Source organism: Paenibacillus sp. D9 (assembly GCF_001188365.1).
Taxonomy (GTDB): domain Bacteria; phylum Bacillota; class Bacilli; order Paenibacillales; family Paenibacillaceae; genus Paenibacillus_O; species Paenibacillus_O humicus.
Genome location: NZ_JZEJ01000001.1, coordinates 551562 through 607173, shown reverse-complemented (window position 1 = coordinate 607173; position 55612 = coordinate 551562). Strand labels below are relative to the sequence as shown.

Sequence of the window (55612 nt, the reverse complement as noted above, 5' to 3'; positions counted from 1 at the left end):
GTTGTTGCTGGCGGCGCTGTCGGTGCCGAGCGAGACGGTGACGCCGGCCCGGAGCAGATCCGGCACGCGCGCGACGCCGCTGGCAAGCTTGAGATTGCTGGCGGGGTTGTGCGACACGGCCGCGCCTCTGGCGGCAAGCAGCTCGATCTCCGCATCGGTGAGATGGACGGCATGGGCGACAAAGGCGGGACGCGAGAAGAAGCCGAGCTTGTCCAGATGCTCGACCGGCCGCAGGCCGTACTCGCGGACGTTCTGCTCCACCTCGGCTGCGGTCTCCGACATATGCGTGTGCATCGGCAGGTCGAGATCATGGGCGGCCTGAACGAACTTCTCGATGAATGCCGGGGGACAAGTGTACGGAGCATGCGGGCTCATCATCGTCATGATGCGGCCGTTCGCTTGGCCGTTCCAGTCCTTGGCGAACCGGACCGCTTCATCCAGCTTCTGGAGCTGCACGTCTTCCGGGCACAGCCCGATGGCTCCGCGCATTAGAACGCCTCTCATCCCAGACTGGTCGACGACTTTGGCGACCTCATCCATCCGGTCGTACATATCGACGAACGTCGTCGTTCCCGACTTGAGCATTTCGAGCACGGCCAGCGAAGATCCCCACCGGACGTCCTCATCCCGGAACTTCGCTTCCATCGGCCACATATAATCCTGCAGCCAGGTCTGCAGCACCTCGTCGTCGGAATAACCGCGAAGCAGCGACATCGCCGCATGGCCGTGCGTATTGATCAGCCCCGGCATGAACGCGAGGCGGCTGCCGTCGATCCTGACTGGCATTGCGTCGGCATCGGCCGGGCGCTCTTCCCCTATGTAGGCGATCAGGCCGTCCTCGATTACCATATGCCCCTTTAGTACGGGACGCCTTTCGTCCATCGTGACGAAGGTTCCGTTTTCAATCCACCATTTGCTCATGTTCGGTTCCTTCCTTATCCATGTAATAGGCGAGGCTCAGCAGCTGGGTCGTAAAATCGGCATAATGAATTCTAACCTTCTCCGGAGCCTTCAGCACGACCGGGGCAAAATTGAGAATCCCTTTGACGCCGGCCGCGATGAACCGGTCCGCGACGTTCTGAGCCTCCGCGGCCGGCACCGTAATAATGCCGATCTGAATGTCCTGCTCCTGCACGGCCTGCTGCAGCCGATCGATCGGCTGCACCTCGAGCGAGTTGATTCGGGTGCCGATCTTGGCCGGATTGGCGTCGAACACCGCAGTGATTTTCATATTGTCCTTCAAATAAGTGCTGTAGTTGCATAAGGCATGCCCCAGATTGCCGGCCCCTACGAGCGCAACGAGCATCACCTGGTCCAGCTTGAGGATGCCTCTGATCTTCTCGATCAGGTAGTTGACGTCATACCCGACGCCCTTGCGCCCGAATTCCCCGAAATAGGCCAGGTCCTTGCGGATCTGAGCCGGATTGAGCTCGAGCTTGAGGCCAAGCTCCTGCGAGCTGACGGTCTGCACATCGCGCACATGAAGCTCGCCCAGCACTTGCAAATAAACGGGCAGCCGGCGGACGACCGCCTCCGATATCGCTTTTCCCTGCTTGCTCATTGCCGGACCGCCTCCTTGGAGTCTTCGGACAGCCATTCCCTCATTCTCGGAACGAACTGATCCGCATGCATATGTTCAATTTTAGGTCCAGGCAGCGAATAAAGGAAGTGTTTCCCATAAAACGTCTCGATCACTCTCGTATCGTAAATGAGGACGATTCCCTTGTCCCGGGAAGTTCGGATCAGCCGTCCGAACCCTTGCTTGAAGCGGATGACCGCCTGCGGCACAGACAGCTTCATGAACGGATTTTGCCCGGATTCCTGAAGCATCTCCGCCTTCGCTTCCTGAAGCGGATGGTTCGGCGGCTGGAACGGCAGGCGGACGATCGCCAGGCAGATGAGCGCATCGCCGGGAATGTCGACCCCTTCCCAGAAGCTGCTCGTCCCGAGCAGCACGGATTCGGGCTGCTGCCGGAAGCGGCGGGTAAGCTTGCTGCGGTTGCTGCTGTCGAGCCCTTGCCCCAGCACTTGAATGCCGGAGCCCTGAAGGGCTTCCTTCAGCGGATCGTATACCTGCTTCAGCATCCGGTAGCTGGTGAAAAGGACGAGCATCCGCCCTCCGGTCTCACGGGCCGCTTCCGACAAGGAGGCGACCAGCGCGCTTAGATAGGCCGGATCGGCCGCGGCTCCCTTGACCGCCGGGAAGTTACGCGGAATCATGACAAGCGCCTGAGAGCGGTAATGGAATGGCGAAGGCAGAAGCACGGTGCGCGAGCGGCGCTCGTCCGCCATGTTCAGTCCCAGCTGTTCGGCGGCGTATTGGAACGACTTTTGCACGCTCAGCGTAGCGGAAGTAATGACGACGCTCTTCTTGCTGTCGAAGAAATATTCCCGGATCTGCCCGCTGACATCCGCCGGAACCGTATTGAGCTGGATGCTCTTCGTCCGCGCGGAAGGATTGGACTCGATCCAGTACACCATCTCCGGCTTGTCCGCCCGCACGAACACGCGCAGCTCGTCCCGGATGCGTCCGGCATCCTTCACCGCGCCGGCCAGATCCGTCAGCATGCCTTGAAGCACCGTATCGTCCAGCTTGTCCTTCATGTCCGAGAGCATCTTGTCGAGCACCTTGATCGTCCGGTTCATTTCCTTGAAATAGATGCCTTCCTCGTTCTGGATCGGCTCCCATTGGCTCGGCAGGCTGCCCGGCTTGAGGCGCAGGACGCTCTGCCCCGTCTCGGTCTGGCCTCCTCCGGAAGAGGCGGCCGCCAGCGACTGGAGCTGCTCGAATACCGTCTCCCAGCTGTCCTTGAGAGAGCCGAAGCGCGGAATGATCTCGTCCAGCTGCTCCGTCCACTTGGGCACTTCGTCCTCGCTCTCTCCCTGGATGTGGGAGCGGAGCTGCGGCAGCAGGCCGCTGCGCGAATCCTTGGCGAGCCGGTTCGCCAGGTTCAGGAACGAGTAGAAGCTGAGCTGCTGTCCAAGATGCTTGCCCGCCACTTCCTCCACCTGATGCCCCTCGTCGATGACGAGATACTCATAAGACGGAAGAAGGCGGTGATCGGCTCTAATATCGGTAAATAAAAGCGAATGGTTGGTAATGACGACGTCGGCGAGATTCGCCTCCTGCTTGGCCCGGTGATAGAAGCAGCGCTTGAACCACGGACAGGCCCGGTTCAAGCAGGAATCGGCGTCGCTCGATACGGTATTCCAGAATTCCCCTCCGCGATTGCCGAAGTTGATCTCTTCCTGGTCTCCGGTCTCCGTCTCGCCCAGCCAGACGACCATCTGGGACGCCGTCTGCCGCTCTTCGGCCGTTGCGGCGAAGTCCAGCGACTGAATCTTCGTTTCGAATTTGCGAAGGCAGATATAGTTGCCTCTTCCCTTGAACACGCTGGCGCGGAAGTCGAAAGGAAGCACCTGCTTGAGCAGCGGCAAATCCCTCTGCCTGAGCTGCTCCTGCAAATTGATCGTATGAGTGCTGACGACAATCTTCCGTTCGTTCTTGACGCCGAAATACAGGGAAGGAATAAGGTAGCCGAGCGATTTCCCCGTGCCGGTCCCGGCTTCGATCAGCAGATGCCGGTTGTTCTCGAAGGCGTCGTTCACCTCGCGGAACATCGTCTGCTGGGCTTCGCGCTCCTCATAGTCCGGGAACAAGGCGGTAAAGCCTTCCCGCACCTGCTCCAGATAGTCCTCGAAGCTGACGCCTTCGAGCGGGTTGTCGTTTCCTTCGTCGCGGGGAGGCTCCTCTTCCGTCCACTCTCCGGCTTTCATGGCGAACTGGCGGAAATAGCGGTGGCTGTCCGTATCCAGAGCGGTGGACGCTTCCCGGAGCGCCAGCTCCTCGCGCAGCATCCATCCGAGATCGTTGTCGGCGCTCAGCATGACGAACCGCTGCAGCGTCAGCAGCGGCAGGCTGCGCAGCTTCTTCACGCATTCGGCGAACAGGATCGCCGTCGCCATCGCGTCGCTGTCCGCGCGATGATGCTGATCGTGGCGGATGCCGAACTGCTCGGACACAGCCCCGAGCTGATAGGAGCTCAGGGAAGGATAAAGCATGCGGAGCAGCTCGACCGTATCGAGCTTTCTGCCGTCGAACGGCGAATAGCCTGCCCTGTCGAGAGCCATATTAAGGAAACCGGCATCGAAGGATACATTATGGCCGATCAGCACGGCATCCTGCAGCAGCGGAATCATTTCCAGCAGGAAATCGTCGGGCTCGGGCGCATCCGCCACCATGGCGTCGTCAATGCCGGTAAGCTGGGTGATGAAGGCTGGGATCGGTCCGCTAGGGCGCACAAAGGAGTTCAGTGTCTGGAAGACATTGAACTCCTCGTCCATCAGCACAAGGCCGACTTGTATGATTTCATCCTCGCTGCTTGTTCCGGTCGTTTCTAAATCCAGTACGGCATAGATCATTCGAAGCAAAACTTCCTCTCACAGGCAAGTCAGCTCCGCACTCCCGAAATAAAGGGATAAGGGCCCGGGAGTCTGCCGGCATGACTTGAGATTGGTTATTGGATCCTCAAAAGCCGGATCGATTTTGTGCGCCTGCCGGAACAGCCTCTCCGCATGGTCCATGTTGAGGCGCACCGCCTGTATGCAGCCGAGCGCATTGAAGCCGATCGCCTGCCAGCGGGGGTGGTCCGTGAGGCTGACGAGCAGCTTGAAATGAAGCTCGGCATCGCTCCATTGCTGCAGATGCATCAGCGTCATGGCCAAATACATGCGGGCCAGATCGCATTCCGGCGAGCATTCCACCGCTTCCTGGAAATGCCGGGCAGCCTGCGGAAACATGAAAAGCTTGAAATATCCTTGGCCCTTGGCAATCCTCTCCACATTGTCGCCCGACACATCCATGGCGAACGATCCCTGCTGGGGCTTGGAAACCATGTCCATCCCATTGGCGATCGCCGGACCGCAGAGTGCTTCCTTCATAGCCGCGGTGACTATGCCGGTGCCTGCGATCCGGCTGTCGGAAGCTCCTGTGGCGGCAGCGGCAGCGGACTGCGCACCTCCAGCTCCCGCGATTTCAGGCAAGGGGAAGGATGTGCCGGCCGTGATGCCTGCGGATGCCGCCGCTGCCGGGAATTCCTCGCGGAAATCCGCCATTTTCTCTTCCAGGCGAAGCCATTCCTCAATGAACTGGTCGCTGATTCCTCGCAGCTGGGCGAGCTGCTCCAGCATCTCTTTGCGTTCTTCGGAGCTGCAATGCGGGTAACGCAGCATGATGTCGTCCAGCAGATCGTTCATAACGGCAAACAGCTGTTGAAACATCCCGGACACCCGCCTTCCACAGGGAATAAAGGCTATGCAAATGACAGCAATGACCGGTCAAGCTCTCTCCGGTACCCTCATTCTGTGTTTTGGCGCCCTTTTGTATACCCTGCGGAGCAGTTCCCTCAGACGTAAGGATAAGGATTAAAGGATGACGGCATGAACTTCTTCATCCATAACCTGGACCGGCTGGTTGCCGTCGTCCAGAATGACAACCTTCGGCTTGTAGGCGCGGGCTTCCTCTTCGGACATGGCCGCATAGGAAATAATGATGACCTTGTCGCCCGGCTGCACGAGACGGGCTGCCGCTCCGTTGAGACAGATGACGCCCGAATGCCGCGGACCTGGAATGATATACGTCTCCAGCCGGGCCCCGTTGTTGTTGTTGACGATCTGGACTTTCTCGTTCGCCCAGAGATCCGCCTTTTCCATCAGAGCTTCATCTATAGTAATGCTTCCTACATAGTTCAGGTTCGCTTCCGTCACCGTCGCGCGGTGCAGCTTGGATTTCATCATGGTACGGAACATTAGTCCTGACCTCCTGTCAGTGGAGTATCGCGTTGTCGATCAGTCTCGTCGAGCCGAACTTCACCGCAAGGGCGAGCAGCATCGGTTGTCCGAAGCCGCTCAGCTTGACGCCGGGAAGCAAGGCCTCCAATGAAGGATAGCTTCTCAGCTCCGCATAGTCAATGGCGGCAAGCGGCGCTTCGGTTATGGCCGACCTCACCCGGGCTTCCAGAGCGCCCGCTGTCATGCCGGGCTCCTTGGCCCAGTCCGCAGCGGTCCGCAGCGTCCGGGAAAGGACGAGCGCCTGCTGCCGCTGCTCCGGCGTCAGGTAGACATTGCGCGAGCTCAGCGCCAATCCATCCTGTTCCCTCACCGTCGGGCAGGGAACGATCTCGACGTCGAAATTGAGATCGTCGACCATTTGCTGCACGACCGCCACCTGCTGGGCGTCCTTCAACCCGAAGTAAGCTTTCTGAGGCTTCACCAGATTGAGCAGCTTGCTTACGACCGTGCCGACTCCGTCGAAATGGCCGGGGCGGGAAGCGCCGCAAAGAGCTTCGGTCACTTCGGAGACCAGCACTCTCGTCAGCGGCTTGCGCGGATACATCTCCTCGACGCTCGGCGTGAAGACGATATCGGCGCCTTGCTGGCGCGCGAGGCGCAGGTCTCGTTCCTCGTCGCGCGGATAGCGGTCGAGATCCTCGTTCGGCCCGAACTGCAGCGGATTGACGAAGATGCTCAGAACGGTCAAGCCGTTTTCCGCCGCGGAACGGCGGATCAGGCTGCCGTGCCCGTCATGGAGATAGCCCATCGTCGGCACGAGGCCGATCTGGAGCTGCGGCATGGCCGCCCGCCGAGCGGACAGCTCCTCCCGAAGGGAGGATAGGGTCCTCAGCACGAGCGGTTCCGTTTTCACAGCTGCTGCGTTCATTTCCGTTCGCCTCCGTACAGAGCGCCGACCGGCGCGGCAGCGGCAGCTCCGAAAGTGTGCTCGGCCGCCGGGAAGCTGCGGCCCTTGACTTCGCTGACATACTGGCCGAGCGCCTCGCGGATCGTCGATCCGACATCGGCGTAGGTTTTCACGAATTTCTTCGCGCGGTATGGAGATGCGTACTGGATCAGATCGTGGTAGACGAGCACTTGCCCGTCGCAGCCGGGACCGGCTCCGATGCCGATCGTCGGAATCGTGAGCTTGCCGGAGATGGCCGTCGCAATCGGTTCCGTGACAAGCTCAAGGACGACCGCGTAAGCGCCTGCCTGCTGCAGGGCGAGCGCGTCGGCTTCGAGGCGAGCCGCCTCTGCTTCCAGCTTGCCTTGGATCTTGTATCCGCCCAGCTGGTGTACGGACTGAGGCGTCAGGCCGATATGGCCGATGACGGGAATGCCGGCCTGCACGCAAGCGGCGACATGCTCCGCGATCTCCTCGCCGCCCTCGATCTTGACGGAATGGGCGTGGCCTTCCTGCATGAGGCGTCCCGCCCCCCGAAGAGTCTCCTCCCGGCTGATGCGCGCCGTCATGAACGGCATGTCGACGATGCGGAACGTGTTCTGTGCTCCGCGCGCGACCGACCGCGCGTGATATATCATATCGTCCAGCGTTACCGGTACGGTCGTGTCATACCCGAGCACGACATTTCCGAGCGAATCGCCGACGAGAATAGTGTCGATTCCCGCTTCTTCTGCCAGTCTGGCCGACGGGTAATCGTATGCCGTCACCATCGTGATCGGCTCTCCCTCTGCCTTCATTTTTTGCAGTTTCGTAATCGTGAGCGCTTGTTTCATTTCGCGTTGTTCCCCTTTCGGTACCCATCCAGGTTAGTTTGAACACAAAAAAACCTTTTAGCCGCCGCTAAAAGATCCAGCCCGAAAAAGGATGTCAAAAACGCCTGCGGGCTTTCCTCTTGTCTCGGTCCTGAAGCGGCTCAGAGCAAAAGTCAACGCACTGCTGGTCATGCAACATTCCTTCTGTGAAACGGCAGATGAACTGAGCTTCTGCCCGGCTGTGCCAGTGCGGTTCGGATTTTGTCGATACCGCCCGGTCACCTCCAGTATAACAGATCCATTCATCTCCGTAAACGAAGCCAAAAGCCGGCCCTTTTACAGGACCGGCTTGAAAAATCAGGATCGGACGGGCTCGCCCATTTCGGCCGAGAACAACGCCGTGATCGTGCCGTCCTCGAGCTCGACCTGAAGCGCTCCGCTCTCATGAAGCCCGATAGGCGTTCCCTGGATAACTCCCTGAGGAGTCGAGATGGCGATCTTGCGGTGCAGAGACACCGACAAGGCTTCCCACAGAAGCTTGACCGGAGCGAATCCTTCCGCCAGATAAACCTTGTACAGCGACTCCCATTCGTTCAGGAAGGCGGCCGCGATTAGCGCCCGGTCGAAGGTGCGGCCTGCCGCGATGCGCAGCGATGCCGCACGCTCCAGCAGCTCATCCGGATAGTCGCCCTCAGCCAGATTTACACTGATGCCGACGCCGGCCACGATATGGCGGATCCGCTCGTCTTCGGCTGCCGATTCCAGCAGGATGCCGCTCAGCTTCTTGCCTTCATGAAGCAGATCGTTGGGCCATTTGATACCGATATCCAGCCCGGTCTGCAGCCTCAGCGCCCGGCATAGGGCGACCGCCGTAAGCAGGGTCAGCTGCGGTGCGCTGCTGACCGGCAGCGGCGGACGGAGCACCAGGCTCATCCAGAGCCCCTTGCCGTACGGCGACACCCAGCCGCGGCCCATCCGGCCGCGGCCGCTCAGCTGCTGCTCCGCCAGCACGAGCGTCCCTTCCTCTGTTCCTTGTTCGGCGAGCTGGGCTGCAATGTTCTGGGTTGAATCCACCTTGTCCATCAGCAGCAGCCTGCGGCCGAATTCCCGGGTCTGCAGATGGGCCGCTATCGACTCCTCCGTCAACAGGTCCGGCTTGGATATCAGCCTGTATCCCCGCTTGCGGGAGGCCTCGAAGACGAATCCCGCCTCCTCCAGCTTGCGGATCTGCTTCCAGACTGCCGTCCGGCTCACTTCAAGCTCCCTGCTGACCGCTTCCCCCGAGAGGAATTCGTCGCCGCTTTCTTCGAAAAGTCGAAGCAATTCTTCCGTATTCATGACGGCGCCATGCCTCCTTGCTCCTGATCATACAGCTCTGCCGCTCGTTCCAGCAGAGGCTGGCGTTCATTGGGTATCGATTGTCCGGCAGCCTCCAGGGCCAGCCGTTCCAGCAGCCTCCCCATCCAAGGTCCCGGCCGGGCACCGATTCGCTGCTGGATATCCTTGCCGTCCACCGCCAGGCCGCCGATGCCGCGTACCGGCATCCGCTCCATCCAGGTCCGGATCTCCGCGGCGGAAGATTCGCAGCCGGGAGGCAGCGCTTCGAAGTCTAGTCCAAGTCCCGCCGAAGCCGCCTCCTCCATCAAGCGCAGCCAGCTCTTGGCGGCCTCCGCCCCGATGCCGAGCACAGCGGCATGCCATTCCGAAGAGACGGGCTTGTCACCACAGCCGGTCATCCGGCGATGGATCGAGAGCACGGATTCCAGCTTCTCCTTGCGGGCCCGCGAATACCGCAGCCGCCGGAACCATTCCCCGGCCATGTCCTTGTCCATCCCGAGCACGATGAACAGCCCTTGCCAGCGCTGCTCCCCATCGGCGAGCTTGTCCAGGGCGGCGAGCCTGCCGGACAGGCTGTCGGCTTCCTCATTTTTTCTGTGCAGCATCTTATGCTTATGGGCGGGACCGGGGTGCGGCAGCAGCCCGCCCGGCAGCAGCAGAGGCTCCTTGAAGCATTCCGCAAGCCCGCTTGCATACAGCCAGGAAACACCGGATGAGATGCTCCCTTTTGCAGCGATGCGGTCAAGCTCCAAGCCTATTCTTTCCATTGCGACATGCTTCAGGCTGCCGCGATGGCCGAGCAATGCCCGCCAGGTCGAATGGGACAGCCGGAAGCCGTAGACAGACGCGAACCGAACGGCCCGCAGCATCCGCAGCGCGTCCTCGCCGAAGCGGGCTTCGGGATTCCCTACGGCGCGGATAAGCCCGCGCCGCAGGTCCGACATGCCGCCGAACGGATCCACCAGAGCTCCGTCCGGATGCAGAGCCATCGCATTGATCGTGAAGTCGCGCCTCTGCAGGTCGCCTGCAAGCTCCCGGATGAACGAGACCTCGGACGGACGCCGGTGATCGGCGTACTCCCCTTCCGTGCGGAAGGTCGTCACCTCGTACAGCTCTCCCCCATGCCGTACGGTTACGGTTCCGTGCTGAAGGCCGGTCGGAATGCTGTTCGGGTACAGCTCCATCACTTCTTCCGGAGAAGCGGAGCTCGCGATGTCGACATCCTTGAGCGGCAGCCCAAGCAGCATGTCGCGAACGCAGCCGCCTACGAATACGGCGGTATGGCCCGCCTCCCGCAGCCTCGTCAGCACAGGAGCCGCATCCCGCATCTCTTGAGGAAGCGGCTTGATGGGCTCCCCGTTCATCCCTCGCAAGCCGGCACGGGCAGCTCCGCCTCCATGCCGAGCACCCGGTAATAGATCTTCTCGTATTCGCGCGTGATCCGTTCATTGCAGAATTCTCCGTAAGCGCGCTTGATGCACGCGCTGCGGAACTGATCGTACATGGACGGATTCGTCAGCAGCCTCGCCGCATTGCGCGCCATATCGGCCGTGTCGCCGATCGGCGACAGGAAGCCGGTCTCTCCATGCGAGACGAGCTCGGGAATGCCGCCTGCCGTGGACCCGATCGTCGGAACTCCGCAGCCCATCGCTTCAAGCGCGACTAGCCCGAAGCTTTCCTTCTCGGATGGAAGCAGCATGAGGTCCGCCAGGGAAATGACTTCGGCCACGTCCTCCTGCTTGCCGAGGAAATGCACCCGGTTTTCCAAGCCCATTTCGCGGATTTGGCACTGGATGCGCGACAGCTCGGGTCCTTCTCCAACGAGCAGCAGCTTGGAAGGGACATGCTCCGATACCCGGCGGAAGATGTCGATGACATCGCCGACCCGCTTGACCGGACGGAAGTTGGAAATATGCATCAGGATTTTCTCGTCCGGCGCGGCGTAATCCCCTCTCCGGCTGGATGTATCCCGAGGATAATAGACTCTTTTGTCCACGAAATTGTAGGTCAAGTCGATCGGAGTCGTAATGTCCAGAAGCTCCCTCGTCTCGCGGATCAGATCCTGGGAGACGGCCGTCACCGCGTCGCTCTCGTGAATGGCGAGACGGATCAGGTCCTTCAGCGACTCGTCCTGCGCCAGCACTGTAATGTCGGTGCCATGGAGCGTCGTCACCGTTTTCAGGCCTTTGCCGTGAATCTGCTTGGCCAGAAACGCGCATACGGCATGTGGAATCGCATAGTGGACATGCAGGATGTCGAGCTTCTGCATCTCTGCGACCTGAGCCATCTTGCTGGCGAGGCTGAGATCGTAGGGAGGATAGCGGAAGACGTAATAGTTGTTGACCTCGACCTCGTGAAAGAAAATATTTTTGTGGAATTGGCCCAGCCGGAAAGGAATGCTGTGCGTGATGAAATGGATTTCATGTCCGTTCTCGGCCAGCAGCTTGCCGAGCTCGGTCGCGACTACGCCCGATCCGCCTAGGGTCGGGTAGCAGGTAATCCCGATTTTCAGTTTTCTGGTCATGTGGGTTCCTCCCGCTCGTGGCGCTCTGCTTCCATATGTATTCCCCTTGACGGGGCTTTAGGCATCAGCCGATAAAATACGACACCGGATGAGGCTTCTTGAGCGCAAAGCCTTCCGCATGGGAAAAGCCCGCAGCTTGTCCGGTCAAGTAGTCGCGATATTCGACCCGCTTGACATAGCCTTGAGTCAATGGCGTGTCCACCCTGCCGTCGCCTGCTGCTGCCGGGGCGAACTGCGATTCGTACGCCGACAGCGCTTCGAGCTTGCGGCCGATGAAGCTGCTGATGTCCACGGTCAAGGCGATGTCGCGCTGGTCGTTGATGTAATAAAAAACAAGCTGCTCCACGTTGACCGGCTCCAGGTCCGAATCCGGCAAATAACGTCTCAGCTTGGCGTTGAATACCGCTTCTTCGACCATGGCGCTGGCCGCGTTGTGATCCGGATGGCGGTCCTGCCAATAGGGAGCGAACACGATTCTGGGCTTGCGCAGCCTGATTTCCTTGGTGATGGCAGCCAGCTGGGATGCATCCCCCGTCAGGCCGCGGTCGGGAAGGCCCAGGCAGCTGCGGACGGTCAGGCCGAGTATTCCGGCGGCAGTCTCGGCTTCCTGCTTGCGCAGCTCGACGTTTCCGTTGGAGCTCATCTCCGATTCCGTCAAATCGCAGATTCCGACCGTCATTCCGGCATCGGTATGCTTCAGGATCGTGCCGCCCATGCCGATCTCCGCATCGTCCGCATGGGCGCCGAAGACGAGGATGTCTGTCTGCTGTCTCATCCTCTTACTCCGGCTTGTATTTGTGGACCAGCTCGCGCCAAGCGAAGTCCCCCCGCTGCATCGCCTTGACGAGCAGCTCCGCGGTCGCGATATTGGTCGCTACCGGTATGCCCTGGACATCGCAGAGGCGCAGCAGGGCGATGATATCCGGTTCATGCGGCTGGGCCATGAGCGGATCCCGCAGGAAAATGATGAGATCGAGCTCGTCCTGGGCGACGAGCGCTCCGATCTGCTGGTCGCCGCCGAGCGGACCGGACATATAGCGGTGGATGTTGAGGGATGTCTTCTCCATAATGCGCGAGCCTGTCGTGCCGGTCGAATACAGCTTGCTGCCGGCGAAAGCTTCCTCGTAAGCGGTGACGAAGTTGACCATCTCGTCTTTTTTGCGGTCATGCGCGATAAATGCAATGCTAAGCATCGCTCTCACTCCTTCATGTATCGATGCGTTTGTTGTGCGGCTGTCAAGGCTCCATGATATGTTCGAAACCATAGATGAGACCTTCATATGTCATCACTTTCTTGATCGCATGGGCGACGCCAGGCATATAGCCGGCTCTGTCATAGGAATCATGGCGGATCTTGAGCGTCTGTCCGAACGCTCCGAAGACGACCTCCTGCTGGGCGAACACGCCGGGCAGCCTCACGCTGTGGATTCTGAAGCCGTCGTAGTAGCCGCCGCGGGCGCCCTCGATCGTCTCTTCCTCGCGAGGATTGCCTTGCTTCAGCTCGCGCCGCGCCTCGGAGATAAGCTCGGCCGTCTTGATGGAAGTGCCGGAGGGGGCGTCCAGCTTCTGGTCCCCATGGTATTCGATGATTTCAAGATGGGGAAAATGTTTGGAAGCTTCCGCGGCGAATTTCATCATCAGAATCGCCCCGATGGAGAAATTCGGCGCGATCAGCCCGCCGATTCCCTGCTGCTTGCACAGCTCGTCCAGCTCGGCGATCTGCTGCGGGGTAAAGCCTGTCACGCCGGCGACGGGCCGGATTCCGCGCGTTACGGCTTCCAGAGTGTTGGAGTAAGCGGACTGCGGCACGGTGAAATCGACGAGAACGTCGATTTCACCGCTGTCCAGCATCGCCTCCAGCGATGGAGACACCGTCACGCCGCATGGCTCGAGACCGACAAGGCGGCCCGCGTCGACAGCCCCGGCCGACGGGGACATGGCGCCTGTCAGCCGGAAGCTTTCATCCTGCAGCGCCAGCTTGACGACCTCTCTGCCCATTCTTCCGGAAGCGCCGGCTACCGCGACTTTGATAGGAGTATTCATGATATCGATCCCCTCGAGTTAAATAGTCGGATTGCTCCATACCGTTCAGCGCGGCTTGTTCGTCGGCTTGATCGCCCGGTTCAGCTTGCGCAGAAGAATGCGGGCTTCCTCAGAGGAAGGATCCAGCCTGCATGCTTCCATTACGCAATCTTTTGCATCCTGGAGCCGATTGAGCACGTAATAGCATTGTCCCGCCGCGAGGCTGGCCTCGGCGTTGAGCGGATCCAGCAGCCGGGCCTCCTGGGCGAATAGAAGAGCCTCGGAGGCATTGGCAGGGCCGGCCGCCAGCAGCAGCTTGGCATCCGAGACGAGCCTGCGGGAGTCCACGACATCCAGATGGAATCGGTACTCCGCATGGCCCGGATCCAGCTCGCTGGCAAGCTTGGCATGATGAAGGGCGAGCTCCCATCTGCCGCTGCGCGTGCAGGAGACGGAGCATTTATAATGAAAAGACGCATTGTCAGGCTCCAGGTCGATAGCTTGCCGGAACCATCCGATCGCGCCGTCGAAGTCGCCGCCGAGTATGGATTCGTATGCTTTCTTGATGCAGCTTTCCCCGTCCATCCGCCCACCTTCCTTCTCAGAGGATGATGGTACAGCATATGCCCGGAGCTTTATTGCGGTTCGCCGTTTTTGCGGGTCCAGCGGTCCGCGTCCCTCGTATTGAACTTGTGCATGACGGCATCATGCGCCTTCGTCAGATCGATGTTCAGCGAATTGGCGAAGCAATTGAGGATGAAAAGGATGTCCCCCAGCTCCATCTCGACGGAATTGTCCGCCTCGTCCGGCTTCTTGGGCTTCTCTCCGTACGTATGGTTGATTTCTCTCGCCAGCTCGCCGCATTCTTCCGTGAGTCTGGCCATGAGGGACAAGGGGCTGAAGTAGCCTTCCTTGAACTGGCTTATGTAATCGTCGACTTCCCGCTGGATGGCGGCAAGAGATTTTTCGCTCATGGACAAGTTCCCTTCTTTGCAAGGTATCTTTACCTATGTTATCCTAAAGCAGTTTTGAACACAATATTTAAGCCCCTGCCCATTAACGGCTCGCGCCCATGGCAGGCATGCCAAGCGATTTTCAAGGAGAAACCGTCTATGTCCAAATTGTCCAAGATTCAATGGAACTACATTTATCGCACGATCTTCCCGATCATGCTGGGAACTGCCATTTACGCCTTCGGCCTGCAATACTTCGTCCTCCCGAACCAGCTCATGGAAGGCGGCGTCACCGGCATCGGCATCCTCCTCAACTATGCGCTCGGATGGAAGCTGTCCATCACGACGCTTGTCCTGAACATTCCGTTGTTCCTGGTCGGCCTCCGCATTCTCGGCAAGCTGTCCATGGTCATGACGATCATCGGGACCGTCAGCCTGTCCGTATTTCTGGCTATCTTTGAAAAGGCGATTTCGGCCGGATGGTTGGTGCCTTTCTACGCCGAGCATGATTTCATTCTGGCCGCCCTTTACGCCGGCGTTACGCTCGGCATGGGCCTCGGCATCGTCTTCCGCTTCGGCGGCACGACAGGCGGCGTCGATATCGCCGCGCGCATCCTCACCCGCTCCAAAGGATGGAGCATGGGCCAGATCATTCTGGCGTCGGATGCCATCATCATCGGCCTGTCGCTCATCTACATTCCGAAGGAGAAGGTGCTCTACACGCTCGTCGCCGTGTTCATCGCCTCCAAGCTGATCGACTTCATTCAGGAAGGCGCGTATGCGGCCAAGGCGTTCTCCATCATCAGCGAGCACGGCGAGGCCATCGCCGACAAGATCACCGTGGAAATGGAGCGAGGCGTCACGCTTATTCCCGCCGTCGGAGCCTACTCCAAAACGGACAAGCAAGTCGTTTACTGCGTCGTGTCGCGTCAGGAAATCCGCACTCTTCGCATGATCGTCCGCAGCATCGACCCCCGCGCATTCATCGTGATCAACGACGTCCATGACGTGCTTGGAGAAGGATTCAAAGAAGAAGCCTGACCGGTTGCCGGCCAGGCTTCTTCTTTTTATTTGCGGGCGACTCCGTTATGGCTTGGCGGCTCGCCTTTGGCCGGATGCACCCGGACGCCGTGCTGGCCGCCTCGGTAATTGCTCCAGCCGGCATAGCCCAGCACAGCGGCAATGAGCGGCACGAGCGCATAAAGCATCCAGCCTCCCGGCATGTTCGGGCTCGCCGGCGGCGCGACGGCAGGCTCCGTCGCATCGTTGCCTTCGGACCCTGCGGCGCGGAAAAGCGTGTCCGCCGTCTCCGAAACGGAACGGAACGATTGAATGATCCAAGCCGATTGAGGGTCGCCGCTCGCCTTCAGCAGCTTTCCGCTGTAGGCCACAGCCTCCCTCATCGCCTCGGCCTGGAGCGGATCGCGGCTCAGCAGCACGGCCGGCTCGATGACCTCCCAGTGCCGCTCGAGGGTGGCAAGCCTCGCCGCAGCCGCAGACTTGGCCAAGCTGCCGCTGGTCGTCCAGGCGATCGCGACCTGCCGGGCATCCTCCTTGAGCAGAGGCTCGTACTGCAGCCATAACGCCTCTCCGCCTCCCGCCAGGCTGTCCGCTGCCAGCCTCAGCCTCGACGCAGCCTCCAGAAGCTTGTCCGCTTCTGTCCCTGCGGACAGCGCTGCCTTGGCATCGGACAGGCTCTTGTCAACCGCCGCCCAGCCGGCACTATATCCATGAGAGCGCAGGCCGCGGTCTCCGGCCAGCTTCGCAAGCTTGACAAGCTCGTAATAGGAGCCGCTGCGGTCCCCGTTCACGACGGCCGAATACAGGTTGTTCGCGGTGCTCCGGAATCTTTGCGCGGGCTCGGCAGCCGAGCCGGTCTCCGAATTGCCGATGTATGCGCCGCCCGATGCGAACACCGCTCCATGCAGCAGCAGCAGGGCAGCCGCCCCTGCCAATAAGCCGATCCACACTCCAGTCCATTTGCCGGACATGCCTATCCCTCCTGTCTATCCTACTACTATGCTTGCGGATAGGGAGATATGTACGGCTTGTACGCTTGGGATAGAAGCTTGCGATAGAAGCTTGACATGGGAGCGGGCATGCACGGCCCTCGGCATTGCTGCAAGCGGTCAACTCGCAATCCCGTTTCAGGCAAGCGGTTAGCCGGCGTTCACAGCGCATGCATGGAGACATCGGGCTCATTCAGGGCTCGGATTCGTTGTGGCAAGCAGTCAGCGCTGCTGCCTTCTGCGTCCAAGCGTCTGCGCCAGCCAGACGGCCAGCAGGCTGAATATCGACAAGCCGATCGTGAAAGTACGCACGGCGGGCACATCGTTCTCCAGCGCGTTGGGAAGATAAGGGTAAATGCCGTAGTGGTAATCGCAATAATCGTTGAGCAGCAGCCAGCCGAACGCGGCGAGCGCGGCGAGCTTGCCGAAGGCCATGAATCGGACATAGAGCAGAGCTTCCAGCGCCATGCCCAGATGAGAAGCCATCAGCATGAAATGGGCGGGCTCCAGCATCTCGCCGCGGGCTGCGCCGGCGAGGATGATCGTCGTTGCCCAGATGCCGTATTTCACGGACGTAACGGTCCCCAGCCCTTCAATGGCGACACGGACCGTCCTGCCGAGCCGTCCCTGATTTCCAGGCGGAAAGAGCAGATAAAGCAGGCTCAAGGTGAAGAAAAGGCTGGCTGTCGGGCTGTCCGGAACAAAAACAAGCTGCCAGAGCGGATTGCCGGCGTCGACGGTCGCTTCCAGCTGTCCTTTGTACCAATAGTATCCGTACACGGTGCCGAGCGCGTTGACGACGAGCAGCAGCCACAGGAATCGGCGATTCAACAAAGCGTAGCGGCTGAACAAATTCGAAAACAAGACGATGAGCCTCCTTGGTTAGCGTGCGTGTCGCCCTTTAAATAATAATAAGCGTCGGTTGACGAAAAAGCCTGATCGTCCGGGAACGATCAGGCTGGTTGTCTTATTGAGCCGCTTTTTGCTTGGCGAGCCAAGTGGTGAGCGTATCGATCTCTTCCGCGGAAAGAGTGTCCTTGAAGGCCGGCATGCCGCCCTTGCCGTTGGTGACGATTTCCGTCAGCTGCGCTTTGTCCAGCAGATCGCCGACGCCGTGCAGGGATGGAATCTTCGCTCCGGCTTGGCCCTTGAGGTCCGTGCCGTGGCAAGTCATGCATTTGGCCTTTTCCATGATCGTCTTCACGCCGGCGTTGTCGGCATCGACGAGAGCGACGTCCTCCTTCGGCTTCGTTGCCGAAGGCGGTTCTTCGCCGGAAGCGGCCGCTTCGCGGGCTTTTTCCTCGCGCTCGATATGCTCCGGCACCGTATTGGTGATCTCGAGCTCATGCTGGTAGTGATCCCAGCTGACCTTGGTCAGATAGTAGCACGACACCAGCGACAAGAGCATGAGAGTCGTTGCGATCGGACGGCGGTAGAAGCGGCGCTCCTTGCCCGTATCCAGGAACGGGGCGAGCAGCAGCGAGCCGAAAGCGACGCCCGGTACGCCCATAACGCCTAGCGGTACGTACGATCCCGATACCCAAGGATACTTGAGCAGCTGGTACAGGAACAGGAAGTACCAGTCCGGCATCGGAATGAACGCCGAGTTGGTCGGGTCCGCCGGATAACCGAGCGGTGGCGGCTCTGCGATCGTAAGCACGAGGAATCCGACGAGCACGACGCAGCCGACCATCCATTCCTTCAGCAGGAAGTTCGGTATAAAGGCTTCCGAACGTCCCGGGAAGGAAGTGTAGTCCGGCGGGATGCTGTTGACGGTTTCGCGCTTGCGAACACGGGAGTCGCCGACATAAACGACTTTTTCGTTTGAATTGTTGCCGTGCGCCATGTGAGTCCCTCCTCTACCGTTATAGAGGACCCGCGATGCCTTGCTTGCGGATCATCAAGAAGTGCGCAGCCAGCAGAGCCAGCAGGGCGCCTGGAAGGAAGAACACGTGAATCGCGAAGAACCTGGTCAGCGTAGTCGCTCCGACGATGTCTCCTCCCTGCAGGAAGACTTTGATGTACTCCCCGATATAAGGCACCGAATCGGCGATCTGAATGCCGACCTTGGTTGCGAAGTACGCTTTGTTATCCCAAGGAAGCAGGTAACCGGTGAAGCCGAGTCCAAGCATGATGAAGAAGATCAGCATGCCGACAACCCAGTTCATCTCGCGCGGAGCCTTGTAGGATCCGGTGAAGAAGACGCGAAGCGTATGTAGGAACATCATGACAATAACGAGACTGGCTCCCCAGTGGTGCATGCCGCGCACGATCGAGCCGAACGGCACCTTGTGCTGAAGATAGTCCACGCTCGCGTAAGCGTTGATAATATCCGGTACGTAGTACATGGTGAGGAACATGCCGGACAGTATCTGGATAACGGTAATGAAGAACGTCAATCCTCCGAAACAATAAACGAAGGCTGAAAAGTGATGCGCGGGATTGACATGCTCCGGCACCTCATGGTCCGCAACATCCCTCCACAGGGGCGTCACGTCAAGACGTTCGTCGATCCAGTTGTATACGCTTTTAAACATCTGAATTAACGCCTCCTAAACCCTTGTGTTCGGAACGATATCGCCCAGGTAAACAAAGCCGTTCTCGATCTTGATCTGATACTCGTCAAGAGGAGCCGGCGCTACAGACAGGTTTTTGCCGTCTACGGTGTAGTGGGCGCCGTGGCAAGGGCACACATATTCGTTGTTTTTCTCGGTGTTCCAGCCGATCGTGCAGCCCAAGTGCTTGCAGATCGGAGAAAGCGCGAAAATCTTGCCGTTGTCGTCCTTCATAATCCATGCGGCCTGCTCGGGATCGCTTACATACCACCCGTCGACTTGATGGATTTTGAACTTGAACTCCGTCGGCTCGCCGACCTTCACTTTGCTCTCTTCCACAACCTTGACGAAGCTGCCTGCGGAGCGTTTCTCCAGCAGCGGATCAACGGCGAACCGGATCATGGGCAGGACGGCTCCGCCGGCCATGAATGCGCTGGCTCCTCCGAGGGTGTAAGCCAAAAACTGCCTTCTCGACATTTCCTTGCGCTTCACGGGAGCGTGTGCGGATTCTTGATTTTCGTGAGTACTCATCTGTTCAACCCCCTTTGCAACCATATCGGATGCCTTGTCCGCCAGACATTCCGTGTCGAACCAAGCAATTCCTATCATACTTTAGACGTTTGGGAGCGTCAAGAATTTGGAAGTTCATTGTTCAAAAATCGCTCCCATCTTTGTTGCTAATTTGTCACATTTGAGGGCGATCGCACGGGGCGAGTTTACAATCATTCCCTGACAAATGGTTTCCCCTTCGCGGAAAGAAATTATGCATCCCATTCGTCGCGGAAGCTTCATTCCGCATCCTCAGGCTTTCCATAATTCCCGGATCCGCAAGGAGATGTCGGAAGGCCCCGGCAGCGCTCCGCTGTCGTCCGGTCCAAGCGCCAGATCCGCCTCCTCCAACCCCGACAGGTCGACCGCGGCCGATGCGGCGATGACATAGCGGAAGCCTCCGCTTTTGACTTTCCTGATCAGCTCGTCCAATTCGGACAATTCATGGCCGAAGCGGTACTGCACCGCCGGATAAGAAATGATTCTGCCCTTGAACGGAATTTCCGCCGCGTCAAGCAGATCGCGCAGCTTCTCGAGCGCCTCGGCCGCCTGCCAAGGAGATTCCGTGCCGGATAGGCCGGTTACCGGAAGCAGGCAAGTATCCATGTACGGCTGCAGCTCGGGCCAGCGCTGACGTTCAATTTCGCTGAATTTCATGCTGTTCCACTTCCTTTGTTATTTTCGCCTTCCTTATGTTACCTTGAAGGGACTCTTTTGCCAACATCCTCAGCCTGCCGGATTCTTACGCTGCGCTTCATGGTTCCATTCCCCGGCAGCAGCCGGCATGCGGGTCGAGGCCCGTCCGTCGCGGCAAAAAAAGACAGCCTCCGGCCAGCCGCGGAAGCGGCCGGACCGAAGGCCGACATGAAGCGGGACAACTCAGCGGCGGAGAGCGTTCCACTCTTCGGACAGCTTCTGGAAGCGATCCCTGTCTCCGGTTTCGAGCGCATCGTTTATGGCTGCATAGATTTTGGCTCTGCGAAATTTAAGCAAGGCTTCATCCAGGATCATTTCAGCTGTCAGACCCAGCATGACTTCATAGTTCGCTTTCAATTTGTCCATCATAGGATACACCTCCGTATCGAATCATCCGTGCACCTATACAAGCTCTCTCCCAGATCTTCATGATGCCCGCTGCTAGTTTCCTTTCAGGTAGAGCGTACAGATGTAGAGACTGCCCGCAGCCATTCTTCTGCTATCATTCTATTCCGCCTTACTTCGGCAGGAAGATTACAGAAGCCCGGCCCCAATCAAATGTGCGGCAGCCCGAGTGCGACTTGCTAGAGTATGGTGCCGCCGCCCGCTTCGACATGCAGCACGTCCTGATGCTCCACATGGACGCCGGCCACGACCGCGCTTCCCAGCTTGGTCATCCTCACGACGGTGCCCAGCTTCTCGTCCTCCCCGATCCGCAGCATGCCCAGATGCAGAAGCATCATGAGAATCCGCTTGTCCATCACGGAATCGGCCGTATCGTAGTAATAAGGCTTGATGAAGGGAAGCAGGACGGCGCGGAGCGAATCCGCCGTCACCCAGCGGTCCGCCAAATCGTCGATCCAATGGGCGAGGGACAGAAGATTCGGGACTGCGCCCTTATACAGCCGGAGCCAGAAGCGATAGAGCTGTTCGGCAGTCGCCGCGCGCCTGTCCAGCAGCGCCTCGGTTCCCCTCTCCGACAAGACGAGCACATCCTCATCTTCCACGAGCCACTTATTATAGAAGCAATAGTCATAGACCAGCGAGAATCGTTCGGGATATTCCCGGAACCGGCGCCCGTATCCGAAGCGGAAAGCCGCTTTGGCCGGGGGCTCCTCCTGCACGCCGAAGCTCTCCATGATCTGCATGACTGTGCGCCTGTGCATATATCCGTCTCTCGTCAGCGGCACTTCGTGATGGCGGACATAAGAGAGCAAGGCATGCACATCCTCGCCGAGCAGCTCTTGTTCATCCCGGTACACGGAAGGCTCGCCCGCATAGACGAGGCTCTCGCGGAAGCGGCGTCTCAGCGTATCGCGGAACTTCACCTTCAGATCTTTCGGAATTTGAAACAGATAACGCTCCGGGCCGCTGATTCCGTTGAACAGCCAGCCTTGCTGCTTGAAGCGGGAGATGATTTCCCTTGGACCCGATTCAGGCACGGGCTGAGCCTTGCCCTTTCGGCGGTTTTTCGGGACGCTGTCCGCATGCGGACGCTTCGTTTCCGCTATCCGCGACACGGCAGCCGCCTCATCGTCTTGAAGCTTGCTCGATTGCACCCGCGCGATCAACTCTTCCAGGCTGAACAATTCCCTTTTGTCGAATAGCAGAGAGTTGATGAAGCGCAAATCTTCCAAACGCATGCTGCCCACCTGAGCCTCGAAAACTTCCCTTGATCCCACCTTGGAAAGGATCGACTGAATCAGCTCGTTTTTGGAATGTCCGTTGCACTCGCATTGGTATACGTCCGCTATCCGGCTGAGCTGGGCGATATCGGCGTAACCCAGCATATCCGCGAAGTTCATTCTCTCTTCCCTCCTGCCATTTGCTAGTACCATTATGGGAAGATCCTCGACGTTTAAGACATGGCGGGAACGAAAAAAAACCTTCGCCGAAAGGCGAAGGTGACGTATAACCGGACTCGACTCGGCTCAGCTCTCGAGGTGGAGGGTGCAATTATGAAGCAGCGGCGTCCACTTGCTGCCGTCGAACTCAAGAATGGAATAGGACATGTTGTTGAGATAGGTTTGGCTGAGTCCGTCGCAGAGAACTTCCAGCAGTTGGGCCAGGTAGCTTCCGTGCGTAACGACGAGCAGCCTGGAATCAGGGTACTGCTCCTCCATGCGGGCGACGAAGGCTTGGCCACGCTCCTGCACGCGTTCATCCGACTCGATGCCCGCATCTGGATGGGTCCGCCACATCGCTCCCCAACGCTCGATTCTTTCCGCTTCCTTTGTCCCCTCTACAAGACCGAAGCTGCGCTCCGTCAGAAGCGGTTCCGGCTCGAGCAGCGGAATGTCCAGCTTCTCGGCGATGACTACCCCGGTTTCCCGCGCACGGACCAAAGGACTGGTCACGACTCCATCCCATATGTCGCCGTCCCTGAGCAGCCTGTCCGCAAGCCTTCCGGCCTGATCCCGCCCTTCCCCGTTCAGCGGTATGTCCGTAATGCCTTGAATTCGTCCCTCTGCATTCCAATCCGTCTTCCCATGACGGATCAGCCCCAGCTTCATCATCTTGTCCATTCTCTCCTTCGTTCTGAACCTAAAAATCCGGCCGCAAATGCAGCCGGAAACGGTCTTACCCTTATTTGCGAATTCGCGAAAGCCAATTCAGCATGAACAAAATCAGTACCAGCCCCAGCATGGACAAGATGATCCAATATTGCGGCGTTGTCGGCACGATATTGAGTATGAACGGATCGCTGACCTGGGCTACGGGAGTGTCGGCAGAAAAGCTCGCCTTGAACATCGTGCCCGATGAGGCGCTTGCGGTCTCCATCAATCCGGTCTGGGTAGCCGTTTCCGAATCCGCGTCGCCGCGGCTTAACAGCACGTATAACAAGCTGGTCGTAAACATCGCCAGGCAAGCTGCCACAGCAGCCGAAACCCGGTTGTTCAAATGCCTGCCCAGCGGATGAAACAGTCGCGGCTTGGGATTGTACCCGTCTTCCGCATAAATTCGATCCATAACCTGTCGGTTGACTGACTCAGCGGATTCCCAGGAAGCAGCTTCGTCTTCCTCCGCGAGCTGCCTGATCAGCAGCTCGCTTTCCTCCCACAAGCGGAAATCTTCCTTGCAAGCTATGCAATGCTTCAAATGCAGGTCGACGGACAGCTTTAAAGGGTCGCCTTCGGGGAGATCCCAGTAAAGGCCGAGCGCCTCCTGCACTTCATCGCATTTCATCGCAGCTTCATCCCTTCGAAATCTTCGCTCGCAACCTCTTCGAAGTAAGGCTCCAGCTGCATCTTCACGCTGCTTCTGGCGCGGAAGAGCAAGGATTTGACCGAGCTGACCGTGCCTCCAAGAATATCAGCGATTTCCTGATAATCCAATCCATCATATTCTCTCAGCACAAGCGCGGAACGCTGCTTCTCGGGCAAGGTGCGGATCGCATCTCTCACGAGCGACATGCGCTCCCCCTGAAGGATCTGCTGCTCTGGAGCGGCTTCCTCCGGCGCTGCCGGCATCAGCCCGCTCTCTTCGAGAGGGATATGTATGCTGCGCTGCTTGCGCAGCTCGCTGAGCACCGTATTGCGCGCGATGGTGTACAGCCAGGTGGAAAATTGGGCATCCACCTCACGGAAGGAGCTCAGGCTTCGATAGGCCTTGTAGAAGGTTTCGGAGCACAGGTCCTCCGCGGCAAGCTCCATCTTGGAGCTCCGCAGCATATGAAGGATGAAAGACATGATCTTGCGCTGGTAACGCCTCATTAATTCGGAGTAGAGCTCAATATTTCCGTCTTTGATTTGCCGGATAAGTTCGGAATCAAGCATGACAGGCGGTAGTACCTCCTCACCTGCAAATATTCCGTTCCGGTTAAACAATTGTACCGGAGCGGCTGCAGAAAGTTGCGCTGTCTGAAGAAAAAAAGTTCGAAGCCTCTTATGAGTATTTCGGAACGGCGGATCTCATTCTGTATAGATTCCAATTCGATAAGGAATTTCATAATCCTGCCGCCTTCGACAAGAATCATTACCCAATAATTGGATGGCCCAAAACTCACTGTATTGTAGCATGGGCTCGGAGGTAATATCGGAAAATGAGGAAAGTTTAAGAAAAACAAAAAGCCGCCTTATAAAAGGCGGCCCGCACAAGACGTGCGATGGAGTTGGATAGGAGTGGAGAGAAACCATACTGTAGTGCTAGTATAATGTATCCGTTTTCAATTTGTCAATAAGCGTTTTCATTTTTTTATTATGGAGGCTATGTTCATTATCATAGTTGATTTTCAGCCAAAATATTGCCTTAATAAACCGCCCTTTACAGGGTCTATCGCACCAATAGTTCAGCGCCGTCCATGCTTGTTATAACGTTACGTCTACCCACCTTCTGACCACTTCTTTTAGGAGCTCTCTTTTAACTTCGACATCTTTTATATTGGTAAACTTTATTGTGGCTCTGTCATTTGTTACCCATTCCATTAGTCCTTGCACATCTTCGAAGTAACGCTTCACGTTTATGCTTTCTTTTGCTTTGGCTCCTCGGTGAAGCACAAGTCTAAAAAAGCCATTTCCATGAAGGTTGAAGGTTATTCTATCATCATCATGAAAACAGAAACTCGGTGCATTCCATTTCACATGTTCGGAAAGCTCCCTATCCGTACCTAAGACGATCCTACGGACCTCTTCAATTTCCCTTTTCAATGGATGTACAAGATTCTGTAAATATTCTTCGACTTGTCGTTCGCCTGGAAGGTTCGCCATTTTGATCACTCCTATGCACATTTAATTGCTCAGTACTAATTTTGGACTTTGAACCATTTTCAACCTACGATATGGTCAATTTAATTTCGATTCCAAATGCTCCAGGTACTTTGTTGCCACTCCGTTGTATCTTTTACAGAAAACAGGCATGAGGACACCAACAGGTTTTTCTTAGTTCGACGCTGTGTTCTCATACTCCTTGCTGTCGAGATGGCGAACGGCCACGGGCAACGAGAACCCATGCTTGGTCATTATTAATCCCACGATATTTGGCTTTCCCACCACGTTTACGTGGCTGGCGTTCTGCAATATTCCGCTTGCCCTTTTCCGAATACAGAAATTTCAACGATACCTTGAAATACTTCGGTCGGAATCTGCTTCAGAGCCGCGAGAATCTTATGCCGCCAGTAAACCAAGGTGACATGCGCGACTTCACCGTTCAATTGTTCTGCACATTTTCTCAGAGAAAATCCCTCAATCATACATTCAATCAAACGAACCCAAATATGAGGTCTCCTTGTTCGTTGAAGTGGGGTACGTGATATTACCCTCATTTCAGAACATTGGTTCGCATCTATCCAATATCAACAACAAAGATTAACATAGCCATTTTGGAAGAGAAAAATAGACTTTTTGCAGATTGATCCTTTGGATAGGAGGGCTGACGGCTAGCCCTGCAACATACAAAAAAAAAGATCCCGGGAGCCGGGATCTTCCATCCAATCAGAACTTGACGGTATATTCGAATTGCTCCAGCACGTCGACGGCTTGATCCAGATCGCCCTGCGTGCGGAAGCTGAGCCTGAGCACGCCCGGCACATCCTCGCGGCTTTCGATGATCTGCAGGTTGCTGAGGTTGATCCTGCGGTTGCCAAGCTCCGTGGCGATCTTGCCGATGATGCCGGGATGATCCGGCACGTCCATGTAGCATTCATAGACGGATTGCAGCACGCCTCGGCGCCTCTCCGGCAGCGAATCGCGGAACTCGCCCGCGCTTCGGAACGCTTCGCTGACAGCCTCCCCGTCCCCTTCCCTCAGAATATCGGCGAAACGGCTCATCTCGCCTTTCCATTCGTCGAGCAGGTCGAGCACGACATCGCGATTGTCCAGCAGAATATCTCTCCATACGGTCGGATCGCTCGATGCAATCCGCGTAATGTCCCGGAATCCTCCTGCCGCCAGCATGGCGTACATGCCGGAATCCTCGTTCCGCTTCTGCACCTGGTTGACCAGGGCGACTGCGATCAGATGCGGCAGATGGCTGATCGCTCCGACGATGCGGTCATGCTGGACGGGGTCCATCGACACGACTCGCGCGTTCGTCAAGGCAAGCAGGCTGCCGAGCCTCGCGACAGCTTCCTCCGGCACGGCAGGATGAGGAGTGAGGATATAAAAGGCATTTTCGAACAAATGCCTTGAAGCGGCCTCGACTCCCGCTCTCTCGGAGCCCGCCATCGGATGGCCGCCGATGAACAAGGCGCGTCCCAGATCGCATTGCGACGCCGCATCCATGATGCCGGCCTTCGTGCTCCCCACATCGGTGATGATGCAGCCCGGCTTGAGCGGCAGCCTGCCGAGCTGGGCGAGATAGCCGCCGATCAAGCCCACCGGCACGCACAGAAAGATGAAGTCGGCTCCCTGGACGGCCGTCTCCAGCGAAGTCGTCGCTTCATCCACGACATGAAGCTTCAAGTATTTGTCTGCGGATTCCTGCCTGTAGGAATATCCTGTGACATGGAATCCTTCCATTCCTTTGAAGCAAAGGGCAAGAGAGCCGCCGATGAGGCCGGCTCCGATAACTGCGATTCTAGTATCCAACTTACCCGAGCACCGCCGCTTCTCTCAGAACCTGTTCCAGAGCCGCGATCAGCTTGCGGTTGTCCTCCGCCTTGCCGATGGAAATCCGCAGCCAGTTCGGCGACTTCGGCCAGTTGGCCCTAGTAATGAAGCCTTTGCGGAGCAGGGCGTCGAAAGCATCCTTGGAAGGAATCCGCACATCGACGAAGATAAAGTTCGCCTGAGTCGGGAAATACTTCAGTCCAAGACGGTCGAATTCCCCTTGCAGGTAATCGCGCTCGCGGATGTTTTTCTCGCGGCAGCCGTCGACGAAGGCCTGGTCGGCAAGCGCCGCCCTCGCTGCAGCCTGGGCGACACGGGCCGTATTGAACGGCTCCCGCACCAGGTTGATGCTGTTGATGACCGAAGGATGGGCGATTCCGTACCCGATCCTCAGCGCCGCGAGTCCATAGATTTTGGAGAAGGTGCGGAGCGAGATCAGGTTGTCGAAGCGCTTCAGCAGCTCGAGGCTGTCGTGGTAGTCCACATCGTCGACGAAATGGCAGTATGCTTCGTCCAGCACGACAAGCACGTCGCTGCGGATGCTGTTCATGAAGGAGGACAGCTCCTCCTGCGTCACGATCGCGCCCGTCGGATTGTTCGGCGAGCAGATCCAGACCACCTTCGTCTTGTCCGTTACGGCTGCCAGCATCGCGGGAAGATCATGCCTGCCTTCGACGAGCGGAATCTCGATGATGACGGCATTCTCCACGACGGCGTTATGGCGGTATTGGGAGAACGTCTCGCTGGCCATGATCGTCTCGTCTCCCGGCTCCAGGAAGGAGCGCGCGATCATAAGAATGATTTCGTCCGCTCCATTGCCCCAGATCAGCTGCTCCGGCTGCACGCCAAGATTGGCGGCCATGGCCGCCGTCAGCTCGATGCTGGCTCCGTCGGGATAGATGCTGTTGTTCTCGATCTCGGCGATGATGGCCTGACGGGCCAGCGGCGAGCTGCCGTACGGGTTCTCGTTGGAGGCGAGCTTGATGACTTCATCCAGTCCAAGCTCCCTCTTGACGTCCTCCACCGGCTTGCCGGGCTGGTAGACGGGCAGATGTAAGATGTTGCGCTTTGCTTGCATAGGATCGTCACCTCAATGATTGATTTCCGCCTGGGTGTTGCGTTATGGCATCTATTGTCTCACAGATGGCGGAAAGATGGAAGCACTTTAAAGCGTTGCACTATCAGAAAGAGCATCGGCCTCCCGAAGGAAGCCGATGCTCACGGCGAAGCAAGTCAGGCATGGCTGCCGAGCAGGCTACACCCGCAATCCGGCGACAAAGCGGCCGATCTGCTCGATGCCTTGCCGGTACGTCGTTTCATCGGAGAGCAGCGGCAGCGCCTCCTCCACCTGGCTGACGATCGCGCTGCCGACAATGACTCCGTCCGCGCTGGCGCTCATCCGCTCCACCTGCTCCCGGCTGCTGATGCCGAATCCGACGGCGATCGGCAGCCGCGTCGCCTCGCGCACCGATTCCAGGAAGCCTTCGAGGCCGGCATGGAACTCGCTGCGCATGCCCGTCACGCCGAGCGAGCTCACGCAGTAGACGAAGCCCTGGGCCTCGGCGGCAATCCGCTGGACGCGCGCCTTGGAGGTCGGCGCCACGAGCGGCACGAGATGGACGCCCGCTTCCGCCGCCATCTCGCGCACCTCGCCATCCTCCTCGATCGGGAGGTCCGGGATGATCAGGCCGCTGATGCCCTGCTCGTGGAGCAGGGTGAAAAATCGCTCGAGGCCGTACTGAAGCACCGGATTGTAGTAAGTAAAAAGGATGAAGGGCATCTTGACGCCTGCCTCCCGGGCTTTGGCCGCGACATCGACGCATGCTTCCAGCGTAATCGGATTGCGCAGAGCTCTCTCGGAAGCCTTTTGAATGACAGGGCCGTCGGCAAGCGGATCGGAATACGGCACGCCGAGCTCGATCATGTCGGCTCCGGCCTTCTCCAGCTCGACGACGATATCGACCGTCGTGCGCAGATCGGGGTCCCCGGTCGTGATGAATGGAATGAGCGCCGTCCGCTTCTCTGCTTGGAGCCGTTCGAAGACGAGGTCAATTGGATTCATGCTTCAGCCCTCCGAGATATCCCATAATCGTTTCCACATCCTTGTCTCCCCGGCCCGAGAGGCTGACGACGATCGTCTGGCCGGCGGGCAGGGACGGCGCCAGCTTCATCACATGCGCGATCGCATGGGCCGACTCCAAGGCGGGAATGATGCCTTCCGTCCGCGACAGCAGCTGGAGAGCCTCAAGCGCCTCGGCGTCGGTGACAGGGAAGTATTCCGCCCGGCCGACATCCTTGAGATAGGCATGCTCGGGGCCGATTCCCGGATAGTCGAGTCCGGCGGAAATGGAATGCGCCGGCTGCACCTGGCCGGTCTCATCCTGCAGGACGTAGCTGAGAGAGCCTTGGAAGACGCCGTGCCGGCCCTTGGTCATCGTGGCGGCATGCTCCTCCGTATCCACGCCGCGTCCGGCCGCTTCGACGCCGATTAGACGGACGGATTCGTCTCCTACGAACGGGTAGAAAATGCCCATGGCGTTGCTGCCGCCGCCGACGGCGGCCACGATGTAATCCGGAAGCCGTCCCTCATCCTTCAGAATCTGCTCGCGAGCCTCGTCTCCGATGATGCGCTGGAAATCCCTTACAATCATCGGATATGGATGAGGGCCCGTAACCGAACCGAGAATGTAATACGTATCGTCCACATTGCTGACCCAGTAGCGCAGCGTTTCGTTGCAGGCATCCTTGAGCGTGCGCGTGCCGGAGAGCACCGGCACCACTTCCGCCCCAAGCAGCTGCATCCGGAACACGTTGAGCTGCTGGCGCTTCATGTCTTCCTCGCCCATGAAGACCTTGCATTCAAGTCCGAGCAGGGCCGCGATCGTGGCGGAAGCGACGCCATGCTGGCCGGCGCCGGTTTCGGCGATGATTTTCTTCTTGCCCATCCGCTTGGCGAGTACGCCCTGTCCGATCGTATTGTTGATTTTATGGGCGCCAGTATGGTTGAGATCTTCGCGCTTGAGATAGATCTTCGCTCCGCCCAGATGCCGAGTCAGCCGCTCGGCGAAATACAAGGATGTCGGCCTGCCGGAATAGGTATGGAGAAGCTCGTTCACTTCAGCCTGGAAGTCAGGGTCCTGGGAATAATGCTTGTACGCCTCCTCAAGCTCGAGGAGCGCGTTCATCAGCGTCTCCGGTACGTAACGGCCGCCGAACTTGCCGAATCGTCCGCTTGCGTCTGGTACTTGAATCATGCTGGCTTCACCCTTTCCGTAAATGCCCGGATCAGCTCCGGGTCCTTGACGCCGGCGGCTTCAACGCCGCTCGAGACGTCGATGCCGTCTGGCGAAAATTGCTCGATCAAACTCGATACGTTGCCGGCATGAAGCCCTCCGGCGATGAAAAGCTTCTTCCCGACGCTGCGCGCTGCTGCCTGATAGGCCGGTATGAGGCTCCAATCAAATGTCTTGCCGGTGCCGCCGCCTGCCGTATCGAGCAGGAAAGCTTCCGCTCCCGCCTCCGCAAATTCCCCTAGCTTGCGGCTGATGCCGGCCGGAGTTCCGTCCGGATCCGCATGCAGAGCCTTCCAGACCGGAACGCCGAAGCCGGCGGCGATTCGGCACAGCTCCGGCTCTTCGTTCCCGTGCAGCTGCAGCGCCTGGAGCGGAGCATGCCTGAGCGCCGCTTCCAGCTCTTGCGGAGATGCATCCACGAATACGCCCACCGCTAGCGGCGAAGGGGAATCCCCGCGGGCCGGGCCGGCGCCCGCACGCAGCGCTGCAATCAATGCTCCCGCCTGCTCCGGCGATACCTGCCTGCGGCTGCGGGCGAAAATAAACCCCGCGTAATCCACCGGAAGCCCGCCGATGAGACTTGCCGCCGCTTCGTCCCTGATGCCGCATAGTTTGAGCAGAGGAATCGCGTGCCGATGCCCTGTCGGTCGTTCAGCGCCCGTCATCTGGCTGCTGCCGCTCCCATCAGCTCCAGGACAGCCTGCCCGGGATCCGGCTGGCGCATGAAATGCTCTCCGACCAGAACGCCGCAAGCTCCGGCAGAGGCGACGTACTCGACGTCCTCCGGCTTGGAGATCGCGCTTTCGCTGATCAGGGACACTCCCGGCGGCGCCATCGCCGCCAGTCTTGCCGTCGTGCCGAGATCCGTCTCGAATGTATGCAGGTTGCGGTTGTTGATTCCGACCAGCCTGGCCAGGCCGAGATCAAGCACCATGTCCATTTCCCGCTCGTCATGAACTTCCGTGAGAACGTCGAGCCCGATCGACTCGGCGATCTCATGCAGCTCCTTCAGCTCGTTCCGCTTCAGGATGGCGGCGATCAGCAGAACGGCGTCGGATCCGATCAGCCTGGCCTCGTAGACTTGGCGGAAGTCGATGAGGAAGTCCTTGCGCAGCAGCGGCAGCTTCACCGCGCTGGAGACGGCCGTCAAATACTCGTTCGCCCCCTGGAAATAGTCCTTGTCGGTCAGCACCGAAAGACAGTCCGCTCCGGCGCTCTCATACGACCGGGCCAGCTTCTCCGGCTGGAAATCCGGCCGGATCAGCCCTTTGGACGGAGACGCCTTCTTCACTTCCGCGATCAGCCCGACGGAACGCTTCCGTCCTGCGGTGACGGCATGGATGAATCCCCTCGCAGGCTCCATCCGCGAAATCTCCTTCTCGGCTTCTCCCAGCTTGAATCGGGAAGCAAGCTCAGCGACTTCTTCTTTTTTGGTATGGACGATCTTATCCAGAAACATGGCTGTATTCTCCCGTCTTGCGGATCAGCTGCTGCAGCTTCGCTGCGGCGGCTCCTCCGTCGATGATGCGGCGCGCAAGCTCCACGCCTTCCTCCAGCGATTGTGCCTTGTCTCCGACATAGATGCAAGCCCCCGCGTTCAAAAGAACGATATCCCGGTATGCGCCTGTCTCCTCGCCATCGAAGATCGCGCGGATGATCTCCGCGTTGTCCGCCGGGCTGCCCCCGGATATCGCCTCCAGCGGCCAGCGGCGCAGCCCCAGCGATTCCGGCGTCAAATCGTAGGTCCGGATTGTTCCGTCCTCAGCCAATTCCGACACCTGAGTCGCGGCGGAGATGCTGATCTCATCCAGTCCGTCGTAGCTGGAGACGACCATCGCCCGCTTCAGGCCGAGTCCGCCGAGGACGCGGGCGACGGATTCCGTGCGGGAGCGGTCGTACAGCCCGAGCAGCTGGCGGTCGGCTCCTGCCGGGTTGGTGAGCGGTCCAAGCATGTTGAAGATCGTGCGCACGCCGAGCTCGCGGCGCGGAACCGCCGCATGCCGCAGAGAGGGATGATAGAGCTGCGCGAACATGAAGCAGATGCCGATCTCCTCGAGGCATTCGGCCGCCTGCACCGCCGTCAGGCTGATGTTGACTCCGAGCGCCTCCAGCACATCCGCGCTGCCGGCCTTGCCCGACATCGCGCGGTTGCCATGCTTGGCGACCCGTACTCCGGCAGCCGCCGCGATGATGGAAGAGGATGTGGAGATATTGAATTTATGGATGCCCGAGCCGCCTGTGCCGCAAGTATCGAGCAGGCCGTCGCGGGTCGTGCTGACACGGTCGGAGTAGCTGCGCATGACCTCGGCGAATCCGCTGATTTCGTCCACAGTCTCTCCTTTCATGCGGAGGGCGGTGACGATGGCGCCGATCTGGGCGGAGGTCGCCTCTCCCTCCATGATGAGACGCATGACGCTTCCGGCTTCCTCGCGGCTCAAGCTGCCGCCGCCGATCAGGCGGCCAAGAGCTTCGGCGGCCGTCACTCCTTGCATGGCTTCCATCATGTCCGCGCCTCCTTCATCGTATCGGCGTAATAGTCGCTGTTGACGAGCTGCAGCTCGGGAACGGTCTTCGCAGCCGGCGGAAAAGCCGCTTCGGCGATGCGGATCGCCTTGAGCATGCCCTTGGCCTTGTTCACCGTCTCCTCGTATTCCTTGACCGGCACCGAATCCCAGACGATTCCCGCTCCGGCCTGGACATAGGCTTTGCCGTTCTTGAAGATGATCGTCCGGATCGTAATGCATGTATCCATGCTTTTGCCGCTGAAGCCGAAGTAGCCGATCGCCCCGGCATAAGCTCCGCGCGCCTCGTTCTCGAGCTCGGCGATGATTTCCATCGCTCTCAGCTTGGGCGCTCCCGAGACCGTTCCGGCCGGCAGGCAGCTGATGAAGGCGTCGAAGAAATCACGGTCGCCGCGCATTTTGCCCGTCACGTTGGACACGATATGCATGACATGGGAATACCGCTCGATCTGCATGAAGGAATCGCATTTTACCGTGCCGAACTCCGCCACGCGGCCGATGTCGTTGCGGCCGAGATCGACGAGCATCAAATGCTCCGCCCGCTCCTTGTCGTCGGCGAGCAGCTCCTCCTCGAGAGCGAGGTCCTCCTCGGCGGTTTTGCCCCGCGGCCTCGTGCCCGCGATCGGCCTCGTCTCCACCTTACCCTCGGACACCTTCACCAGCGCTTCGGGGGATGTTCCGACGATGACCTCCTCATCCATTTTGAGATAATACATGTACGGAGAAGGATTCAGCGTGCGAAGCACCCGGAATACATGGAGCGGATCCACTTCCGTCTCGACATGGAACCGCTGGGACAGAACAACCTGGAAGATGTCTCCCGCGCGGATGTACTCTTTGGCCGTGTCCACGTTCGCGAGAAACTGCTCCTTCGTCACATTGGATCGGATATCGCCGAGATCGGGATCCTCCGGAAGAGCTCCGCCTGATGTAAGCGGAAGCGGCACCGGCTGCCGGATCCGGTCAAGCACGGTGTCGATCCTGCCCACCGCAGCGTTGTACATGCGCTCGATGTCGCTGTCCGTGGCGGCTTCCGGAATATGCACATTGCCGATGACTTGAATCTGCTGCTTGAAGTGGTCGAACACGATCATCGTATCGCAAAACATGAACTGAAGATCGTTCATTTGCAGGTCGTCCTGCCTGTGCCGCGGCAGATTCTCGTAGTAGTGGAGCAGATCGTACCCGAAAAACCCGACCGCCCCGCCTGTAAAGGAAGGAAGTCCCGCAAGCTCGGGGCTTCGGTATGCCCTCAATCTTGCTTTAAGAGCTTCCAGCGGCTTGCCCTCAAGCTCGATGCGCTCACCGTTCGTTTCCATCATCATGGAGCCGTTCTTGCCGCTGATCATCATGAACGGGTCCATGCCGATAAAGGAATGCCGCGCCCACTTCGCTCCGCCTTCTACGCTTTCAAGCAGGAACGCGCGCTTCTCGCCGGCAAAATGCTGGAACAGCCGGATCGGCGTCTCCGTATCGGCCAGCAGCTGCCTTACGACCGGAATAAGGTTGTAGCGTCCTGCCATCGACTTGATCGTCTCAAGCTCTTGATTCATCGCTTATCGTCTCCTTATGGAAATCCAGGATGCAGAAAAGCAAAAAACGCTCCCGCAAGGCGCGGGAGCGTTCCAATAGATAAGACAAAAAAGACGACGGCAGGCAAGGAATCATGCACGAACCCCATCTCCATGCGGAAAAGATGGCGATCGCGAATGAAGCAGCCGCATCGGGCTGTCCTCCATGCTTCAGCTCAAACTCAACTCGTCTAGTCTCATCTAAGGCTCCCCGCCACTCTCGGCCCTCTTGCCGCCGGACATGTGCGAAGACTACCTTGGAAAGTCCCACTCGGACTTTGCTTAACTGCCTCAACTATACAGGACGGTCCTTGCAGGCGTCAAGAAGAAAGGAATGGCCTGCAAGCGCCGAATGACCGAAAAGCGGGCTGGAGAGCTTGTTCAAGCTCCCTCGGGCCGCAGTTGACTAGGGAGCCGAAGTGCCGCTCAGATCCGGTCTCAGCGCCCTTGCGCCTTTCATGTACACATGGCGGATCTCCCGCTGCGTCCGGTCGGTGTTGACCATAAGCATCAAGCGGATGCAGCGCTCCAGGCTGCCCTTTACCGGAACCTCGACCGAACACATGAGAGGCACCAGCTCCCAGCCGTCCATTTCCCGGATCGCCTTCGCCGGGAATGCGGCGTCGAGATCGGCCGTTACCGTAATCATGACGCTGCATATGTCTTCCGGATCGATACCGTTGTCGGCTACGATCCCCTGGAGAACCTCCAGCGTCGCATCCAGAATGGGACGCTCCTCGTTGGAGTCCGCCGTGATCGCTCCCCGAATTCCCCTTACGCTCATGTCCATCTCTCCTCCCGCTTCAGCCTCTCGACGATGGCTCTCACCATGCCAGCCTCGATGCCGTTTCGAATCTCGACCGTGCCGACGGCCGTCGGCACGATGAAGGTCATCCGGCCTTCGCCGAACTTCTTGTCATGCATCATCGCTGCCATGACGGCATCCGTATCGTAATGCTCCGGCAGGGCGACCGGAAGCCCTACCGATTCCAGCGCTCGCTTCGTCGTCTCGTAGACTTCCAGCGGCGCTCCAAGCTCGACGCCGAGCATGGCGGAGCCGATCATGCCGATCGAAATCGCTTCTCCGTGGCGCAGCTCGTCATAACCGGCGACCGCCTCCAGCGCATGTCCGATCGTATGCCCCAGATTGAGAATGGCCCTCAGGCCGTTCTCCCGCTCGTCCCGGGAGACGACTTCCGCCTTGACCGAGCAGCCCTTGTATAGGGCATGTCCGAGGACGTCAGGCTCCAGCGCCAGCAGCTGTCCTGCATGGCCGACGATCCATTCGACGAATCCGGCATCCCGAATCAGGCCGTGCTTGACGACTTCGGCCAGGCCGCTGCTCACCTCGCGCGGAGGCAGTGTAAGCAGCGTATCCAGATCGTACAGCACGAGCTCCGGCTGATGGAAAGCGCCGATGATGTTTTTGGCGAGCGGGTGATTGACCGCCACCTTGCCGCCGACGCTGCTGTCATGCGCCAGAATCGTCGTCGGCACTTGGACGAATCGGATGCCGCGCATATAGGATGCGGCGGCATAACCCGCCAGATCCCCGACAACGCCGCCGCCGAGCGCCACGATGGCGGACTTGCGGTCCAGGCCGGCTTCGAGGCAAGCCGTGATGACGTTCTGGAACATGTCCAGAGACTTCGACTTTTCCCCGGCCGGAACGATGAACCGCGCCGCGGCATAGCCCGAAGCTTCGAGCGCCGCAGCGAGCGGCTCCAGCCATCTGTCCGCGACATTCTCGTCGGTGACGATCAGCAGCGGAGACTTGCGGCTGATCGCCTTCTCCGCGAACAGCTCGCCGGCTCGCTGAATCAGCCCTTGGCCGATGCAGATGGGATACGATCTGTCCCCGAGATTGACCGTGAGCTCGCGCATGCTAGTATTCCCCTACTTGCCTGAGGTAGGCGTCGTAGTTGGCGCGGATTTCCTCCATGGAATCGCCGCCGAACTTCTCGAGGAACGCCCGCGCCACTTCCCAGGCGACGACATGCTCCATGACGACGCTCGCCGCCGGAACCGCGCAGCTGTCGGAGCGCTCCACCTGGGCGGTGAACGGCTCTCTCGTGTCGATATCTACGCTTGCGAGCGGCTTGTAGAGAGTCGGGATCGGCTTCATGACGCCGCGCACGACGATCGGCTCTCCGGTCGTCATGCCGCCTTCAAAGCCGCCTGCGCGGTTGGAGGCGCGATGGTAGCCGCGTTCCTCGCTGTAGAGGATTGGATCATGCACCTGCGAGCCGCGCAGCACACCGGCCTCGAATCCGATGCCGATCTCGCAGCCCTTGAACGCGTTGATGCTGACGACGGCGCCTGCAATGCGCGAATCCAGCTTGCGGTCCCACTGCACATGCGAGCCGAGTCCGACAGGAGCTCCTTCGATGATGCACTCCACGACGCCTCCGATAGAGTCTCCTTCGGCCTTGATCTGATCGATGTAAGCCGTCATCCTGGCCTCCGTCGCCTTGTCGACGACCCGGACGGAAGATTGCTCCGTCAGCACGCGAAGCTCGTCGGCGGACAGATCGTTCGGCGGCGCCTCGATCTCGCCGATCCGGATGACCTGGCCGGCCACCTTGATGCCGAATGCCGCCAGCAGCTGGCGGGCGACGGCGCCGACCGCCACGCGGGCAGCCGTCTCGCGCGCGCTGGAGCGCTCCAGCACGTTGCGCAGGTCCTTCAGGTTGTATTTCAAGCCTCCGTTGAGATCCGCATGGCCCGGACGCGGACGGTGGACCCGGCGCTTGGCCTCGTCGCCGCCTTCGATCGGCTCGATGTTCATGACGGATGTCCAATGCTTCCAGTCGTTGTTCGCGACGACCAGCGCTACGGGGGCGCCGGTCGTGCGGCCATGACGTACGCCTCCGACGATATCGGCCGTATCCTTCTCGATCTGCATCCGCCTGCCGCGGCCGTAACCGAGCTGCCTGCGGTGGAGCTGGAAGTTCAGCTCCTCGAAATCAAGCTGGAGATTGCTCGGCAACCCTTCGATAATGGCCGTCAGCTGGGGGCCGTGTGTTTCTCCCGCTGTCAGGTAACGTAGACTCAAGACTAACTCCCCCTCATCATGGTAAGCGCCGGCTTCGCCGGAATCGCTTTAATACGACAACGCTTTTAAGAATGCAAGTGCCATACTGCGACAAGACGGACTGGGCGCAGCCGGAAGGAATGACCTGTCCGGGCAGCGCTCAGCCCTTTGCAATTCTTCGCCGTTCGTCCAAGTTTCTTTGCCCATTATAGTATAGCCCATCCACTTTGACAAGAAAGAGCAGAGCGGTGCCCGCCTCTATGAAACGGACGCCTGCGCTTGGATTGAGGCCGGGGCACGCCGCCTGGACGCAAAAAAAACCGGCTCCCGGGGAGCCGGCGGAATCAAGCGTAGCTGCGGCGGTAGAAAAACGTATCCGCCGATTCGAGGCCGTAGTCGCCGGGAGAAAAGATCTGCTCCGTGCTGCCCACGAACAGAATGCCTCCCGGCCTCAAGGCTTCGGCAAACCGGCGGTACAGCCCCGACTTGGCCTCCTCGGTAAAATAGATCATCACATTGCGGCAGATGATCAGATCGTACGGACCTCCAAAAGCATCATCGAGCAGATTATGCTGCCGGAAGGAAATCTTTTCGCGGATATCCTTGCGGATCGCATAGCTGTCTCCCGAGCCTTCGAAATAGCTGTCCAGCATCTTCTTCGGCACATCCTTGACGGAACGGGCCGGATAAGTGCCTTGGGCGGCCTTGGCAAGCACGGTCCGGTCCAAATCCGTCGCATCGATCTGGCTGCGGGACAGCGCGCCGGCTTCGTTGAGAAGTACGGCCAGCGTGTACGGCTCTTCTCCGGTGGAGCATGCGGCGCTCCAGCAGCGAAGCCTCGGCGATTCGGCGAGCAGCTCGGGAAGGAACCGGCTCGCCAGCACATCCCAGCGGCTCGGGTTGCGCCAGAACTCGCTTACGTTGATGGTCATCCGGTCCAGGAATTCGTCCATCAAGGCGCCGCTGCCGGACAGTGCTTTCCAATAAGCCTCGAAAGTGGCGTAGCCATGCTTGTGGCGCAAAGTGGTCAGCCGTCTCCGCATTTGGGCTTCCTTGTACTGGGACAGGTCGATACGGGTCGATGAGCGGATCAGTCCGACAAAACGAAGGAAATCCTCATCCTCCGCCGTCGTCTGGTCAGATCCAGCGGGCAATGGTCCGGTCATAGTCGATAAGCTCCTCCGGGCTGAAGAACAGGCCGATTTCCCGCTTGGCGTTATCCGGGGAATCGGAACCGTGGATCAGGTTCAGGTTCGTATGTACGGCATAATCGGAGCGGATGGTGCCCGGCGCCGCCTCGGCAGCGTCCGTCTTGCCGATGAGGGCGCGGGTAAGGGCGATGACGTTGTCCCCTTCCCATACCATGGCGAAGACCGGTCCCGCGGTTATGAAAGCAAGCAGCGGCTCGTAAAAGGGCTTGCCCTTATGCTCGTAGTAATGCTGCTCGGCGAGCTCCTTGCTCACGCGCATGAATTTCGCTCCGGCCAGCTGCAGTCCCTTTTTCTCGAATCGGGCGACGATTTCGCCGATCAGGCCCCGCTGCACTCCGTCGGGCTTGACCATCAAGAACGTTCTTTCCATACGAATTCCCTCCTGATTGCAGTCGTATGCCGGCCAATTGCCGTTAATAGCTGCGTTTGTTGATGAAGCGGGCAATGTCGGTCAAGTTCTTTTTCGCCGGCAAGTCCGGAAGTCCTTCCAGAGCCTGCAAAGCTTTTGCCATAAATCGCTCCGCCATCTGCTCCGCGATGCCTACGCCGACGCTCGAGCGCACGAGCTGGATGGCGCTTCGCGTATCCGAATGGCCTTCGTTCTCGCGGATGACGGCGATCTCGCGCAGCAGCGGCTCGCGCAGCCCAACCTCCTGCAGAGCCAGCAGCACCGGAAGCGTCATGTTGCCTTGACGGATATCCGAGCCGGGCGGCTTGCCGATCTGCTTCTCCGTGCCGAGCAGATCGAGAAGATCGTCCCGAATCTGGAACGTCATGCCGATGTTGTACCCGAACCGGTACAGCTGTCCGCTTGTCCGGCGGTCCGCGCCAGCGGCGACGGCGCCGAGCTGGCAGCTGATCGCGATGAGCAGAGCGGTCTTGCGGCGGATCCGCTTCAGATAGTTGCGGACCGTCTGCTCCGTGTTGAAGAAGTCGCGCACCTGCTCCATTTCACCAATGCACATCTCGACCATCGCCTTGGCCAGAATCTGATGCAGCTCCGGATTGGAGAACGAAGTGATCAGCTCCAGCGCCTTGGCGTAAATATAGTCCCCGGTGTACATGGCGATGCGGTTGTCCCACTTGGAGCCGACGGTCGGCTGGCCGCGGCGCGTCCTCGCATTGTCGATGACGTCGTCATGGACGAGGCTGGCGCTGTGAATCAGCTCGAGCGTGACGGCGACCCGCTGCAGCTCCTCCAGCCGGTAATCTCCGAACCGCCCGGCGAGCAGCACGAATACAGGACGGATCCGCTTGCCTCCAGCCTGGAGCAAGTGCAGAGAGGTTTCGCCGAGAAGGCTCGTGTCCTCCGCGACGGCCTGTTCCAACTGCCGCTCGATTCCATTTAGGTCGCCCTTCATTTTGGCGTACAAATCAAGAAGTTTCATGGATTCACCTGCCCGAGAATGATTGCGAGTTCCAAAATTCCAGCGCCACTTCCCGATCAATAAGCCCCATCGTGTGCGCGTGCTTGTAGTACAGCTCTAGTCCCGCCTGCAGCTCCGGACCGAAATCATAGCGCAGCCCCTCGAAATAAGCGGTCCAGTAGGCCGACGTGCCGCCGACGGATGCCATCGCCCGCTCCACGAGAGGCGTCAGATCCCGCAGGCTGCGCCGCCTGCTCTCCAGCATGTCGCGGTGCAGCTTGGCCAGACTGTCCGGGTGTTTGTCCACTGCGCCTCGGTCCGCCGCAACGACGGCGTAGGTCATGCCGAGTCCGGTCCAGCGATGCCATTCCTCGCCGAGATCCATCACTTCGAGCCCGTGGCCGAGCCACGACGCCTTGATCGCGCTGTCCCCGATCAGCAGGGCGGCGTCATGCTCAGCCAGCATGGCATGCAGGTCCGGTTCCATGATCGAATACTCCGGATTGCCGTCGTAACGCAAGGTCAAAATCATTTTGAGCAGATTGATGGAAGTCGCGGATGTGCGGGTCAAGGCGATCCGGCCGCGGAGCACTTCCTTCAGAGGTTTTTTCATGAACAGCAGGATCGATTGGACCGGTCCCACCGTGCCGACGGACAAGTCCGGCAGCAGCAGGTAGCGCTGCGGATCCATTCCGTAGATGAAGGACGATACGGCAGACGCCTCGAGCTCTCCGGCCTGCAGCATCCGGTTCAGATCGGACGGCACCTTCTTGACGATCGTGTACGCTTCGTCGGCATCCGGTACGTAATGAAACATCGGCCATGCATTGGTGTAATCGATTCTCCCGACGTTAATCGGTCCGCTGTGAGCCATTGTCATCATCTCCCCATCTCCGGAACAAGTCGTGTTCCAGTCCCATCACGTCCATCAGCTTGCCGACCAGAAAGTCGACCAGGTCCTCCATCGTCCGGGGACCGTAATAGAAAGCCGGCATGGCCGGCACGATGGACACTCCCATGCGGGAAAGCTTCAGCATATTCTCCAAATGAACGGCATGCATAGGGGTTTCCCTCGGCATGAGGATGAGCTTGCGACCTTCCTTCATCATCACATCCGCTGCGCGGGTCATGAGATTGTCGGAAGAGCCGTGCGCGACAGCGGACAGCGTTCCCATCGAGCAGGGCACGATCGCCATGCCTTGCACCCGGTATGAGCCGCTGGCGATATTGGCCCCGATGTCGCCATTGGGATAGAGCCGGAGCCGGCCTTCGGACAGCGCATCGCCGAACGCCAGCTCAAGGGCTTCCGTCCGCTTGGAGGCGTTCCAGCCCAGCTCTTCCTTCAGAACCCGCCAGCCCGAATCCGTGACGACCAGCTGCACCTGCACGCGCGCGCGGAGCAGCTCCTCCACAAGACGGACTCCATAGACAGCCCCGCTCGCTCCCGTTATGCCGACGACCCAGCGCATAGGAGCTGCAGCATGCTTTCCTCCGGTATCTAGCTCCATGCCCGAATCACCGCCAGATCAAGGATGGTGAAGGCCAGCATCGTTATGGCCAGCGCACCGTTCATCGTGAAGAACGCCGTCTGCAGGCGGCTCATGTCCGTCGGCTTCAGAATGAGATGCTCATAGAAAAGGATGCCTAGGGAAATGACGGCGCCGGCCAGGTACAGCCAGCTGAGATCCGTAATGACGAACAGCAGCAGGAAGCAGGCTGCCGTAATGACGTGGAACAGCTTCGCGATTGTCAGCGAGCGGTTGATCCCGAACCGCGCGGGAATGGAGTAGACCTTTTCCTTCCGGTCGAAATCAATGTCCTGAAGCGCATAGATCGTATCGAAGCCGGCCAGCCAGAACACGATCGCGACGTAGAGCACCCAGGCTCCGGGATGGAAGGAGCCGGTGACGGCTACCCAGCCGCCGAGCGGCGCCAGTCCGATCGTAAGCCCCAGAATGACGTGGCAGAGCCAGGTGAACCGCTTGGCGTACGAATAAATGACAAGGAAAAAGATGGCGATCGGCATCAGCTTCAGGCAGATCGGATTCAGCTGCGAGGCCGCGATGAAAAAGAGGACGAAGGAAAGGATGACGAAGAGCACAACCTCTCCTGTCTTCAGCAGACCGGCAGGAAGTGCCCTCTTTTCCGTTCTCGGATTTCGCAGGTCGATCGCCTTGTCGATGAGGCGGTTCAGCCCCATCGCGGTGCTGCGCGCTCCGATCATCGCCAGCGTGACCCAGCCCGCCTCCGCCCAGGAGGGCAGATGCCCTTCCATGGTGACGGAGCCGAGCAGCATGCCCATATAAGCGAATGGAAGCGCGAAAATCGTATGTTCAACCTTGATCATTTCTAGAAAAATGCGGAGTTTGCGAATCATTTTCCTTCCGTCCCCTTCGTTCCGATATGCAGCGCTGCAATGCCCCCGGTGAGCGCATCCGCGCTCACCGACTCCAGCCCTGTCTTGCGGAACAACTCCGTCAATCCATGCCTGTCTGGAAACTGCTTGAGAGAATCCGGGAGCCACTTGTACTGCTCGTACGACTTGGCGAACAGCTTGCCAAGCTGCGGCAGCAATTGCTGAAAATAGAAATAATAAATGCCCTTGAACGGCTGCCAGGTAGGTTTCGACAGCTCCAGGCAGACCACTTTGCCGCCCGGCTTCACCACCCGCTTCATCTCCCGCAGCACCTGCTCGAAGTCCGGAACGTTGCGCAGGCCGAAGCCGATCGTCGCGAAATCGAAGGAATCGTCGGGAAACGGCAGCTCCATCGCATTGCCGCGGATCAGCTCGATCTGGTGTCCCCGCCCCGCCTCGACAACCTTGCGCTTGCCGACATCGAGCATCGCCTGGCTGAAATCCAGCCCGACGACACGGCCGGTCGCGCTCGCCTCGGCAATTGAAAGCGTCCAGTCGCAAGTGCCGCAGCAGAGGTCGATCGCGGTCTGGCCGGATTTCATATTCATTTTGCGCATGGTGAATTTCCGCCAGGCCTTATGCCGGCGGAAGCTCAGCACATCGTTCATCAGATCGTACTTGGGAGCGATCTTCTCGAAGACGCCGTGAACGTGTTTGGCTTTTTCATTCTGTTCCATTCTCGTTGTCACCTCATCTCGCCGGTCATTGGGGAAGTCGGTACGGCAGCCGCCATCAGCCGGTCGCCGATCAGCAGCACTTCTTGCGCCAGGCGATCCGACTCGATGCGCCCAGCCAGCGTCCTGAACTTGTCGGCGCAAGCGGCAAGCTTGTCCGCCAGCAGCGTCTGGATCCGATAGCGCTCGATGAGGTCCCTGGCTGCGGCGGAATCCGGAGCGGACGGCTGCAGAAGCAGCTCCCGGTCCTCCGCGGCACCAGCCTCGAGCACATGCCAGTAGCCCCAGCTTCCCGCGAGAGCATGCTCTCGAAGCGAACGAGACCATTCCTCCTGCAGGACTTCCATTCGCGTCAGCGTAAGCAGCAGCTCGTTCCAAAGGGGACGAATCTTTTCCTCCAGCAAAATCGTAAAGCTGTCAAAGAGGATGCTGCGGATGCCGGCGTGCCGATCCAAATATTCCTCCGCTGTCAGGGAATGGTCCTTGGCCTGCACGTACAGGCCGGTCTTGAGCCTGTTCGCCTCGCAGATCGAGCCGCTGAGGCGGCGGATCATATCGATCTGGCCCGCACCGGCCAGCAGCTGGTAGAAGCGGCTGCTGAAATAATCGCCGGCCAGCACGCGAAGCTGGCGCTCGCGCATATCCTTGATGCCGCGATCCCCGGCTTCGGTATCGACGCGGTCATGGGTGTCAAGCCCGAGCTGCACGAGAGAAACCGCAAGCGAATACAGCTCGCTTGCGGCAGCCGCAAACCTGTGCTGGCTGAGGAATCCGAACAGCAGGCGGATCCGGCTGTCGGGAAAATCCGGCAAGGCCGCGTGGCGCCTGATCATCTCATGGTCGATGTATTTGCTGGCAAGTTCAGGAATTCGGTATCGTGTCATCGGGTAAGCCTCCGAACATAACGGCCGATAGTTGACCGTTCAATAATCTAAACTATTATACCACAATCGAATTGTTTAAGCACAGGCATCGCCGTCAAGACGGATTCACTGCCTGCCGCCGGATTCGGCGGCCCATTCCGAATGGTAGGTAAGGCGAAGCCTCGACGCCCAAAGCTTGTTTTGGGACGGATTGATATCGCTCCAGTCCTTGAGCTGGTCCGCATTCATCCATGGATCCGCACGCCTCATATCCGCCGCTGCGAGCAGCGTGCCTCCGCTGTCCTCGACGCGCACCAGCAGGCGGCTTACATTGGCAGCCTGCACGAAGCTCAAGCCGGCCAGCTGGCGGATATCGTCGAGCCAGTCGCTTCCTCCCGGAGCCGCTCCTCGCCCGTCAAGATCGATCTTGAGCACCGACCCGGTCCATTCCACCCTTGTGATCCGCCTCTTCAGGCTCATCGCGCTGAGCCGGTCCACCAGGCTGCCTTGATCCAGCAGAGCGGGCTGCTGGACGCGGAACACGGCTTTTTCCTTATCCGCGGCAACCCCGCCGGGCGAAGGGAAGATGGACAGCAACAGAACGGCCCCCAAAGCTGCGCAGCCGGCCGCAGCCAGCCGAATCCCGATTCCCGCACGCATAAGCGCGCACCTCCTGCCCTATCGGCCTGAAGCGACTGACGCTCCAAGCGCTTATGAGATCAGTATACGGGCAGCGGGCGCAAATCATGTCCAAGCTTCGGCTGCAATCGGCCTCTCCGGGCCATCAATGCCTATTCCTGCCGGGTTTCATCGACGCTTAAGAGAATCCTCGTCTCCACATGGCAAAAAAAAACAGGCTCCCGCCTGTCCTTCATTCTCCGGCTTCGACCGTGCCGTACCGCGTCATGATCGTCGCGCGTCCGCGGATCTTGATCGCGGATGTATGATCCGTGAACTGGGCGATGAGGACTTCTCCCTTGTCCAGCTTCTCGGAGTGATGAAACTTCGTATCCGTTCCGCGAGTGAGACCGATGACGGTTACGCCTTGATCCTTCGCCTTGATGACAATGTAATCTCCTTCGAGAGCTTCCATGTCCATGCCTCCTTCACTGTTCATTTCAGAAGCTTCTATCAAAAACTGCTCTCCCGGATACTCCAGGAAAGCAGCTCGCGATACATATGTATGGTCGGAGTAACAGGATTTGAACCTGCGACCTCACCCACCCCAAGGGTGCGCGCTACCAGGCTGCGCCATACCCCGACAACATCGGTCTGCCTTGCGTCGGCTGCATTCGCGCTGCGGACATGCAATCCGCAAGAAGAAAAAGAATGAGTCCGGCTATCCTTCGCTTCGGCACAGGAACGATTATAGCATCCTCATGCAGGGGCTTGCAACCGTTCTTGGGATCGTTCAGGGACTCTCTCTTGAACTCCTGTCCGGCCTTGAATCCGTCTCTGATCCGGAAAAAAATAAAACGTCCGAACGGAAGCATTCGGACGGCTCCCTGCAAGGAGGGATTAGCTGGATACGAGGTCTTTCAAGGACTTGCCCGGCTTGAAGGCAGGCGTCTTGCTCGCAGGGATTTCGATTTCTTCCCCCGTCTGCGGATTGCGTCCTTTGCGTGCCTGGCGTTCGCGAACTTCAAAGTTGCCGAAGCCGACAAGCTGGACTTTGTCTCCTGCCTGAAGGGCGTCGGAGATGGCGTCGAACACCGCGTCAACCGCTTTCGTCGCGTCCTTTTTGGACAGCTCGGTCAGCTCGGATACTTTGGCAATCAGATCGGTCTTGTTCAATGATCTCACCTCCCAATGGTACTAACCCTATCACTTGTTTTACCGTTTCCTGCAAAAATATACCTTTTGTAGCGGAACAAACTTATACTATACCAGCAACAAGAGGAATACAAGATTATTTTTGGCCGGACAAAGCCCTTGGATAGCGGCTTAAAAACCGGTTTCAAAGAAGCGGAATCAAGCCCTTTTGCGGTTCAGGTGAATGAATGTGATCGCCAGCGCGAGCACCAGCACGGCGCCCTTGATGAAGTCGTTGGAATAGTACGGAACGTTCATCATCGTCAGTCCGTTCAGCAGCACGCCGATCAGAACGGCCCCGAAAAAGGTGCCGACAATGTTAGGCCGTCCTTTGCCCAGCACCGAATAACCGACGAAGACGGCCGCTACCGCTTCCATGAGGATCGGAGCGCCGGCGCCGGACTGGCCGCTGCCGGTACGGGCTGCGAAGAGCAGGCCGCCGATGGCCGCGAACAACCCCGACAGCACATAAGCCGCGGTGCGGATGCGCTTCACCCTTACGCCGGATAGACGGGCCGCTTCCTCGTTGCCTCCGGTCATTTCCATCTGGCGTCCGATCCGCGTGTATTTGAAAAAGATGAAAACGGCGACGAAGGCGACGGCCATCAGCACGACCGGAACCGGGATGCCGAGCAGCTCGCCCTGCCCCAGCCACAGGAAGGACGAAGGAATCGTACCCGGAGCGGTCGAGCCGTCCGGCATGATCATGTTGCTGTAGATGGAATTGCCTTTGGTGAATATTTGCTGGATGCCCGAGACGATATACATCATTGCGAGCGTGGCGAGCAGATCCGGAATCCGCACCCTTACGATCAGGAGCGAATTGACCAGCCCTACCGCCGCTCCGAGCAGGAGCGAGCCGATAATGACGACTGCGAGCGGCATCTGATACCAGACCATGAGCGCTGTCGAAAAAGCGATGACGATCGATACGGTCGAGCCGACCGACAGGTCGAAGCCGTCCACGGACAGTGAGAACGTGACGCCGATCGCCACGAACGCCGTAATCGAAATCGCCCTCAAAATCGAGGCCAGGTTGTCGTACGTAAAGAAATGCTTGTCCCAAATGGAAAAGAAAATAATGACAATGCCGATGACCAAAAGCGATCCATATTTGAAAATGAAATCGGCCGATCTGGAATTCATGCTGTTCCTCCTCTTCCTCCGCTGGCTTCAATGAGCAGCTCCTCCAGAGAGGCTTGCCCTCTCGGGAACTCCTTCACGATCGCCCCGTCATACATGACCAGAATCCGGTCGGCGATGCCGACGGCTTCCTGGAATTCGCAAGTCAGGTACAGGATCGCCTTGCCCTGCGCGGCCAGATTGCCGATGACGCGGAAGATATCGCTTTTGGCGCCGATGTCCACTCCCTTGGTCGGCTCGTCGAACAGATATACCGACGCTTCCGTCGGAATCCATTTGCCGATGCTGACCTTCTGCTGGTTGCCTCCGCTCAGCGTGGCGATGATCTGCTGGAAGCCCGCCGTCTTGATTCCCAGGGAAGAGATCAGGCCCGAGGCCGACTCCTCCTCCTTGCGCCCAGCCAAAAAACCGAGCCGCGTCCAGCGCTTCAAGGAAGGGAGGCTGAGATTGCGCAGGACGGAATCCGACGCGACAATGCCCTGCCGCCTTCTCTCCTCGGGCACGAGGGCGATTCCCGCCGCTACGGCGTCGGCCGGCTGATTCAGCCTGAGAGGTCTTCCGCCGGCGCGGATCGTTCCGCCGTCGACGGAATCCGCGCCGAAGAGAGCTCGGGACAGCTCGGTCTTGCCTGCTCCGACAAGCCCTACGACCGCGACGATTTCGCCGCTCCGCACCTTCAGGCTGACATCCTTCACCCGGCTCCCGCTCCGCAGTCCGTTGACATCGAGAACGACTTCGCCGATTTCCGCCTCCAGCTTCGGATACTCTTCCTCGAATTTGCGTCCGAGCATCGCTTCCACTACGCCTTCGGGAGTAAGATCCCTCTTGTCTGCGGTAAGGACCCGCATGCCGTCGCGCATGACGGTGATGCGGTCGCTCACCCGGAACACCTCCGGCAGCCGGTGGGTGATGAAGATGATGCCGATTCCGCTTGCCTTGAGCCCTTCGATGACACGGAAGAGCCGCTCAGCCTCCTCCAGGCTGAGCGGCGCCGTAGGCTCGTCCAGAATGACGAATCGTGCGCGTTCCGTTAACAGGCGGGCAATGAGCACCAGCTGCTTCTCCGCAAGGGACAGCTCCCCGGCCGGCTTATGGAGCGGAAGCTCCACGCCGAGCCGCTGCAGCGCGGCACCGGCTTCTTCGGCCATCGCTTTCCAGTTCACCCATCGTCCCGCGCCGTTTGCCGCATGGCGGTCGAGGAGGATGTTCTCCGCCGTGCTGAGTGCCGGCACGATCGCCGTGTCCACTTCCTGGTAGACGCAGTGGATGCCCAGCGCCTTCGCCTCGGCCGGACCGCCGAGAACGACCGGTCCCCCGTCGATCTCCACGCTGCCCGAGTCGGCTCCGTACGCGCCGGAAAGTATTTTGATCAGGGTGCTTTTGCCTGCCCCGTTGGCGCCGAGAAGAGCATGGACCTCTCCTCCAGCCACCTCAAGGCCGGCGTCCTTCAATGCCGGAACTCCGGAAAAGGACTTGCATATCCCAGACATGCACAGCATGCTTGGCTGGCTCAAGCTTCATCCCTCCCGTTCATCGATCTGGTTGCAATCTTCCTTGCTTGTACCCTTTCTTGCTTGTCTGTTCTATGTTTGTTTGTTGCTTGCTTGTTCGTTGCTTGCTTATCCCTTAATTGCCCGTCTTGCCCATCCAATCGGCGATTCCCTGCTCGCTCTTGCCCCATCCCTCGACATACTCGCTCAGCTCGGTCGTGTTGATCTTCTTGTCCTTCGGCAATGCGTCGCGGGTGACGGCAACCGCATCAAGGACGACCTTGTCTTCGGTTTTGTCGCCATGCAGCTTCTGGTACAGGTACCGCGCCTGCACGCGGCCGATATCCTTCGGATCCACGGCAACCGAGGCGATCCACGGCGAGTTCGGATCCTGGATCATCTGGAGGTCCTCGTCGCTCATGTCGATGCCGTAGACTTTGATTTCATTGCGGCCCGCTTGCTGGATGGCGCGGACGGCTCCTTTGGCGAATTCATCCCACGATGCCCATACAGCGGCGATGTCCCCTTTGTTCGGATATTGCTTGAGGATGGCTTCCATCTGGTTCTGCGTATCCAGCGCCGGCTTGTCCGCCGTGCCGAAATGCGCGATCTCCTTGATATCCGGGTTCGCATCCATGAACTTCTTGTACGAAATCTGGCGTCTTTCCATCGGCGCAAAGCCTGCAACCCACACCTTGACGATGTTCCCTTTGCCGCCGATATCCGTTTTCAGCTTCTCCAGCGACTTTTCCGCCATATCCTGGTCGTTCTGCTGCAGCACGGTGACTCCCGGCACCGTAATGTCGGCATCGAACGCTACGACCGGAATTCCCTTGCCGACCGCTTTCTCTACGCCGGACTTCAGCGCTTCCGCCGTTCCGTGGTCGGTAAGGATGCCGTCTACGCCGCCGTTGACCGCAGCCTCAAGCTTGGAAGACATCTCGGCCAGATTGTTGCCCGAGGCCTGCACCTGCACCGTGCCTCCGAAGCTCTCGACCTGCTCCTTCACGCCGGCAACGTATTGGGCGGAAAACGCCCCTTCGTTGAACTGCATGATGAGCGCGATCTTTTTGCCCTTCAGCGAATCGTTGCCTTCGCCGAGCGTAGCGAGAATTCCGTTCGATTTGCCGGCTGCCGCGCTTCCGCCCGCTCCGTCCGCCTCGGAATTATTGCCTTTCTGCCCGCATGCGGCCGTACCCAATAAAGCTGCCGCTGCGAGAACGACCAGTGATTTTTTGCCCCAGTTCATCTCTGTATTTCCTCCCCCGTCATGTCAAGCTTCCTGAATGTGCTTGTTAAGCAACATCATAGCATTTTATCCAAGCATGTCAATCGGATTTAAGTGATTTGACGTCGAAATTGCTCGAATATTTTGGATAGGGATAATTATAGAACTTCACGAATAATATTCAAGCTTTTTTTGTTTAAAGCGCTGTCGCCCCAAAATATTCCAGAAAAATAGTCCAACCGCTCTCTTCCCGCGCACGCAAAAAACCGGAGGGCGATAAGCCCCCCGGCGTTCAACAACAATTCATTAGAGAATGATCGCGATAAGGCCTCCGGAGCCTTCGTTGATGATCCTTCCCAGCGTTTCCTGCAGCTTGTAGCGGGCATTGTCGGGCATCATCGCAATCTTGCCCTGGATGCCTTCCCTCACGATGGAATGCAGCGAACGGCCGAACATGTCTGAATCCCATACCTTGATCGGATCGTTCTCGAAGTCCTGCATGAGGTATCTCACGAGCTCCTCGCTTTGCTTCTCCGTCCCGATGATCGGAGCGAACTCCGATTCCACGTCCACTCGAATCATATGGATGGAAGGCGCCGTCGCCTTCAGCCTGACCCCGAAGCGGGAGCCTTGACGGATCAGCTCCGGCTCGTCAAGCTGCATCTCGGCAAGGGTCGGAGCCGCGATGCCGTAGCCGGTCGTCTTGACCATCTCCAGCGCTTCCGCGAAGCGGTCGTATTCCCGCTTGGCATGAGTGAAATCCTGCATGAGCTGCAGCAGATGGTCCTTGCCTCGGATTTCGACGCCGACCACTTCCATCAGAATCTGGTCGTACAGCTCATCCGGGGCGTACAGGTCGATCTCCGCTACGCCCTGCCCCATATTCATGTCGCTGAGGCCGGCTCTGGAGATGAAGTCGTATTCCATGAATTGGGCGACGACACGATCCACATCGCGCAGCCTGCGGATGTCCTGGACCGTATCGCGGACCGAATTTTCGAAGTTGCTTCTCAGCCAATGGCTTTCGTTCAGCACCATGACCCAGCTGGGCAGGTTGACGTTGACCTCATGCACAGGGAACTCGTAGAGCACCTCGCGGAGGACGGAGGTCACTTCCTCCTCGCCCATGGTTGCCGCGCTCAGCGTCATGACCGGAATGTCGTATTTGGCTTGAAGCTCGCCGCGAAGCTGCAGGGCTTCATCGCTTTTCGGACGGGTGGAGTTGATGATGAGCACGAACGGCTTGCCGACTTCCTTCAGCTCGGCGATGACCCGTTCTTCGGATTCGACATACGAGCTGCGGGGAATTTCGGCAATCGTGCCGTCCGTCGTAACGACCACGCCGAGAGTGGAATGCTCCTGGATGACCTTGCGGGTTCCGATTTCCGCCGCTTCCTGGAACGGAATCGGCTCCTCGAACCAAGGCGTCGTGATCATCCGGGGGCCGTTCTCGTCCTCGTAGCCTTTGGCGCCATCCACAGCGTATCCGACGCAATCGACGAGGCGGACGTTGACTTCCAGGCCTTCGGCGACATGAATGCGGACAGCCTGGTTCGGAACGAACTTAGGCTCCGTCGTCATGATCGTCTTGCCTGCCGCGCTTTGCGGAAGCTCATCCACCGCACGGACGCGGTCCACCTCGCTCGTAATGTTGGGAAGTACGGTCGTTTCCATGAATCGCTTGATGAACGTCGACTTGCCTGTTCGGACCGCACCGACGACGCCGAGGTAGATGTCTCCGCCGGTACGCTCCGCGATGTCCTTGAAAATATCCACTTTTTCCACTTTCAGATCCCCTCCCAATCGAATATCCGGTTCGTCGCCTTCCACCGGTCAAGAGGGTAGGCAAGCGACGCAACTCGTACATGCTGTGGACTAGTAATAGCTTATTGTCCATCCTTCCGGATTATGACGGTTGCGTCCAACATTCTTGCATCCCGGTCCGGATATCCATAGCCCTTTCAAGATAGATTGATATGCCCCCGGTTAACAGAAAAGAACCTTCCGTCCCTCTCGCGCTTGGCGAAAAAGGGACAAGAAGGCTCTCGTCCTATATCTGTTATTCGGGCTGGGCCGCAGGTTCCCCATTGACAAGCTTGTACGGCGGCGATTTGACCGGCACGAAGTCGGTGTCCTCCGCCAGCAGCTGCCGCAGGTCAAGATCCGCTCCCACCTTGTCGAGGCCGCGCTTCTGAACGAAGCGCATCATGTCGCTTCCGTAATCGGCGTAGACCCGTCCCTTGTCGCTCAACATGAACGTCAAGGCGCCGCCGGAATACAGGCTGCGGACGGAAGGCTCCTTCTGGCCCAGCTTTTTGAAGTCGATCCTGCTGTAGCCTGGATAAGCTTCGCCGGCCGCCGGGATCGAGCCTCCATGGCTGCGGCCGTACTGGTCGACCCAGCCCTGCACGTCGTTCACCGCCTGGAAGATCGTCAGCGGCATCAGCTTCACGGTCGGGTCCTTTTCCTCGTTCTGGATCAGGAAGTAATAGCTGCCGCCCTTCTCGAACGACGCCGCCGGCAGATCCGACATGAAGTTCTCCCGCTGCAGCTTGGGAAAGTCGATGACGAACTTCTCGTAGACCGGCGTTTCCTGCGTGGCGTTCTTGATCGGCAGAAGACCTTTCTTCTGCTGATAAAGATCGACCACCGCCTGCACCCCGGCAACGACGTCCATCGATGGAGCCTGGCTCTCGGCCATGCGCTCTCGCGGATACATGCAGCCGGACAAGCTTGCCGCCAGCATCACGGCGGCAGCGGCTCCCGCGATGCCTCGCCATTTGCGCCCCTCCGCCCGGCGGCCGAGGGTTCCTTCATTCACCATCATGCGATCCTCCTGCTTCGGATTAGCTTCGAAATCCCCGCAGCCAATCATCATCGTCTTCAGCGGCCTGACGCTCCAATTGACGTCTTACAGCTGCTTTCAGCGGACTTTCGGGTATGCTGACATGGCAATTGCCCGTTACCCTGCTCTGGCAGCCGAGCCGCTGATGTCCGTCGGTTCCAAGCTTGCGGCGCTCCACCTCGCTCAGGCGGGAAAGTCCCTGATCCCCGTGGTCGGGAAGCAGCGACATCTTGCACATGAGGCAGGCGGCTTTGCCGTCGCATCGGACGGGAACGCTGAGGCCCGCCTGCCTGGCAGCGCTCAGAAGCGTCGTGCCCGGCCTGACCTTGACGGTCTTCCCGGATGGCCAAAAGGTCGCCTCTGCCATGATCGCGCCGCCTCCTGTATGTAGGCTTTCTCGTTAGAAATAAGGCTTGTGCCGGACGACGATGACCGCATCGTCGCTGTTCACGACCGCCTGGCAGGACAATCGGAAGCCCTGATCCAGCTCTTCCGGCTCCAGACGATCCCATTCGGCGTCGGTGACGCCTTCCAGATGCTCCATGCCTTGATCGACATGGCAGCGGCAGCGGGCGCATGTACCACGGCTGCAGTTGTAGCCCCATTCCGCCTTGGTCTCCACCGCATGCTGAAGCAGCGTGCGGCCTTTCACGGCATCCGCGTCCGTAGAGCGCGTGCGGCCGATGAGAGTAATCATCGTTGCATTCCCTCCGGTCAGACGATAATCGAAAACACGCCAAGAATAAAGCCGAACACCAGCATGGCGAATGCGGCCAGCGACAGAACGCCCCGCAGAATCCCCTTCGTTTTCATGCGGGCGAACGTAATCACCAATGCGGATATGACCATCAGGCCGATTCCGGCCAGCGAGATCCACATTACGGTCATCGGACTCGGTTGCATTTGTTCTGCCTCTCCATTCCTCCGGACCTTTTCCGAGCGATGCCGCCGTCCTGCAAAAGGCTTGTCCCCGGCCGCTCCGGAACGACGGACCGGGCAAGCCGAAGCTCAGCCGGTCCGAGGCCGTTCCAGGAACGCTGCGTCCTTATTTCTTGATCATCATTTTCATCAGGGCTTCCAGGTTGCCCATATTCATGCCGCTCGCCTTGACGGCTTTGACGATGTCGTTCATCGTCTGCTCCGATACCGGAACCTTCGCCATGGAGGCAACCTGCTTAACCAGCTTGCGAAGCTCTTCCTCACTCTGGATCGTCTCCGGAGTGACTCCGCTGGCGATTTTTTTAACCTGATTCTCTGTAATGTTTTTGCCGGTTTTCTTGTTGACTGCTCCAAGAATATCCTTCGGCGAATGTTTGCTCACCATTGTCGCCTCCCCAGTAATGATGGGGCTAGCGCCGGCCGAAGCCGGCGGCATAACCGCTCTAGCATCATCCTATGAGGAGAAGCCGCTGGGGGTGAGGGCGGATGCCGGGTAAGGACTACAGTTCGCCGGTGCGGTCCCGCAGCATGAGCATCTCCACCGCTTCGCGGGGATCCTTGCCCTCGAAGAGCACCTCGTAGAGCTGGTCCGTTATCGGCATCTCGACGCCGTAGCGCGCCGCGAGCGTCCGGGCGAAGCGGGTCGTTCGCACGCCTTCCACGACCATGCCGACCTTCTCCAGCACTTCGTCCAGAGACAGGCCGCTGGCGAGCAGCGAGCCCGCTCTCCAGTTGCGGCTATGCGGGCTCGTGCAGGTCGCGATGAGGTCGCCGACTCCGGCAAGCCCGGCGAACGTCATCATCGTCGCCCCCATCGCGGAGCCGAGCCGGCCGATTTCAGCCAAGCCGCGGGTCAGCAGCGCCGCCTTGGCGTTGTCGCCAAAGCCGAGTCCGTCGGAGAGGCCGGCTCCCAGCGCGATGATGTTCTTGATGGCGCCGGCGACCTCGACTCCGATGACATCGGGGTTGGTGTAGACCCGGAAGCAGGAATTGATGAAGGCGTCCTGCGCCCGTTTGGCCGGTCCAGGGAAGATCGAGGCGACGACAACCGTCGTCGGCAGCTTGCGCACGACCTCCTCCGCGTGACTCGGTCCGGAGAGCACGACGATTTCGCGCTCATCCCTTCCAAGCTCGCCCGCAAGCACCTGGGACATGCGCTCCAGCGTCTCCGCTTCAAATCCTTTGGTGGCATGGACGATGACGGCGTCCGGGCCGATCGACCCCGCCGCGGCGGCTGCTACTTCCCGCATTGCCGAGGAAGGGGCTGCGAACAGCACCAGCTCGGCTTCGCGAAGAGCTTCCTTCATGTCCGTCGTCGCGCGGAGCGCAGCCGCCAGCGGAATATCGGGCAAATAACGGGAGTTGGTGCGGCGCTGGCTGATCTCCTCCGCCTGTCCGGCGCTGCGGGTCCATATGGTCACCTCATGACCGTTGTCCGCAAGCACCGAAGACAGCGCCGTTCCCCAGCTGCCTGCGACAAGTACCGCTACGCGGAGGCGCCGCCGACCGTTGGTTTCCGCATTTGTCGGCATTGTGCTGCTCACCCTTTCTTCGTTCCGAGCTTGTTTTCCTGGCCGCGCGCCAGCTTGACGATATTGGTCCGATGGCGGACAAAAGCGAATAAGCATAACAGCATCGCTGCCCATAACGCCGGCTCGGCGCCTTCGAGGAAGAAAATGAATAATGGCGTCAACAAAGCGAAGACGAGCGAGCCGAGCGAAACGTAGCGGGTCAGAGCGATGACCGCGATCGCAATGATGCCGGCGATCAGGCAGGGAAGGAACGACAGAACGACGAGTGCTCCTACTGTCGTGGCGATTCCTTTGCCTCCCTTGAAGCGGAAATAAAGCGGCCAGTTATGGCCCATGATCGCGGCCAGTCCGCAAATGGCGGGCACCCAGTCCGAGTCCGGGACGAGCAGCTGCCCCAGCAGGACGGCGCAGACGCCTTTGGCGATGTCCAGCAGGAAGACGGCGATGCCGGGGCCTTTGCCGAGCACGCGGAGCGTATTGGTCGCTCCCGCGTTGCCGCTTCCATGCTGGCGGATATCAATGCCCTTCACATACCGTCCAATCAGTATGCTGAAGGAAACCGAGCCGAGCAGATAGCTCGCTGCAATCGCAAGGATGGATATGAGCAACGTTCTTCTCCCCTAGTCCTCATCCGACTTCCGACGCGTGAACAGACGGATCGGCGTGCCCTCGAAGTCGAACGCGGCGCGTATTTTGTTCTCCAGGTAGCGTTCGTAGGAGAAGTGCATGATCTCCGGCGCATTGACGAAGATGACGATCGTCGGCGGCCTTACGGCTACTTGCGTGACGTAGTTGATGCGCAGACGGCGGCCCTTGTCCGTAGGAGGAGGGTTGATCGCGACCGCATCGGAAATGACGTCATTGAGAAGATGGGTCTGTATGCGCAGGGAATGCTGCTCGGATACATGGTTGATGATCGGAAGCAGCTTGTGC

At 59.0% G+C, this 55612-nt stretch carries 62 protein-coding genes, 1 tRNA gene and 1 pseudogene (2 of these 64 only partly in view); 1 reads left to right on the top strand and 63 read right to left on the bottom strand.

Features of this window, described 5'->3' with window-relative positions:
• The 15 genes from VE23_RS02855 to VE23_RS02785 form a co-directional block, all read right to left on the bottom strand.
• Positions 1-921: the 5' portion of an amidohydrolase gene (locus VE23_RS02855; RefSeq protein ID WP_049867242.1), read on the bottom strand. 378 nt of this gene lie to the left of the window's left edge; 921 of the gene's 1299 nt are visible here — the first part of the coding sequence; it begins with the start codon at positions 919-921; its stop codon lies off the left edge, out of view.
• The gene (locus VE23_RS02850) at positions 902-1561 is read right to left on the bottom strand and encodes a redox-sensing transcriptional repressor Rex (protein ID WP_048749019.1); all 660 of its coding nucleotides are present in this window, start codon (positions 1559-1561) and stop codon (positions 902-904) included. The genes VE23_RS02855 and VE23_RS02850 overlap by 20 nt, the downstream gene beginning before the upstream one ends.
• Positions 1558-4422, bottom strand: coding sequence for an ATP-dependent DNA helicase DinG (gene dinG / locus VE23_RS02845; RefSeq protein ID WP_049867241.1), 2865 nt, complete (start codon positions 4420-4422; stop codon positions 1558-1560). The genes VE23_RS02850 and dinG overlap by 4 nt, the downstream gene beginning before the upstream one ends.
• 18 nt (positions 4423-4440) lie before the next feature.
• Positions 4441-5280: a hypothetical protein gene (locus VE23_RS02840; RefSeq protein WP_049867240.1), complete on the bottom strand. Its 840-nt coding sequence runs from the start codon at positions 5278-5280 to the stop codon at positions 4441-4443.
• A gap of 144 nt (positions 5281-5424) precedes the next feature.
• Positions 5425-5808, bottom strand: a complete 384-nt coding sequence (gene panD / locus VE23_RS02835; protein ID WP_021877944.1) for an aspartate 1-decarboxylase — start codon at positions 5806-5808, stop codon at positions 5425-5427.
• A 16-nt stretch (positions 5809-5824) separates the two neighbouring features.
• Complete coding sequence (panC, locus tag VE23_RS02830; RefSeq protein ID WP_049867239.1) at positions 5825-6718, bottom strand: pantoate--beta-alanine ligase; 894 nt, start codon at positions 6716-6718, stop codon at positions 5825-5827.
• Positions 6715-7569 (bottom strand): 3-methyl-2-oxobutanoate hydroxymethyltransferase, encoded by an 855-nt coding sequence (panB, locus tag VE23_RS02825; RefSeq protein WP_048749013.1) that lies wholly within the window; start codon positions 7567-7569, stop codon positions 6715-6717. The genes panC and panB overlap by 4 nt, the downstream gene beginning before the upstream one ends.
• A gap of 336 nt (positions 7570-7905) precedes the next feature.
• The gene (locus VE23_RS02820) at positions 7906-8886 is read right to left on the bottom strand and encodes a biotin--[acetyl-CoA-carboxylase] ligase (RefSeq protein WP_021877941.1); all 981 of its coding nucleotides are present in this window, start codon (positions 8884-8886) and stop codon (positions 7906-7908) included.
• Positions 8883-10250: a CCA tRNA nucleotidyltransferase gene (locus tag VE23_RS02815; RefSeq protein ID WP_049867238.1), complete on the bottom strand. Its 1368-nt coding sequence runs from the start codon at positions 10248-10250 to the stop codon at positions 8883-8885. Before VE23_RS02815 ends, VE23_RS02820 begins: the two co-directional genes overlap by 4 nt.
• Complete coding sequence (bshA, locus tag VE23_RS02810; protein WP_048749009.1) at positions 10247-11410, bottom strand: N-acetyl-alpha-D-glucosaminyl L-malate synthase BshA; 1164 nt, start codon at positions 11408-11410, stop codon at positions 10247-10249. The genes VE23_RS02815 and bshA overlap by 4 nt, the downstream gene beginning before the upstream one ends.
• Positions 11411-11474: 64 nt before the next feature.
• Positions 11475-12185, bottom strand: coding sequence for a bacillithiol biosynthesis deacetylase BshB1 (bshB1, locus tag VE23_RS02805; RefSeq protein WP_049867237.1), 711 nt, complete (start codon positions 12183-12185; stop codon positions 11475-11477).
• 4 nt (positions 12186-12189) lie between these two features.
• Positions 12190-12603, bottom strand: a complete 414-nt coding sequence (locus VE23_RS02800) for a methylglyoxal synthase (RefSeq protein ID WP_048749005.1) — start codon at positions 12601-12603, stop codon at positions 12190-12192.
• A 43-nt stretch (positions 12604-12646) separates the two neighbouring features.
• A complete protein-coding gene (dapB, locus tag VE23_RS02795; protein ID WP_048749002.1) occupies positions 12647-13453 on the bottom strand; it encodes a 4-hydroxy-tetrahydrodipicolinate reductase in 807 nt (268 codons plus the stop codon).
• A gap of 45 nt (positions 13454-13498) precedes the next feature.
• Positions 13499-14017 carry a tetratricopeptide repeat protein gene (locus tag VE23_RS02790; RefSeq protein WP_021877935.1) on the bottom strand — a complete coding sequence of 173 codons (519 nt, stop codon included), beginning with the start codon at positions 14015-14017 and terminating at the stop codon, positions 13499-13501.
• A 50-nt stretch (positions 14018-14067) separates the two neighbouring features.
• Positions 14068-14406 (bottom strand): nucleotide pyrophosphohydrolase, encoded by a 339-nt coding sequence (locus VE23_RS02785; RefSeq protein ID WP_049867236.1) that lies wholly within the window; start codon positions 14404-14406, stop codon positions 14068-14070.
• A 138-nt stretch (positions 14407-14544) separates the two neighbouring features.
• On the opposite strand from VE23_RS02785, the gene VE23_RS02780 reads away from it, so the two are divergent.
• Positions 14545-15426 (top strand): YitT family protein, encoded by an 882-nt coding sequence (locus VE23_RS02780; RefSeq protein WP_048748996.1) that lies wholly within the window; start codon positions 14545-14547, stop codon positions 15424-15426.
• A 26-nt stretch (positions 15427-15452) separates the two neighbouring features.
• On the opposite strand, the gene VE23_RS02775 is transcribed toward VE23_RS02780, so the two are convergent.
• The 48 genes and pseudogenes from VE23_RS02775 to der form a co-directional block, all read right to left on the bottom strand.
• Positions 15453-16376, bottom strand: a complete 924-nt coding sequence (locus VE23_RS02775) for a sporulation protein YpjB (RefSeq protein ID WP_049867235.1) — start codon at positions 16374-16376, stop codon at positions 15453-15455.
• A gap of 240 nt (positions 16377-16616) precedes the next feature.
• The gene (locus VE23_RS02770; RefSeq protein ID WP_049867234.1) at positions 16617-17258 is read right to left on the bottom strand and encodes a DUF1405 domain-containing protein; all 642 of its coding nucleotides are present in this window, start codon (positions 17256-17258) and stop codon (positions 16617-16619) included.
• 103 nt (positions 17259-17361) lie between these two features.
• On the bottom strand, positions 17362-18240 hold the full coding sequence (locus VE23_RS02765) for a menaquinol-cytochrome c reductase cytochrome b/c subunit (RefSeq protein WP_021877929.1): 879 nt from the start codon (positions 18238-18240) through the stop codon (positions 17362-17364).
• 19 nt (positions 18241-18259) lie between these two features.
• Positions 18260-18931, bottom strand: coding sequence for a menaquinol-cytochrome c reductase cytochrome b subunit (gene qcrB, locus VE23_RS02760; protein ID WP_048746929.1), 672 nt, complete (start codon positions 18929-18931; stop codon positions 18260-18262).
• A 15-nt stretch (positions 18932-18946) separates the two neighbouring features.
• A complete protein-coding gene (locus tag VE23_RS02755; RefSeq protein ID WP_021877927.1) occupies positions 18947-19480 on the bottom strand; it encodes a ubiquinol-cytochrome c reductase iron-sulfur subunit in 534 nt (177 codons plus the stop codon).
• Positions 19481-19750: 270 nt separating this feature from the next.
• A complete protein-coding gene (locus VE23_RS02750) occupies positions 19751-20155 on the bottom strand; it encodes a DUF2487 family protein (RefSeq protein WP_048746927.1) in 405 nt (134 codons plus the stop codon).
• 222 nt (positions 20156-20377) lie between these two features.
• Positions 20378-20563 (bottom strand): IDEAL domain-containing protein, encoded by a 186-nt coding sequence (locus VE23_RS02745; RefSeq protein ID WP_021877924.1) that lies wholly within the window; start codon positions 20561-20563, stop codon positions 20378-20380.
• A 215-nt stretch (positions 20564-20778) separates the two neighbouring features.
• Entirely contained in the window at positions 20779-21999 is a 1221-nt protein-coding gene (locus tag VE23_RS02740) for a hypothetical protein (RefSeq protein WP_049867233.1), read from the bottom strand.
• Positions 22000-22125: 126 nt separating this feature from the next.
• A complete protein-coding gene (locus tag VE23_RS02735; RefSeq protein WP_307721776.1) occupies positions 22126-22710 on the bottom strand; it encodes a histidine phosphatase family protein in 585 nt (194 codons plus the stop codon).
• 70 nt (positions 22711-22780) lie between these two features.
• A complete protein-coding gene (locus tag VE23_RS02730) occupies positions 22781-23365 on the bottom strand; it encodes a hypothetical protein (protein WP_127506542.1) in 585 nt (194 codons plus the stop codon).
• An 11-nt stretch (positions 23366-23376) separates the two neighbouring features.
• Entirely contained in the window at positions 23377-23970 is a 594-nt protein-coding gene (locus tag VE23_RS02725; RefSeq protein WP_048746923.1) for an RNA polymerase sigma factor, read from the bottom strand.
• A gap of 531 nt (positions 23971-24501) precedes the next feature.
• The gene (locus tag VE23_RS02720; protein WP_049867232.1) at positions 24502-24900 is read right to left on the bottom strand and encodes a DUF1801 domain-containing protein; all 399 of its coding nucleotides are present in this window, start codon (positions 24898-24900) and stop codon (positions 24502-24504) included.
• A 217-nt stretch (positions 24901-25117) separates the two neighbouring features.
• A pseudogene (locus VE23_RS26315) lies at positions 25118-25445 on the bottom strand (IS1595 family transposase); the annotation flags it as partial.
• A gap of 178 nt (positions 25446-25623) precedes the next feature.
• Complete coding sequence (locus VE23_RS02710; protein ID WP_021877917.1) at positions 25624-26718, bottom strand: prephenate dehydrogenase; 1095 nt, start codon at positions 26716-26718, stop codon at positions 25624-25626.
• Between the two features lies 1 nt (position 26719).
• A complete protein-coding gene (gene hisC, locus VE23_RS02705) occupies positions 26720-27817 on the bottom strand; it encodes a histidinol-phosphate transaminase (protein ID WP_049867230.1) in 1098 nt (365 codons plus the stop codon).
• A 177-nt stretch (positions 27818-27994) separates the two neighbouring features.
• Positions 27995-28801, bottom strand: a complete 807-nt coding sequence (trpA, locus tag VE23_RS02700) for a tryptophan synthase subunit alpha (protein ID WP_049867229.1) — start codon at positions 28799-28801, stop codon at positions 27995-27997.
• Positions 28788-29993 (bottom strand): tryptophan synthase subunit beta, encoded by a 1206-nt coding sequence (gene trpB / locus VE23_RS02695; protein ID WP_048746917.1) that lies wholly within the window; start codon positions 29991-29993, stop codon positions 28788-28790. The genes trpA and trpB overlap by 14 nt, the downstream gene beginning before the upstream one ends.
• On the bottom strand, positions 29990-30697 hold the full coding sequence (locus tag VE23_RS02690; RefSeq protein WP_021881620.1) for a phosphoribosylanthranilate isomerase: 708 nt from the start codon (positions 30695-30697) through the stop codon (positions 29990-29992). Before VE23_RS02690 ends, trpB begins: the two co-directional genes overlap by 4 nt.
• The gene (gene trpC / locus VE23_RS02685; RefSeq protein ID WP_048746915.1) at positions 30694-31491 is read right to left on the bottom strand and encodes an indole-3-glycerol phosphate synthase TrpC; all 798 of its coding nucleotides are present in this window, start codon (positions 31489-31491) and stop codon (positions 30694-30696) included. Before trpC ends, VE23_RS02690 begins: the two co-directional genes overlap by 4 nt.
• The gene (gene trpD, locus VE23_RS02680) at positions 31478-32536 is read right to left on the bottom strand and encodes an anthranilate phosphoribosyltransferase (protein WP_084781238.1); all 1059 of its coding nucleotides are present in this window, start codon (positions 32534-32536) and stop codon (positions 31478-31480) included. The genes trpC and trpD overlap by 14 nt, the downstream gene beginning before the upstream one ends.
• Entirely contained in the window at positions 32533-34107 is a 1575-nt protein-coding gene (gene trpE, locus VE23_RS02675) for an anthranilate synthase component I (RefSeq protein ID WP_049867228.1), read from the bottom strand. The genes trpD and trpE overlap by 4 nt, the downstream gene beginning before the upstream one ends.
• A gap of 424 nt (positions 34108-34531) precedes the next feature.
• The gene (gene aroH, locus VE23_RS02670) at positions 34532-34909 is read right to left on the bottom strand and encodes a chorismate mutase (RefSeq protein WP_048746911.1); all 378 of its coding nucleotides are present in this window, start codon (positions 34907-34909) and stop codon (positions 34532-34534) included.
• Positions 34906-36009 carry a 3-dehydroquinate synthase gene (gene aroB, locus VE23_RS02665; RefSeq protein ID WP_049867227.1) on the bottom strand — a complete coding sequence of 368 codons (1104 nt, stop codon included), beginning with the start codon at positions 36007-36009 and terminating at the stop codon, positions 34906-34908. Before aroB ends, aroH begins: the two co-directional genes overlap by 4 nt.
• Position 36010: 1 nt before the next feature.
• Positions 36011-37180 carry a chorismate synthase gene (aroC, locus tag VE23_RS02660; protein ID WP_049867226.1) on the bottom strand — a complete coding sequence of 390 codons (1170 nt, stop codon included), beginning with the start codon at positions 37178-37180 and terminating at the stop codon, positions 36011-36013.
• A gap of 323 nt (positions 37181-37503) precedes the next feature.
• On the bottom strand, positions 37504-38325 hold the full coding sequence (locus tag VE23_RS02655) for a CheR family methyltransferase (protein WP_048745547.1): 822 nt from the start codon (positions 38323-38325) through the stop codon (positions 37504-37506).
• Positions 38297-38740: a nucleoside-diphosphate kinase gene (gene ndk, locus VE23_RS02650; RefSeq protein ID WP_049867225.1), complete on the bottom strand. Its 444-nt coding sequence runs from the start codon at positions 38738-38740 to the stop codon at positions 38297-38299. The genes VE23_RS02655 and ndk overlap by 29 nt, the downstream gene beginning before the upstream one ends.
• 43 nt (positions 38741-38783) lie before the next feature.
• On the bottom strand, positions 38784-39758 hold the full coding sequence (locus tag VE23_RS02645) for a polyprenyl synthetase family protein (protein WP_048745545.1): 975 nt from the start codon (positions 39756-39758) through the stop codon (positions 38784-38786).
• A gap of 4 nt (positions 39759-39762) precedes the next feature.
• Positions 39763-40620, bottom strand: coding sequence for a menaquinone biosynthesis protein (locus tag VE23_RS02640; RefSeq protein WP_021879525.1), 858 nt, complete (start codon positions 40618-40620; stop codon positions 39763-39765).
• Positions 40589-41245, bottom strand: coding sequence for a UbiX family flavin prenyltransferase (locus tag VE23_RS02635; RefSeq protein WP_021879526.1), 657 nt, complete (start codon positions 41243-41245; stop codon positions 40589-40591). Before VE23_RS02635 ends, VE23_RS02640 begins: the two co-directional genes overlap by 32 nt.
• On the bottom strand, positions 41236-42114 hold the full coding sequence (locus VE23_RS02630; RefSeq protein WP_021879527.1) for a UbiA-like polyprenyltransferase: 879 nt from the start codon (positions 42112-42114) through the stop codon (positions 41236-41238). Before VE23_RS02630 ends, VE23_RS02635 begins: the two co-directional genes overlap by 10 nt.
• Positions 42111-42830 carry a demethylmenaquinone methyltransferase gene (locus tag VE23_RS02625; RefSeq protein ID WP_048745543.1) on the bottom strand — a complete coding sequence of 240 codons (720 nt, stop codon included), beginning with the start codon at positions 42828-42830 and terminating at the stop codon, positions 42111-42113. The genes VE23_RS02630 and VE23_RS02625 overlap by 4 nt, the downstream gene beginning before the upstream one ends.
• A gap of 8 nt (positions 42831-42838) precedes the next feature.
• Positions 42839-43711: a heptaprenyl diphosphate synthase component 1 gene (locus VE23_RS02620; protein ID WP_049867224.1), complete on the bottom strand. Its 873-nt coding sequence runs from the start codon at positions 43709-43711 to the stop codon at positions 42839-42841.
• Positions 43712-43816: 105 nt separating this feature from the next.
• The gene (locus VE23_RS02615; RefSeq protein WP_021879529.1) at positions 43817-44350 is read right to left on the bottom strand and encodes a hypothetical protein; all 534 of its coding nucleotides are present in this window, start codon (positions 44348-44350) and stop codon (positions 43817-43819) included.
• A gap of 211 nt (positions 44351-44561) precedes the next feature.
• A complete protein-coding gene (mtrB, locus tag VE23_RS02610) occupies positions 44562-44783 on the bottom strand; it encodes a trp RNA-binding attenuation protein MtrB (RefSeq protein ID WP_076357080.1) in 222 nt (73 codons plus the stop codon).
• Between the two features lie 91 nt (positions 44784-44874).
• Positions 44875-44951, bottom strand: a tRNA-Pro gene (locus VE23_RS02605).
• 257 nt (positions 44952-45208) lie between these two features.
• The gene (locus tag VE23_RS02600) at positions 45209-45484 is read right to left on the bottom strand and encodes an HU family DNA-binding protein (protein WP_048745535.1); all 276 of its coding nucleotides are present in this window, start codon (positions 45482-45484) and stop codon (positions 45209-45211) included.
• A 177-nt stretch (positions 45485-45661) separates the two neighbouring features.
• Complete coding sequence (locus VE23_RS02595; protein WP_049867223.1) at positions 45662-46648, bottom strand: ABC transporter permease; 987 nt, start codon at positions 46646-46648, stop codon at positions 45662-45664.
• Positions 46645-48135 (bottom strand): sugar ABC transporter ATP-binding protein, encoded by a 1491-nt coding sequence (locus VE23_RS02590; RefSeq protein ID WP_049869606.1) that lies wholly within the window; start codon positions 48133-48135, stop codon positions 46645-46647. The genes VE23_RS02595 and VE23_RS02590 overlap by 4 nt, the downstream gene beginning before the upstream one ends.
• A gap of 136 nt (positions 48136-48271) precedes the next feature.
• Entirely contained in the window at positions 48272-49384 is a 1113-nt protein-coding gene (locus tag VE23_RS02585; protein ID WP_021879535.1) for a sugar ABC transporter substrate-binding protein, read from the bottom strand.
• Positions 49385-49669: 285 nt separating this feature from the next.
• Complete coding sequence (gene spoIVA / locus VE23_RS02580) at positions 49670-51148, bottom strand: stage IV sporulation protein A (RefSeq protein ID WP_048745534.1); 1479 nt, start codon at positions 51146-51148, stop codon at positions 49670-49672.
• 274 nt (positions 51149-51422) lie between these two features.
• On the bottom strand, positions 51423-52190 hold the full coding sequence (locus tag VE23_RS02575; protein WP_157053895.1) for a hypothetical protein: 768 nt from the start codon (positions 52188-52190) through the stop codon (positions 51423-51425).
• A 19-nt stretch (positions 52191-52209) separates the two neighbouring features.
• Positions 52210-52578, bottom strand: coding sequence for a 2Fe-2S iron-sulfur cluster-binding protein (locus tag VE23_RS02570; RefSeq protein WP_127506568.1), 369 nt, complete (start codon positions 52576-52578; stop codon positions 52210-52212).
• Between the two features lie 30 nt (positions 52579-52608).
• Positions 52609-52905, bottom strand: a complete 297-nt coding sequence (locus VE23_RS02565) for a 2Fe-2S iron-sulfur cluster-binding protein (RefSeq protein WP_048745532.1) — start codon at positions 52903-52905, stop codon at positions 52609-52611.
• Between the two features lie 17 nt (positions 52906-52922).
• Positions 52923-53111, bottom strand: a complete 189-nt coding sequence (locus tag VE23_RS02560) for a DUF2768 family protein (RefSeq protein WP_021879539.1) — start codon at positions 53109-53111, stop codon at positions 52923-52925.
• Positions 53112-53253: 142 nt separating this feature from the next.
• Positions 53254-53529, bottom strand: coding sequence for a stage VI sporulation protein F (locus VE23_RS02555; protein WP_127506639.1), 276 nt, complete (start codon positions 53527-53529; stop codon positions 53254-53256).
• A 118-nt stretch (positions 53530-53647) separates the two neighbouring features.
• Complete coding sequence (locus VE23_RS02550) at positions 53648-54679, bottom strand: NAD(P)H-dependent glycerol-3-phosphate dehydrogenase (protein ID WP_048745531.1); 1032 nt, start codon at positions 54677-54679, stop codon at positions 53648-53650.
• Positions 54680-54687: 8 nt separating this feature from the next.
• On the bottom strand, positions 54688-55287 hold the full coding sequence (plsY, locus tag VE23_RS02545) for a glycerol-3-phosphate 1-O-acyltransferase PlsY (RefSeq protein WP_048745530.1): 600 nt from the start codon (positions 55285-55287) through the stop codon (positions 54688-54690).
• A 12-nt stretch (positions 55288-55299) separates the two neighbouring features.
• On the bottom strand, positions 55300-55612 hold the 3' end of the coding sequence (gene der, locus VE23_RS02540) for a ribosome biogenesis GTPase Der (RefSeq protein WP_048745527.1). Its footprint extends 1010 nt past the window's final position; the window shows 313 of its 1323 coding nt (coding positions 1011-1323); its start codon lies beyond the right edge, outside the window — the gene reads right to left on this strand; the stop codon is at positions 55300-55302.

Excerpts from the sequence above, each read along its gene's own strand:
- VE23_RS02775 (WP_049867235.1), bottom strand. The coding sequence starts at position 16,376 with ATGTCCGGCAAATGGACTGGAGTGTGGATCGGCTTATTGGCAGGGGCG.
- VE23_RS02745 (WP_021877924.1), bottom strand. The coding sequence starts at position 20,563 with ATGATGGACAAATTGAAAGCGAACTATGAAGTCATGCTGGGTCTGACA.
- bshB1 (WP_049867237.1), bottom strand. The coding sequence starts at position 12,185 with ATGAGACAGCAGACAGACATCCTCGTCTTCGGCGCCCATGCGGACGAT.
- VE23_RS02780 (WP_048748996.1), top strand. The coding sequence starts at position 14,545 with ATGTCCAAATTGTCCAAGATTCAATGGAACTACATTTATCGCACGATC.
- dapB (WP_048749002.1), bottom strand. The coding sequence starts at position 13,453 with ATGAATACTCCTATCAAAGTCGCGGTAGCCGGCGCTTCCGGAAGAATG.
- VE23_RS02725 (WP_048746923.1), bottom strand. The coding sequence starts at position 23,970 with ATGCTTGATTCCGAACTTATCCGGCAAATCAAAGACGGAAATATTGAG.
- VE23_RS02620 (WP_049867224.1), bottom strand. The coding sequence starts at position 43,711 with ATGACACGATACCGAATTCCTGAACTTGCCAGCAAATACATCGACCAT.
- VE23_RS02815 (WP_049867238.1), bottom strand. The coding sequence starts at position 10,250 with ATGAACGGGGAGCCCATCAAGCCGCTTCCTCAAGAGATGCGGGATGCG.
- VE23_RS02755 (WP_021877927.1), bottom strand. The coding sequence starts at position 19,480 with ATGAGTACTCACGAAAATCAAGAATCCGCACACGCTCCCGTGAAGCGC.
- VE23_RS02590 (WP_049869606.1), bottom strand. The coding sequence starts at position 48,135 with ATGTCTGGGATATGCAAGTCCTTTTCCGGAGTTCCGGCATTGAAGGAC.
- VE23_RS02615 (WP_021879529.1), bottom strand. The coding sequence starts at position 44,350 with ATGCGTGCGGGAATCGGGATTCGGCTGGCTGCGGCCGGCTGCGCAGCT.
- VE23_RS02635 (WP_021879526.1), bottom strand. The coding sequence starts at position 41,245 with ATGGAGCTAGATACCGGAGGAAAGCATGCTGCAGCTCCTATGCGCTGG.
- VE23_RS02785 (WP_049867236.1), bottom strand. The coding sequence starts at position 14,406 with ATGAGCGAAAAATCTCTTGCCGCCATCCAGCGGGAAGTCGACGATTAC.
- VE23_RS02585 (WP_021879535.1), bottom strand. The coding sequence starts at position 49,384 with ATGAACTGGGGCAAAAAATCACTGGTCGTTCTCGCAGCGGCAGCTTTA.
- trpD (WP_084781238.1), bottom strand. The coding sequence starts at position 32,536 with ATGATGGAAGCCATGCAAGGAGTGACGGCCGCCGAAGCTCTTGGCCGC.
- dinG (WP_049867241.1), bottom strand. The coding sequence starts at position 4,422 with ATGATCTATGCCGTACTGGATTTAGAAACGACCGGAACAAGCAGCGAG.
- VE23_RS02690 (WP_021881620.1), bottom strand. The coding sequence starts at position 30,697 with ATGACGGGCGCTGAACGACCGACAGGGCATCGGCACGCGATTCCTCTG.
- trpA (WP_049867229.1), bottom strand. The coding sequence starts at position 28,801 with ATGAATCCAATTGACCTCGTCTTCGAACGGCTCCAAGCAGAGAAGCGG.
- VE23_RS02560 (WP_021879539.1), bottom strand. The coding sequence starts at position 53,111 with ATGCAACCGAGTCCGATGACCGTAATGTGGATCTCGCTGGCCGGAATC.
- qcrB (WP_048746929.1), bottom strand. The coding sequence starts at position 18,931 with ATGTTTAAAAGCGTATACAACTGGATCGACGAACGTCTTGACGTGACG.
- aroH (WP_048746911.1), bottom strand. The coding sequence starts at position 34,909 with ATGAGCGTAAGGGGAATTCGGGGAGCGATCACGGCGGACTCCAACGAG.
- trpB (WP_048746917.1), bottom strand. The coding sequence starts at position 29,993 with ATGATTCAAGTACCAGACGCAAGCGGACGATTCGGCAAGTTCGGCGGC.
- VE23_RS02645 (WP_048745545.1), bottom strand. The coding sequence starts at position 39,758 with ATGAAACTTCTTGATTTGTACGCCAAAATGAAGGGCGACCTAAATGGA.
- VE23_RS02850 (WP_048749019.1), bottom strand. The coding sequence starts at position 1,561 with ATGAGCAAGCAGGGAAAAGCGATATCGGAGGCGGTCGTCCGCCGGCTG.
- VE23_RS02800 (WP_048749005.1), bottom strand. The coding sequence starts at position 12,603 with ATGCTTAGCATTGCATTTATCGCGCATGACCGCAAAAAAGACGAGATG.
- VE23_RS02750 (WP_048746927.1), bottom strand. The coding sequence starts at position 20,155 with ATGAAATTCAGCGAAATTGAACGTCAGCGCTGGCCCGAGCTGCAGCCG.
- VE23_RS02550 (WP_048745531.1), bottom strand. The coding sequence starts at position 54,679 with ATGCCGACAAATGCGGAAACCAACGGTCGGCGGCGCCTCCGCGTAGCG.
- VE23_RS02575 (WP_157053895.1), bottom strand. The coding sequence starts at position 52,190 with ATGATGGTGAATGAAGGAACCCTCGGCCGCCGGGCGGAGGGGCGCAAA.
- VE23_RS02790 (WP_021877935.1), bottom strand. The coding sequence starts at position 14,017 with ATGGACGGGGAAAGCTGCATCAAGAAAGCATACGAATCCATACTCGGC.
- VE23_RS02630 (WP_021879527.1), bottom strand. The coding sequence starts at position 42,114 with ATGATTCGCAAACTCCGCATTTTTCTAGAAATGATCAAGGTTGAACAT.
- ndk (WP_049867225.1), bottom strand. The coding sequence starts at position 38,740 with ATGGAAAGAACGTTCTTGATGGTCAAGCCCGACGGAGTGCAGCGGGGC.
- VE23_RS02765 (WP_021877929.1), bottom strand. The coding sequence starts at position 18,240 with ATGGCGCACGGCAACAATTCAAACGAAAAAGTCGTTTATGTCGGCGAC.
- VE23_RS02840 (WP_049867240.1), bottom strand. The coding sequence starts at position 5,280 with ATGTTTCAACAGCTGTTTGCCGTTATGAACGATCTGCTGGACGACATC.
- bshA (WP_048749009.1), bottom strand. The coding sequence starts at position 11,410 with ATGACCAGAAAACTGAAAATCGGGATTACCTGCTACCCGACCCTAGGC.
- hisC (WP_049867230.1), bottom strand. The coding sequence starts at position 27,817 with ATGCAAGCAAAGCGCAACATCTTACATCTGCCCGTCTACCAGCCCGGC.
- panC (WP_049867239.1), bottom strand. The coding sequence starts at position 6,718 with ATGAACGCAGCAGCTGTGAAAACGGAACCGCTCGTGCTGAGGACCCTA.
- VE23_RS02735 (WP_307721776.1), bottom strand. The coding sequence starts at position 22,710 with ATGATGAAGCTGGGGCTGATCCGTCATGGGAAGACGGATTGGAATGCA.
- trpC (WP_048746915.1), bottom strand. The coding sequence starts at position 31,491 with ATGTTTCTGGATAAGATCGTCCATACCAAAAAAGAAGAAGTCGCTGAG.
- VE23_RS02820 (WP_021877941.1), bottom strand. The coding sequence starts at position 8,886 with ATGAATACGGAAGAATTGCTTCGACTTTTCGAAGAAAGCGGCGACGAA.
- panD (WP_021877944.1), bottom strand. The coding sequence starts at position 5,808 with ATGTTCCGTACCATGATGAAATCCAAGCTGCACCGCGCGACGGTGACG.
- VE23_RS02595 (WP_049867223.1), bottom strand. The coding sequence starts at position 46,648 with ATGAATTCCAGATCGGCCGATTTCATTTTCAAATATGGATCGCTTTTG.
- VE23_RS02640 (WP_021879525.1), bottom strand. The coding sequence starts at position 40,620 with ATGATGACAATGGCTCACAGCGGACCGATTAACGTCGGGAGAATCGAT.
- panB (WP_048749013.1), bottom strand. The coding sequence starts at position 7,569 with ATGAAACAAGCGCTCACGATTACGAAACTGCAAAAAATGAAGGCAGAG.
- aroB (WP_049867227.1), bottom strand. The coding sequence starts at position 36,009 with ATGCGCGAGCTCACGGTCAATCTCGGGGACAGATCGTATCCCATCTGC.
- VE23_RS02625 (WP_048745543.1), bottom strand. The coding sequence starts at position 42,830 with ATGGAACAGAATGAAAAAGCCAAACACGTTCACGGCGTCTTCGAGAAG.
- mtrB (WP_076357080.1), bottom strand. The coding sequence starts at position 44,783 with ATGGAAGCTCTCGAAGGAGATTACATTGTCATCAAGGCGAAGGATCAA.
- VE23_RS02740 (WP_049867233.1), bottom strand. The coding sequence starts at position 21,999 with ATGAACTTCGCGGATATGCTGGGTTACGCCGATATCGCCCAGCTCAGC.
- VE23_RS02565 (WP_048745532.1), bottom strand. The coding sequence starts at position 52,905 with ATGATTACTCTCATCGGCCGCACGCGCTCTACGGACGCGGATGCCGTG.
- VE23_RS02655 (WP_048745547.1), bottom strand. The coding sequence starts at position 38,325 with ATGACCGGACCATTGCCCGCTGGATCTGACCAGACGACGGCGGAGGAT.
- trpE (WP_049867228.1), bottom strand. The coding sequence starts at position 34,107 with ATGAATCAAGAGCTTGAGACGATCAAGTCGATGGCAGGACGCTACAAC.
- VE23_RS02720 (WP_049867232.1), bottom strand. The coding sequence starts at position 24,900 with ATGGCGAACCTTCCAGGCGAACGACAAGTCGAAGAATATTTACAGAAT.